The 57,098-nt window shown below is 71.2% G+C and carries 51 protein-coding genes and 1 pseudogene (2 of these 52 only partly in view); 15 read left to right on the top strand and 37 right to left on the bottom strand.

Translation table 11 applies throughout. The features are described 5' to 3' along the window. The 6 genes from ACFRFC_RS26205 to ACFRFC_RS26180 all read right to left on the bottom strand — a co-directional run. Window positions 1–1,677: the 5' portion of a protein kinase gene (locus ACFRFC_RS26205; RefSeq protein WP_382680434.1), read on the bottom strand. The gene continues 120 nt to the left of window position 1, outside the view; only the first 1,677 of its 1,797 coding nucleotides appear in the window; its start codon is at window positions 1,675–1,677; its stop codon lies off the left edge, out of view. A 170-nt stretch (window positions 1,678–1,847) separates the two neighbouring features. Further along, window positions 1,848–3,017, bottom strand: coding sequence for a serine/threonine-protein kinase (locus ACFRFC_RS26200; RefSeq protein ID WP_382680433.1), 1,170 nt, complete (start codon window positions 3,015–3,017; stop codon window positions 1,848–1,850). A gap of 243 nt (window positions 3,018–3,260) precedes the next feature. Further along, the gene (locus ACFRFC_RS26195; RefSeq protein ID WP_382680616.1) at window positions 3,261–5,180 is read right to left on the bottom strand and encodes a protein kinase; all 1,920 of its coding nucleotides are present in this window, start codon (window positions 5,178–5,180) and stop codon (window positions 3,261–3,263) included. Window positions 5,181–5,424: 244 nt separating this feature from the next. Next, window positions 5,425–8,310: a protein kinase gene (locus ACFRFC_RS26190; RefSeq protein ID WP_382680432.1), complete on the bottom strand. Its 2,886-nt coding sequence runs from the start codon at window positions 8,308–8,310 to the stop codon at window positions 5,425–5,427. Window positions 8,311–8,476: 166 nt separating this feature from the next. Continuing rightward, a complete protein-coding gene (locus ACFRFC_RS26185) occupies window positions 8,477–10,768 on the bottom strand; it encodes a serine/threonine-protein kinase (protein ID WP_382680431.1) in 2,292 nt (763 codons plus the stop codon). 377 nt (window positions 10,769–11,145) lie between these two features. Then, window positions 11,146–12,852 (bottom strand): glycerol-3-phosphate dehydrogenase/oxidase, encoded by a 1,707-nt coding sequence (locus tag ACFRFC_RS26180; protein ID WP_382680430.1) that lies wholly within the window; start codon window positions 12,850–12,852, stop codon window positions 11,146–11,148. Window positions 12,853–13,258: 406 nt separating this feature from the next. Here ACFRFC_RS26180 and ACFRFC_RS26175 point away from each other — a divergent pair, with 406 nt between their 5' ends. After that, window positions 13,259–14,467: a nucleotide sugar dehydrogenase gene (locus tag ACFRFC_RS26175; RefSeq protein WP_382680429.1), complete on the top strand. Its 1,209-nt coding sequence runs from the start codon at window positions 13,259–13,261 to the stop codon at window positions 14,465–14,467. Between the two features lie 758 nt (window positions 14,468–15,225). On the opposite strand, the gene ACFRFC_RS26170 is transcribed toward ACFRFC_RS26175, so the two are convergent. From ACFRFC_RS26170 to ACFRFC_RS26155, 4 genes are all read right to left on the bottom strand, one after another. Then, window positions 15,226–16,350 carry a GuaB3 family IMP dehydrogenase-related protein gene (locus ACFRFC_RS26170; protein WP_382680428.1) on the bottom strand — a complete coding sequence of 375 codons (1,125 nt, stop codon included), beginning with the start codon at window positions 16,348–16,350 and terminating at the stop codon, window positions 15,226–15,228. A 104-nt stretch (window positions 16,351–16,454) separates the two neighbouring features. After that, window positions 16,455–17,972, bottom strand: a complete 1,518-nt coding sequence (gene guaB / locus ACFRFC_RS26165; RefSeq protein WP_382680427.1) for an IMP dehydrogenase — start codon at window positions 17,970–17,972, stop codon at window positions 16,455–16,457. 167 nt (window positions 17,973–18,139) lie between these two features. Then, window positions 18,140–18,727: a sigma-70 family RNA polymerase sigma factor gene (locus ACFRFC_RS26160; RefSeq protein ID WP_382680426.1), complete on the bottom strand. Its 588-nt coding sequence runs from the start codon at window positions 18,725–18,727 to the stop codon at window positions 18,140–18,142. Window positions 18,728–19,093: 366 nt separating this feature from the next. Then, window positions 19,094–19,705 (bottom strand): response regulator transcription factor, encoded by a 612-nt coding sequence (locus ACFRFC_RS26155; protein WP_003948568.1) that lies wholly within the window; start codon window positions 19,703–19,705, stop codon window positions 19,094–19,096. Between the two features lie 380 nt (window positions 19,706–20,085). On the opposite strand from ACFRFC_RS26155, the gene ACFRFC_RS26150 reads away from it, so the two are divergent. After that, the gene (locus ACFRFC_RS26150; RefSeq protein WP_382680425.1) at window positions 20,086–20,421 is read left to right on the top strand and encodes a WhiB family transcriptional regulator; all 336 of its coding nucleotides are present in this window, start codon (window positions 20,086–20,088) and stop codon (window positions 20,419–20,421) included. Between the two features lie 74 nt (window positions 20,422–20,495). Here ACFRFC_RS26150 and ACFRFC_RS26145 read toward each other — a convergent pair whose 3' ends face one another. Further along, window positions 20,496–21,437: a LysR family transcriptional regulator gene (locus ACFRFC_RS26145; RefSeq protein WP_382680424.1), complete on the bottom strand. Its 942-nt coding sequence runs from the start codon at window positions 21,435–21,437 to the stop codon at window positions 20,496–20,498. Window positions 21,438–21,518: 81 nt separating this feature from the next. Here ACFRFC_RS26145 and ACFRFC_RS26140 point away from each other — a divergent pair, with 81 nt between their 5' ends. Further along, complete coding sequence (locus ACFRFC_RS26140; protein ID WP_382680423.1) at window positions 21,519–22,187, top strand: MOSC domain-containing protein; 669 nt, start codon at window positions 21,519–21,521, stop codon at window positions 22,185–22,187. Between the two features lie 87 nt (window positions 22,188–22,274). Beyond that, window positions 22,275–23,048: an SDR family NAD(P)-dependent oxidoreductase gene (locus tag ACFRFC_RS26135; RefSeq protein WP_382680422.1), complete on the top strand. Its 774-nt coding sequence runs from the start codon at window positions 22,275–22,277 to the stop codon at window positions 23,046–23,048. A 745-nt stretch (window positions 23,049–23,793) separates the two neighbouring features. Here the strand turns inward: ACFRFC_RS26135 and ACFRFC_RS26130 are convergent. Continuing rightward, window positions 23,794–24,261 carry a hypothetical protein gene (locus ACFRFC_RS26130; protein WP_382680421.1) on the bottom strand — a complete coding sequence of 156 codons (468 nt, stop codon included), beginning with the start codon at window positions 24,259–24,261 and terminating at the stop codon, window positions 23,794–23,796. A 476-nt stretch (window positions 24,262–24,737) separates the two neighbouring features. On the opposite strand from ACFRFC_RS26130, the gene ACFRFC_RS26125 reads away from it, so the two are divergent. Continuing rightward, the gene (locus tag ACFRFC_RS26125) at window positions 24,738–25,562 is read left to right on the top strand and encodes a Scr1 family TA system antitoxin-like transcriptional regulator (RefSeq protein WP_382680420.1); all 825 of its coding nucleotides are present in this window, start codon (window positions 24,738–24,740) and stop codon (window positions 25,560–25,562) included. Beyond that, window positions 25,559–25,771 (top strand): DUF397 domain-containing protein, encoded by a 213-nt coding sequence (locus ACFRFC_RS26120; RefSeq protein ID WP_383112656.1) that lies wholly within the window; start codon window positions 25,559–25,561, stop codon window positions 25,769–25,771. Before ACFRFC_RS26125 ends, ACFRFC_RS26120 begins: the two co-directional genes overlap by 4 nt. 193 nt (window positions 25,772–25,964) lie before the next feature. On the opposite strand, the gene tgmC is transcribed toward ACFRFC_RS26120, so the two are convergent. From tgmC to tgmA, 3 genes are read right to left on the bottom strand one after another with little or no spacing between them, the layout of a single operon-like run. Continuing rightward, the gene (gene tgmC / locus ACFRFC_RS26115) at window positions 25,965–27,086 is read right to left on the bottom strand and encodes an ATP-grasp peptide maturase system methyltransferase (RefSeq protein WP_382680418.1); all 1,122 of its coding nucleotides are present in this window, start codon (window positions 27,084–27,086) and stop codon (window positions 25,965–25,967) included. Continuing rightward, window positions 27,079–28,038 (bottom strand): ATP-grasp ribosomal peptide maturase, encoded by a 960-nt coding sequence (tgmB, locus tag ACFRFC_RS26110; protein ID WP_382680417.1) that lies wholly within the window; start codon window positions 28,036–28,038, stop codon window positions 27,079–27,081. Before tgmB ends, tgmC begins: the two co-directional genes overlap by 8 nt. A gap of 11 nt (window positions 28,039–28,049) precedes the next feature. Further along, on the bottom strand, window positions 28,050–28,322 hold the full coding sequence (tgmA, locus tag ACFRFC_RS26105; protein WP_382680416.1) for a putative ATP-grasp-modified RiPP: 273 nt from the start codon (window positions 28,320–28,322) through the stop codon (window positions 28,050–28,052). Between the two features lie 911 nt (window positions 28,323–29,233). Between tgmA and ACFRFC_RS26100 the strand changes: the two genes are divergently transcribed. Beyond that, complete coding sequence (locus ACFRFC_RS26100) at window positions 29,234–30,136, top strand: hypothetical protein (protein WP_382680415.1); 903 nt, start codon at window positions 29,234–29,236, stop codon at window positions 30,134–30,136. 237 nt (window positions 30,137–30,373) lie between these two features. On the opposite strand, the gene groL is transcribed toward ACFRFC_RS26100, so the two are convergent. The 4 genes from groL to ACFRFC_RS26080 form a co-directional block, all read right to left on the bottom strand. After that, window positions 30,374–31,996, bottom strand: coding sequence for a chaperonin GroEL (gene groL, locus ACFRFC_RS26095; protein WP_382680414.1), 1,623 nt, complete (start codon window positions 31,994–31,996; stop codon window positions 30,374–30,376). Window positions 31,997–32,108: 112 nt separating this feature from the next. Then, window positions 32,109–32,417: a co-chaperone GroES gene (gene groES / locus ACFRFC_RS26090; RefSeq protein WP_190121666.1), complete on the bottom strand. Its 309-nt coding sequence runs from the start codon at window positions 32,415–32,417 to the stop codon at window positions 32,109–32,111. 396 nt (window positions 32,418–32,813) lie between these two features. Continuing rightward, on the bottom strand, window positions 32,814–33,542 hold the full coding sequence (locus ACFRFC_RS26085; protein ID WP_382680413.1) for a polysaccharide deacetylase family protein: 729 nt from the start codon (window positions 33,540–33,542) through the stop codon (window positions 32,814–32,816). Further along, on the bottom strand, window positions 33,539–34,525 hold the full coding sequence (locus tag ACFRFC_RS26080) for a polysaccharide deacetylase family protein (protein ID WP_382680412.1): 987 nt from the start codon (window positions 34,523–34,525) through the stop codon (window positions 33,539–33,541). Before ACFRFC_RS26080 ends, ACFRFC_RS26085 begins: the two co-directional genes overlap by 4 nt. 90 nt (window positions 34,526–34,615) lie before the next feature. On the opposite strand from ACFRFC_RS26080, the gene ACFRFC_RS26075 reads away from it, so the two are divergent. Next, the gene (locus tag ACFRFC_RS26075; protein WP_382680411.1) at window positions 34,616–35,788 is read left to right on the top strand and encodes a methyltransferase domain-containing protein; all 1,173 of its coding nucleotides are present in this window, start codon (window positions 34,616–34,618) and stop codon (window positions 35,786–35,788) included. A gap of 69 nt (window positions 35,789–35,857) precedes the next feature. Here the strand turns inward: ACFRFC_RS26075 and ACFRFC_RS26070 are convergent, their stop codons facing one another. From ACFRFC_RS26070 to tsaB, 8 genes and pseudogenes are all read right to left on the bottom strand, one after another. Beyond that, entirely contained in the window at window positions 35,858–37,066 is a 1,209-nt protein-coding gene (locus ACFRFC_RS26070) for an RNA polymerase sigma factor (RefSeq protein ID WP_382680615.1), read from the bottom strand. Between the two features lie 421 nt (window positions 37,067–37,487). Then, on the bottom strand, window positions 37,488–37,844 hold the full coding sequence (locus tag ACFRFC_RS26065; protein ID WP_382680410.1) for a YciI family protein: 357 nt from the start codon (window positions 37,842–37,844) through the stop codon (window positions 37,488–37,490). A 132-nt stretch (window positions 37,845–37,976) separates the two neighbouring features. Then, window positions 37,977–39,104 (bottom strand): LCP family protein, encoded by a 1,128-nt coding sequence (locus tag ACFRFC_RS26060; RefSeq protein ID WP_382680409.1) that lies wholly within the window; start codon window positions 39,102–39,104, stop codon window positions 37,977–37,979. A gap of 172 nt (window positions 39,105–39,276) precedes the next feature. Then, on the bottom strand, window positions 39,277–40,074 hold the full coding sequence (locus ACFRFC_RS26055) for a YqjF family protein (RefSeq protein WP_382680408.1): 798 nt from the start codon (window positions 40,072–40,074) through the stop codon (window positions 39,277–39,279). 3 nt (window positions 40,075–40,077) lie between these two features. Then, on the bottom strand, window positions 40,078–40,392 hold the full coding sequence (locus ACFRFC_RS26050; RefSeq protein ID WP_382680407.1) for a hypothetical protein: 315 nt from the start codon (window positions 40,390–40,392) through the stop codon (window positions 40,078–40,080). Next, complete coding sequence (gene tsaD, locus ACFRFC_RS26045; protein WP_382680406.1) at window positions 40,389–41,495, bottom strand: tRNA (adenosine(37)-N6)-threonylcarbamoyltransferase complex transferase subunit TsaD; 1,107 nt, start codon at window positions 41,493–41,495, stop codon at window positions 40,389–40,391. Before tsaD ends, ACFRFC_RS26050 begins: the two co-directional genes overlap by 4 nt. A 208-nt stretch (window positions 41,496–41,703) precedes the next feature. Beyond that, window positions 41,704–42,162 (bottom strand): annotated as a pseudogene (gene rimI / locus ACFRFC_RS26040) (ribosomal protein S18-alanine N-acetyltransferase); the annotation flags it as partial. 53 nt (window positions 42,163–42,215) lie between these two features. Beyond that, window positions 42,216–42,869 (bottom strand): tRNA (adenosine(37)-N6)-threonylcarbamoyltransferase complex dimerization subunit type 1 TsaB, encoded by a 654-nt coding sequence (tsaB, locus tag ACFRFC_RS26035; protein WP_382680405.1) that lies wholly within the window; start codon window positions 42,867–42,869, stop codon window positions 42,216–42,218. Window positions 42,870–43,059: 190 nt separating this feature from the next. Between tsaB and ACFRFC_RS26030 the strand changes: the two genes are divergently transcribed. Then, entirely contained in the window at window positions 43,060–43,608 is a 549-nt protein-coding gene (locus tag ACFRFC_RS26030; protein WP_382680404.1) for a hypothetical protein, read from the top strand. A 153-nt stretch (window positions 43,609–43,761) separates the two neighbouring features. Further along, a complete protein-coding gene (locus tag ACFRFC_RS26025) occupies window positions 43,762–44,298 on the top strand; it encodes a DUF4232 domain-containing protein (RefSeq protein WP_382680403.1) in 537 nt (178 codons plus the stop codon). On the opposite strand, the gene ACFRFC_RS26020 is transcribed toward ACFRFC_RS26025, so the two are convergent. The 8 genes from ACFRFC_RS26020 to ACFRFC_RS25985 form a co-directional block, all read right to left on the bottom strand. Next, complete coding sequence (locus ACFRFC_RS26020; RefSeq protein ID WP_382680402.1) at window positions 44,261–44,455, bottom strand: hypothetical protein; 195 nt, start codon at window positions 44,453–44,455, stop codon at window positions 44,261–44,263. The genes ACFRFC_RS26025 and ACFRFC_RS26020 overlap by 38 nt on opposite strands. Window positions 44,456–44,608: 153 nt before the next feature. Next, complete coding sequence (tsaE, locus tag ACFRFC_RS26015; RefSeq protein ID WP_382680401.1) at window positions 44,609–45,130, bottom strand: tRNA (adenosine(37)-N6)-threonylcarbamoyltransferase complex ATPase subunit type 1 TsaE; 522 nt, start codon at window positions 45,128–45,130, stop codon at window positions 44,609–44,611. Beyond that, window positions 45,102–46,349: an alpha/beta fold hydrolase gene (locus ACFRFC_RS26010; RefSeq protein ID WP_382680400.1), complete on the bottom strand. Its 1,248-nt coding sequence runs from the start codon at window positions 46,347–46,349 to the stop codon at window positions 45,102–45,104. Before ACFRFC_RS26010 ends, tsaE begins: the two co-directional genes overlap by 29 nt. Further along, window positions 46,346–47,551, bottom strand: coding sequence for an alanine racemase (alr, locus tag ACFRFC_RS26005; RefSeq protein ID WP_382680399.1), 1,206 nt, complete (start codon window positions 47,549–47,551; stop codon window positions 46,346–46,348). Before alr ends, ACFRFC_RS26010 begins: the two co-directional genes overlap by 4 nt. 140 nt (window positions 47,552–47,691) lie before the next feature. Continuing rightward, the gene (locus tag ACFRFC_RS26000) at window positions 47,692–49,128 is read right to left on the bottom strand and encodes an NAD(P)H-hydrate dehydratase (protein ID WP_382680398.1); all 1,437 of its coding nucleotides are present in this window, start codon (window positions 49,126–49,128) and stop codon (window positions 47,692–47,694) included. 44 nt (window positions 49,129–49,172) lie between these two features. After that, window positions 49,173–49,544, bottom strand: coding sequence for a holo-ACP synthase (locus ACFRFC_RS25995; RefSeq protein WP_382680397.1), 372 nt, complete (start codon window positions 49,542–49,544; stop codon window positions 49,173–49,175). A 45-nt stretch (window positions 49,545–49,589) separates the two neighbouring features. Further along, complete coding sequence (locus ACFRFC_RS25990) at window positions 49,590–50,474, bottom strand: hypothetical protein (protein ID WP_382680396.1); 885 nt, start codon at window positions 50,472–50,474, stop codon at window positions 49,590–49,592. Window positions 50,475–50,631: 157 nt separating this feature from the next. After that, on the bottom strand, window positions 50,632–51,045 hold the full coding sequence (locus tag ACFRFC_RS25985) for an ATP-binding protein (RefSeq protein WP_382680395.1): 414 nt from the start codon (window positions 51,043–51,045) through the stop codon (window positions 50,632–50,634). 232 nt (window positions 51,046–51,277) lie between these two features. Here ACFRFC_RS25985 and ACFRFC_RS25980 point away from each other — a divergent pair, with 232 nt between their 5' ends. From ACFRFC_RS25980 to ACFRFC_RS25970, 3 genes are read left to right on the top strand one after another with little or no spacing between them, the layout of a single operon-like run. Continuing rightward, window positions 51,278–52,129, top strand: a complete 852-nt coding sequence (locus ACFRFC_RS25980) for a helix-turn-helix domain-containing protein (RefSeq protein WP_382680394.1) — start codon at window positions 51,278–51,280, stop codon at window positions 52,127–52,129. Window positions 52,130–52,137: 8 nt separating this feature from the next. Further along, complete coding sequence (locus tag ACFRFC_RS25975) at window positions 52,138–52,359, top strand: DUF397 domain-containing protein (RefSeq protein WP_382680393.1); 222 nt, start codon at window positions 52,138–52,140, stop codon at window positions 52,357–52,359. Continuing rightward, window positions 52,356–52,586, top strand: coding sequence for a DUF397 domain-containing protein (locus ACFRFC_RS25970; protein WP_382680392.1), 231 nt, complete (start codon window positions 52,356–52,358; stop codon window positions 52,584–52,586). Before ACFRFC_RS25975 ends, ACFRFC_RS25970 begins: the two co-directional genes overlap by 4 nt. Here the strand turns inward: ACFRFC_RS25970 and glmS are convergent. Beyond that, window positions 52,547–54,394 carry a glutamine--fructose-6-phosphate transaminase (isomerizing) gene (gene glmS / locus ACFRFC_RS25965; protein WP_382680391.1) on the bottom strand — a complete coding sequence of 616 codons (1,848 nt, stop codon included), beginning with the start codon at window positions 54,392–54,394 and terminating at the stop codon, window positions 52,547–52,549. The two genes, ACFRFC_RS25970 and glmS, sit on opposite strands and share 40 nt — an antisense overlap. 246 nt (window positions 54,395–54,640) lie before the next feature. Here glmS and coaA point away from each other — a divergent pair, with 246 nt between their 5' ends. Next, window positions 54,641–55,609: a type I pantothenate kinase gene (gene coaA, locus ACFRFC_RS25960; protein WP_382680390.1), complete on the top strand. Its 969-nt coding sequence runs from the start codon at window positions 54,641–54,643 to the stop codon at window positions 55,607–55,609. 35 nt (window positions 55,610–55,644) lie between these two features. After that, the gene (locus tag ACFRFC_RS25955; RefSeq protein ID WP_382680614.1) at window positions 55,645–56,598 is read left to right on the top strand and encodes a DUF389 domain-containing protein; all 954 of its coding nucleotides are present in this window, start codon (window positions 55,645–55,647) and stop codon (window positions 56,596–56,598) included. A gap of 85 nt (window positions 56,599–56,683) precedes the next feature. On the opposite strand, the gene glmM is transcribed toward ACFRFC_RS25955, so the two are convergent. After that, window positions 56,684–57,098: the final stretch of a phosphoglucosamine mutase gene (gene glmM / locus ACFRFC_RS25950; protein WP_382680389.1), read on the bottom strand. It continues 944 nt past the right edge of the window; the window shows 415 of its 1,359 coding nt (coding positions 945–1,359); the start codon falls outside the window, past its right edge — the gene reads right to left on this strand; its stop codon occupies window positions 56,684–56,686.

Raw genomic sequence — 57,098 nt, 5'->3', positions numbered from 1 at the left:
CTTGAAGTAGAAGATCCGCAGCTCACGGGGGCGCGGATTCTGCATGTCGGTGGTCGTGTACGTCACCGTGTTCTCGGCGGCCTTCTTCCCCTCGTACGACACCTCCGGCTTGGGCGCGGTCCCCGGCGCCTCCGGCATGCTCAGCTCGTACGAACCGCTCTCCTTGAAGGTCGCGTTGTCGTCGTACATCTCCGCCGACGCGGAGTCGGCGATGTCCTCGGTGGTGTCCTCGGCCTTCTTCTCCAGGGTCAGCCCGATCCAGACGGCCCCGCTCGCGTCGGCGTACGTCACCCAGTGCGTCTCGTCGTCCTTCTCGGGCACACTGCGCTTGTAGTCCTCCGGTACCGCGAGGGTTACGCCGAGCGCCTGCTCCTGCCGGGTCTTCCAGCCGTCCGGCAGCGGCCCGGCGAACGGATCGGCGATCACGACGTACGACGTCACCGCCGCCGCGACCACCACCGCCCCCAGCCCGATCCAGGCCACCCGCCCGAACCGCGGGCCCCGGCGGGCCGGTTCGGCGACGGTGACGATCTGCGTGGGCACGGGCGGGGCCGGCGGGTTGGCGGCCGCCTCCAGCAGGGCGCGCACCCGCGCGGCGTCCGGGCGGCGGGCCGGGTCCTTCTGGAGGAGGCCGTTGATGGCGTCGGCGAGCGGTCCGGCGGCCACGGTGGGCGGGGCGGGGGCCGCGTTGAGGACGGACTGGAGGGTGGCGGGCGTGTTGCTGCGGCGGAACGGCGACACGCCCTCCGTCGCCGCGTACAGCACCACCCCCAGCGACCACAGATCGCTCGCCGGTCCCGGCCGCTGGCCCAGCACCCGCTCCGGCGCGATGTACTCGGGCGAGCCCACGAACCCGCCCGTGTCGGTCAGATTCGTCTCGCCCTCGATCTGCGCGATCCCGAAGTCCGTGAGGACCACCCGGTCGTGCCGGCCGAGCAGGACATTGTCCGGTTTGACGTCCCGGTGCAGGATCCCGGCGGCATGCGCGGCCTCCAGCGCGCCAAGCACCTCCAGGCCGACCCGGGCGGCCTCGCGCACGCCCAGGGTGCCCTCCTGGAGGGCATGCCCGAGGGAACGTCCCTGCACCAGCTCCATGACGATCCAGGGCCGCCCGTCCACGACGGCCACATCATGCACGTTCACCACGGCCGGATGGTCGAGCCGGGCCGCCGCCCGCGCCTCGCGCCGCATCCGCTCGTAGGCGTTCTCCCGTTCACGCTCGGGAAGATGGTCCGGGACGCGGGGCTCCTTCACCGCGACCTCACGGTCCACGGTCTCGTCCTTGGCCCGCCACACCGTCCCCATACCGCCGTGCCCGAGCTTGGACAGCAGCCGGTACCGCTCGGCGATCAGCCGCCCGGCGCCGGGATCATGAGCCGCCTGCTGGGGCACCGCCCGCTGCGCGGCGGGCGACTGCTCGGCGGGGTGCGGCTGCGCGGACTGCTCGTGCGAGGACTGGGCATGCGGGGGCACGGCATGCGGGGGGCCCGCGTGCGCGGGCGTCGCGTAGGGGTTGCCGGGGTGCGGGACCGGCACCTGCGGGTTCGGCGCCTGCGGGTTCGGCGCCTGCTGGTTCGGCAGCTGTGGGTTCGGCAGCTGGCCCGGCGGCTGCGGCGGTTGCAGTTCGAAACTCGTCGGTTCATCGGCCCCATGGCGGGCTCCCCCGTTGTTACTCATGGGCCCATCCATATCGCGCCGAACGCCCCCGTTTCCACCTCGAAACCGGGGCCGTGCCACACCCGTGACGCGGGCCGCGACTTATCTCCCATTTATGGCGGTGCTTCTGGGGTTATGTCGGGAGTACGTCACGACGCCTCACGGAACGGCCGTCGGAACGGCGGAAACGGTCACCGAGGGACTGACGGCAGGACTGACGGCCCAGGACTGACGGCCGCACTCACGGGAGGACTCACCGGCCTGCTCACCGACGCACCGACCGACGCGCTCACCGTTGCGCTGACCGACGAACTCACCGACGCACTCACCGACGCACTGACCGTCGCACTCACCGACATACTCGGTGGCCCCCCGCCCGGCCGCTCGTCCCCGCCCCCCTCCCCCTCGTCGTCGTCCGCCAGCAGTACCGCCGACACGCCCGCCCCGGTCAGCGCGGCCACCAGCAGCGCGGCCGCGAGCAGCCCCCGGCGCCGGGACAGCACCCGGTCCATCCGCCGCCGTTCGGTACGGCCCGTGTCCAGGAAGGCCCGCAGCATCCGTTCCGCCCCGACCGCGTCCAGCCGCCGTTCCGGATCGCGCTCCAGCAGCCGCCGTACGACCGGCAGCAGCGGCCTCGCCTGTGCCGGCAGCCGGATCTGGGCGGAGACCACGGCGTTGAGCGTGCCGCCCACCGAGGCACGCTGGAAGGGCGACTCACCACTCACCGCCGCGCACAGCAGCGCGCCCAGCGACCACAGGTCGGAGGCCGGTCCGGTGCCCGTGCCCGACATCCGCTCCGGCGCGGTGTACTCCGGCGACCCCACGAACGTGCCGCTCTCGGTGAGCGTGGACGCGCCGGACACCCGCGCCACCCCGAAGTCGGTGAGCACGACCCGCCCGGTGCCGGCCTCGATGAGCACATTGGCGGGCTTGAGGTCGCGGTGCAGGACGCCCGCCGCGTGCGCGGTACCGAGCGCGCCGAGCAGCGCGACCCCGATCCGGGCGGCCTCGCGCGGCTCGACGGGACCGTCCGCGGCGAGCCGGTCGGCGAGCGACCCGCCGTCGATCAGCTCCATGACGAGATAGGGCCGCTCCTCGTGCGCCACCACGTCATGGACGACGATCAGATGCGGGTGGTGCAGCCGGGCGACGGTACGGGCCTCGCGCAGGATCCGCTCGCGCTGCACCCGGGCCCGGTCGGGCGAGAGGGAGGGATCGACGTCGAGTTCCTTGACCGCGACCCGGCGGCCGAGCAGTTCGTCGGTGGCCCGCCAGACCACCCCCATACCGCCCCGTCCGAGGAGCGCCTCCAGCCGGTAGCGGCCCGCGATGACACGACCATCCGCGCGCTCGGTCCCCATGCGCCCCATCATGCCCGACCCGGAGCCACCCCTTCCGGCCCCTGAGCGCGCAGGTGGCCGACAACCGACGCCGCTCCCGGCACCCCATCCGGCGACCGGCGGGACAACTCCCGCGAGGCACCAGGAGATCACCGTACGAAACCCGTTCGCCCGATACGACCGAATCCCGCCCACGCCGACGGCCCAATCCACCATCCGGTACGTACCGCTGCCGCTCTCTCGAACGACCGTCGGCCGGCCGACTCAGCCGGACGATTCGGCTCCCGGCTCGCTCCAGCTGCGCAGCACCGCCTCGAACTCCTCGACGGCCGTCTCCCACTCCTCCGCGGGCGCCGCCATGTAGAGCGCGTACTCGACGCCGTCCCGGGAGAGATTCATCTGGTCCACCGCCCGGTACGGCCCCGGGAACGCGGTGTCCTTGGCCAGCGCCGTCCAGCTGTACTCCCAGCGGGCGCCGGAGCGGTCCCGGTAGATGTTCCGCTCCAGCGAGGTCTGCTGATAGTCCACCAGCCGGTCCCCGAGCTGCTGATCGAGGTCGAGCAGATGCGCGTACGGATCGGCGTAGTCGGGTGAGCTGTCGACGGCTATACGCAGGAAGTGCCGCCCGCTGTCGGGGGTGTAGTCGACCTGCTGGATGTCACCGGAGACGCTCGGCTCCTGCCGCTCCCAGCCCTCGGGCAGCGAGAGCCCGAAGCCCAGCGGATCCGTGACCGACACCCACCCCTCCGGCACGACCGCCCCCTGATCGACCGGCTCGTCCTGGCCGTCCTGACCGTCCTGGCCCTGCGACGGCGTCGGCTCGGACTCCGGCTCCGACTCCGGCTGTGACTCGGGGGACGGGGAGTTCTGCTGCTGCCCCTGCGGGCTGCCCTCGCCCCCGTACCGCTGCTCCAGCACCACCGCCGTACCCCCGCCGACCAGCGCGGCCACCGCGACCACCAGCGCGAGCGTGCGCAACCGCCGCTGCCGCCGCGGCGGACGGGCCGGACCGGACGGAGCGACCGGGCCGGACGAACCGGACGGACCGGCGGGGCCGCCCGGAAGACCCATGGGACCCGGACCGCCACCGCCGGGCGGATGCGGGCCGACGGCGGTCGGCCCGGTCACCGGCGGATACGGAGCCGACGCGTACGGGGTCGGCGGATACGGAGCCGACGCGTATGGGGTCGGCCGATACGGGGTCGATGAATGCGGGGTCGATGGATACGGGGTCGGCGGCTGGGCCGGCGTCCCGGACCCCGTCGCCCCTCCCGCCCCGCCCGCCCCTCCCGCACCGGCGGAATGCGATCCGGAATGCGATGGGGCGGGCGCGAACGAGGTGGGCACATACGCCTGTGCCGCCCGGGGCCGTCGCCCCTCCGCCGCCTCCGCGAGGAGCTGCTCGGTCTCGGCGATGCCGGGGCGGGCGGCCGGGTCCTTGCGCAGCAGCGCGGTGATGACGGGCGCGAGCGCCCCGGCGTGCGTCGGGGGTTCGGGCTCCTCCTCGACCACCGCCTGCATGGTGCCCAGCGGTGACGTGCGGCGGAACGGCGACAGCCCCTCCACCGCCGCGTACAGCGTCGCCCCGAGCGCCCACAGATCGGCGGCCGGCCCTGGATCGTGGCCGCGCACCCGCTCCGGGGCCAGATAGTCGACGGAACCGACCACCTCACCGGTCCGCGTGATGGTGCTGTCGCCCTCTATCTGCGCTATCCCGAAGTCCGTGAGCAGCACCCGGCCGTCGCGCGCGAGCAGGACGTTGCCCGGCTTCACATCGCGGTGCAGCACCCCGGCGGTGTGCGCGGCGCGCAGGGCCCGCAGCACCCACAGCCCGATCCGGGCCGCCTCGGCGGGCTCGATCCGGCTGTTCTCCTTCACCGCGTCGGCGAGCGAATACCCCTCGACCAGCTCCATCACGATCCATGGCCGGCCGTCGTGTTCGAGTACGTCATGGACGGTGACGACGGCCGAGTGGTTGATCCGCGCCGCCGCCCGCGCCTCGGCCCGGGTGCGCGCCAGCAGCACCGACTGGTCGCTGTCGGAGGCGTAGAGCGCGGCGGTCAGCTCCTTGATGGCGACGGCCCGGTTCAGGACTTCGTCATGGGCGCGCCAGACCCGTCCCATGCCTCCGCTGCCGATGGCTTCGGTCAGCCGGTAGCGGTCCCCCAGGCGCAGGCCCTGCATCTGATTCACGTTCCCCCGCAATGCTCTTGACAGGGTCAGCGTAAAGACCGCCCCGCGCTCGGGGAACCTATGGGTGGCCTCGGAGACCGCACTGTGACGGTTGTCGCTTTACGTGACAGAAATGAACCAAGCCCGCGAGCGCCCGTCTAGGCCCCGATCCGACCGTGGACCAGCCCTCCCCGAGCAGGCGTTCACCCCCCTGCTGGCCCCCTGCCGACCCCCTGCCAGCCCCTGCCGGCTCCTGTCAGTCCGTCACCTGATACGTCTCCGCCGCCTGCTCGTAGAGCCGGGTCACCTCGTCCCGCTCGGCCTCCGGGCCGCGCAACTGCACCACGTGATATCGGCCGTCGACCAGGATCGCGAGATTGCGTACGAACAGTTCGCGCCCGTCGTCGCCGGTCCAGGTGAACTGTCCCTCGGCCATCATCTGTCCGCCCACCTCGATGGACTTCAGCCCGGTGGAGGTGGCCCAGCTGGAGTCGCGGTACGGCTGGAGCTCCGCCTCACGCTCGCGCTGGTACTCCATCGGATCCGTGCCGAACTCGTCCGCCGAGTCCCGCCCAGGCACCAGGATCAGCTCGAAGGAGCCCTGCGAGTAGACCACTTGCCCGCGCCCGTTCTCCGCCGTCCGGTCCCAGCCGTTGGCGACGGCCACCTGGAAGCCCTCGGGGTCATCGCGCAGCGTGAACCCGTCGGCAACCTCCGGACCGGCGGTCTGCGTCTCCGCCGACCCCGTCGACCCGTCCGACCCGCCTGCCGATCCGTCGCCGCTCTCCTCCCCGCCGGGTGACGTCTGGTCGGGCCGGGGTTCACTGCTGGCGTCCGGCGCTCCGGACTCCTCGCTGACCCCGCCGGCCGCCCCGGTCCGGTCGGTGCCGCTGGCCCCGCTCGTCCCGTCCTCACCGGCCTTCGGCATGAACAGCGCCGCGTACGTGATCGCCCCCGCCATCGCCAGCAGCACCAGGACGAGCAGGGTGCGGCCGAGCTTGCGCGGCGCGCGCTTCTCCTGCCGCGCCCGCTTGTGCCGCCCGTGCGTCGCGGGGAGCCCGGCCTTGCGCCTGCGCACCAGCTCGCCCCGGCGGCGCACCACCGGCAGCCGGCTGGTGTCGGCGGGCGGCGCCGCCACCACATGCACCCCGGCCTCCGGTTCGGGCGCCGAGCGCACCAGCGAACGCAGCCAGCCCCGCAGCTCCTCGAAGTCGATGCGCTCGGTGGGGTCCTGACGCAGCAGCGACTCCACCACCGGCCGCAGCGGCCCGCACTCCTCGGCGAAGGCGGGCGGCTCCCCGCACACCATCTGCACCAGCTCGGCCGTCGACTCCTCCGGATACGGAGCATGCCCCTGTACGGCGCGGAAGAGCAGCGCCCCGAGCGCCCACAGGTCGGTCGCGGGACCGATCGGCGCCGCCAGCTGCCAGTTCTCGTGCACCGGCCCGGCCTGCTCCGGCGCCCAGCGCTCGGTCACCGGCCCGACGACCGCCATCCGCGCCTGCCGCGCCCGCTCGGCGGCCAGCGCCGTGGCCGGCCCCCGCCGAACGACCGGCCGCCCTGCGGCCACCTCGTCCCACCGCGCGGACCCCCCGGCCACCGAGCCGACCTCGGCGGGCCCCGCCTGCGCCGGAACACCCACCCCCGGCACCCCGGCCACGCCTGCCCCCGGGAGTCCTGTCCCCGGGACTCCAGCGCCTGGACCTCCAGCGCCTGGACCTCCGGCGCCGTGGATTCCCGCCCCCTGACGCCCCAGCGCCTGCCCTCCCGGGATCGCGGGCGGCAGCACGGCGGCGGCTCCGGCCCCTTGCCCGGCCTGCCCGACCTGTTCGATCTGCTCGACCTGCCGACCGGCACTCCGCACCCCATAGGGGTCCGCTATCTGCCCGTGCGGCCCCGGCGGCTCCCCGCTATCGGGCGCCGGACCGGCACCGGGCAGTGCCGCGCGCCCGTTCTGCTGCGTCTCCTGCACCCGGGCCGCCGCCCGCGCACCCGCGCGGTACGCGGCGATCGCCCCGGCCCGCGCCGCTCTGATGTCCCCGCCGCTCTCCACCGCCTGCCGGACGGGCGCCGCCGGACCCCCGGCACTCGCCCCCCGGTCGGCCCCGGCCACCGGCAGCCCACCGGCCGCCCGCGCCTCGATCGCGGCCCGCCGCGCGGCCTCGGGATCACTCCCGAAGGACCCGGCAGCCCCCACCGCCCCCGCGTGCCCACCAGGACCACCGGGACCACCAGGACCACCGGGACCACCGAAACCCACGGCCCCACCGGCACCTACATGCCCACCGGCACCCGCACCCACAGGCCCACCCGCGCCCGCAGGTCCACCGGCACCCACCTGCCCAAACTGCGCCCCACCACCGGGACCACCCCCACCCACACGACCAGAAGCCCCACCAGAGGCTCCCTCACGCCCACCGGCCCCACCGAGCGCACCGGCACCCCCGGATCCACCAAGCCCCGCCCCCGGCCCCCCACCGGCCCTCGCCCCACCCCCGACGACGCCGCCGGCATCCCCCTCCGAAGGCGGCACCGGGTCGTACCCGCACAGCGCCTCCTCCGCCGCGCCGACCGCGAGCCCGGTCAGCATGACCCGGCCGTCGTCGCAGATCAGGACCGTGCGTGCGGTGATGTTGCGGTGCACCCAGCCATGGGCGTGCAGCACCCGCAGGGCGGTGAGGACGTCGGAGGCGACCTCCGCCGCGCGATAGGGCGTCAGCGGCTGCTCGGCGAGCAGGGCCGCGAGCGGCCGGGCCGGTACCAGTTCACTGACGATCCACAGCGAACCGCCCTCGGCGAACACGTCGAAGACCTGGTCCAGCCGGGCATGGTCAGGGATCCGCGCCGCCGCCTGTGCCGCCTCGACGGCCCGCCGCACGGCCGGATCGGCTGGCCGGCGCGTACTCGCGCTCCGGGCCGGTGGTCTGCGCCCCACCTGGCTGCGGGCGGTGAACCCCTCGGGCAGCCCCTGGTCGTCGAGCACCTCCGCCTCGACCACCTCCGGCAACGGCACCTGCCGTACCAGGACTTCCTGCCCGCTGTAGGTGTCGAAGGCCCGGCTCTCGGCGAGTTCGTACTCGTCGGAAGGCGGCAGCGGCAGGCGGTAGCGGTCGGCGAGCACCCGCCCCGCGTAGTCGTCCACGTTGCCTCCCCCGGCCGTCCGGGTTGGTCAATTCCGTTCGTCAGGCGTCCCGTTCCGGATGCGTACGGTTCGCAAGCACTCACGATACGTGCCAGAGGCAATACGCATTGAGGGGATGGGACATCTCATCGTCCCTACCCGTTTTCCGCCCCCAGTCCGCGCCCGCTCACGGCTTGGGTTCGAAGGACTCCGTCAGCGTGCTCCACGTGTCGGCGCGCTCGGGATCGCCCCAGTTCGCCGCCTTCGCCGTGTACATCAGGGCGTAGCCCTGATCGTCGTCCACGACGAACCCCCGGTCGACCGAGCGGTACTGCGTGCCGCTCTCCACATAGGTGAACTCCCAGTCGGCCGTGTTCCAGCCCCGGTAGTCCACCGCGGCTATTCGGATCCGCTCGTACTGCGCGCGGGACATCGAGCGTTCCTGGTTCTCCCAGTCCGCCACCGGGTCGTCCTTGGGTGTGGTCGTCCAGCCGACCAGCAGCTTCTGGCCGTCGGGGCCGGTGAAGCGGTCCCCGGCGCTGTCCGAGGACTCGTACTTCCAGCCCTCGGGCAGCCCCACCGAGTAGCCCTGCTGCCCCTCGTACGTCGACGCCACTCCGCTGACCGCGGACGAGTCGCCCCCGTCCTCGCCCGCGTCGTCGGAGGCGTCGTCCGACTGCTCCTCGTCATCCGGCTGAGCGGCGCCCGTGTCCGGCGTGCCGCCCTGGGCCGCGGGGTCGGTGGCCGCTCCGTCCGTGCCCGTGCCGCCGCCTTCCTCGGAGCGGGTGTCGGCGCTCGCCGTCGCGCTGGGCGTGGCCGGGGTGCCACCGTCGGACTGCGCGTCCGATGCGTCGTCCCCGGAGAACATGATGCTCAGCACCACTCCGAGCGCCGCCAGCAGCACCACCACGGCGATGATCAGCAGCGTCCGCCTGGGCACCACGTCGGTCAGCGACGCCCTCGGCGCCGTGCGCGCGGGCAGATCCGGCGGCGGCACCACGGGCCACCCGGACGCACTGCGCCCCGGCGCCGTGCCGTTCGCCCCCGCCCCACCGGCGGACGAGGATCCACCCCCGGCCGCCGAGCCACCGCCCGAAGCGGACCCCGCAACCGACCCGGCCCCCGCCGCCCCGGCCTTACCGGCGGAGCCACCCGAGCCACCGGTACCCCGCGACGCCCCGGCCTCCGCCGGCATCCCGGCCGCCACCGACGCGGCTCCCTTACCGGAGGCCCCGGAGCCCCCGGAGGACACTGGGGACGACGCGGAAGACCCAGAAGACCCGCCGGACCCACCGGAGGCCCCGCCAGAAGCCCCGGAGGCCCCACCGGAAGAACCGCCGACCCCACCCGCCGCCCCGGCGTCCGTACCGCCCCCCGGCGTACGCGTGACCGCCGCCGCACCGGCCGCACCGGCGACGCCCGCCGCCGCTGCCCCGGTGGCGGCCACCGTGCCCTTGCGCCCCGACCGCAGCGCCCCGCGCAGCCGCCCGCCCGACTCGCCGCCCGGTCCGGAACCCTGCCCGGCACCGCGTCCGGTGCCCGGACTCGCCTTCTCCGAGCGCCGGTCCGGCTGCGGCGGCAGCTCGATCGCCCGCGTCGCGTCCGCCGGCTCGGCGCCCCCGGACTCCGGCGCGTGGATCACGGCATGCAGCTTGGCCCGCGCGCCCGCGTCGTCGAGCCGCTTCAGGGGGTCCTTGGTGAGCAGGCCCCGGATGACGTCCGCCAGCGGCCCGGCGTTCTTCGGCTCCTCCAGCGGCTCGGTCATCACCGCCGTGAGCGTGGCGATCGCGGAGCCCTTGTCGTAGGGCGGGCCGCCTTCCACGGCCGCGTAGAGGAGTCCGCCCAGCGACCAGAGGTCGGCGGCCGGGCCGGGCTTGTGGCCGCGGGCCCGCTCCGGGGAGATGTAGGAGGGGGCGCCGACGAGCATGCCGGTCGAGGTAATGGACGGGTCGCCCTCGACCTGGGCGATACCGAAGTCGGTCAGCACGACCCGGCCGTCCTCGGCGATCAGTACGTTGGACGGCTTCACATCGCGGTGCAGGATGCCCTCGCGGTGCGCCGAGCGCAGCACGTCCAGGATGGCGAGGCCCACCTCGGCCGCGCGGCGCGGCTCCAGCAGCCCGTCCTCACGGATCGCCTCGGCCAGCGACTTGCCCTCGACCAGCTCCATCACGATCCAGGGACGGTCGTCCTCCTGGACCACGTCGAAGACCGTGACCGCGCTGGTGTTCCGGATCCGCGCGATGGCCTTGGCCTCGCGCAGGGTGCGGGTGATGAGCCGGCGTTTCTCCTCCTCGTCGATGCTGGTCGGGAACCGCAACTCCTTGACCGCGACCGTCCGCCCCAGCGTCTCGTCCTCGGCCCGCCACACCGTCCCCATGCCGCCACGGCCGAGCACGCCTCCCAGCCGGTACCGCCCGGCGAGGAGACGTGCGCTCTGGTCCTGACGGGATGCCCCCGTTCGCTCCGCCTCCGACATGCGTCCCCTCATGCAACCCGCCCTGACAGAGCCTTCATTGTCTCTCACCCGACAAGTGCTCAGCGCCCCGGGTGCCCTTCCCCGGCCTCCGCCGGAGTCCCTCCGTCCCCCATCACCGGAATGCGGCCCGCACTCCGCCCGACACCCGATGAACGAACCGACCCCGAACAGAGATCCCGAACCCCTACACCCGTTCGAGTGACATGACCGACGCCCTCCACGACGAACCGTCAGCCCGCCCCGACCGTCAGAGCGACACGACCGCCGGCACGCCCCGACCATCGGAGCGACACGACCGTCAGCGTGCCGAGCGTGCCGCCCGCCCAGGAGAATGCAGCGCGGCCCCGCCGAGCCGCCCCCGCCAAGGCCCGCCCCCGTCAGAGCGGCACGATGTCCGGCGCCCCCAGCCGCGCCGCGTCCGCCGTCAGGTCGTCCGGCTGGCGCTGGGACTCCCGCTCGGCCTGCACCCGCTTCTCGTAGCGCTCGACCTCGCGCTCGATCTGGCTCTTGTCCCAGCCGAGCACCGGAGCCATCAACTCGGCGGCCTCCCGGGCACTGCGCGTACCCCGGTCGAAGGTCTCGATGGAGATCCGGGTGCGCCGGGTCAGCACGTCGTCCAGATGCCGCGCCCCCTCGTGCGAGGCGGCGTAGACGACCTCGGCGCGCAGATAGTCGTCGGCGGCCTGGAGCGGCTCGCCCAGCGAGGAGTCGGCGGCGATCAGGTCGAGCACCTCCTCGGCCAGCGAGCCGTACCGGTTCAGCAGATGCTCCACGCGCACCACATGGATGCCGGTCCGCGCGGCGATCCGCGCCCGCGCGTTCCACAGCGCCCGGTAGCCCTCCGCGCCCAGCAGCGGGATGTCCTCGGTGACACAGTCGGCGACCCGCATGTCCAGCCCGCGCACCGCCTCGTCCACGGCGTCCTTGGCCATCACCCGGTACGTCGTGTACTTGCCGCCCGCCACCACGACCAGGCCCGGCGCCGGATGGGCCACGGTGTGCTCGCGCGACAGCTTGCTGGTGGCGTCCGACTCACCGGCCAGCAGCGGGCGCAGCCCGGCGTAGACGCCCTCCACGTCGTCGCGGGTCAGCGGCACCGAGAGCACCGAGTTGACGTGCTCCAGCAGATAGTCGATGTCCGCGCTGGAGGCGGCCGGGTGCGCCTTGTCGAGGCTCCAGTCGGTGTCGGTGGTGCCGATGATCCAGTGCCGCCCCCAGGGGATGACGAACAGCACGGACTTCTCCGTACGCAGGATCAGCCCGGTCGTGGAACTGACCCGGTCCTTGGGCACGACGAGGTGGATGCCCTTGGAGGCCCGGACGTGGAACTGCCCGCGCTCGCCCACCATCGCCTGGGTGTCGTCGGTCCACACACCGGTGGCGTTGACGATCTGCTTGGCGTGGATCTCGTACTCCCCGCCCGCTTCGACGTCCTGCACACGCGCGCCCACGACCCGCCCGCCCTCGCGCAGGAAACCCGTCACCCGCGCGCGATTGGCGACCTTCGCGCCGTACGCCGCCGAGGTCCGCACCAGCGTCGCCACGTACCGCGCGTCGTCCATCTGCGCGTCGTAGTACTGCAACGCCCCGACCAGCGCGTCCTTCTTCAAGCAGGGGGCGACCCGAAGGGCGTGACGGCGGGTCAGATGACGGTGGGTGGGCAGCCCGCGCCCATGACCGCGGGCCAGCGACATCGCGTCGTAGAGGGCGACACCCGAGCCCGCGTACAGCCGCTCCCAGCCCTTGTGCTGGAGCGGATAAAGGAACGGCACCGGCTTGACCAGGTGCGGGGCGAGCCGCTCCAGCAGCAGACCGCGCTCCTTGAGGGCCTCGCGCACGAGAGTGAAGTCCAGCATCTCCAGATAGCGCAGCCCGCCGTGGATCAGCTTGCTGGACCTGCTCGATGTGCCCGACGCCCAGTCGCGGGCCTCCACCAGCCCCGTGGACAGTCCTCGGGTGACGGCGTCCAGGGCGGTGCCCGCGCCGACCACCCCGGCGCCCACGACCAGCACATCCAGTTCACGCTCGGCCATTGATGCCAGGGACTCGGCGCGCTGCGCCGGCCCCAGTGTCGCTGTCCTCACCGCTGCCTCCCGCTCGTCGGTCGCGCCGGCCGCACCCGTCGGGCGCTGCCACGGCCGAATCCCCCTGCCCAGATTCTGACCGTCCTGCCCGGCTCCGGCCACCACACACCACCAGCCTGTGGACAACCTGCCCGTCCGCGCAACGCGAGACGGGACGCCCGGCCCGGCGACACAAGGAGGCAATGCCGTATTTCGGTCATATTTACTCCTAGTCTGACATTGCGCTGCCCCGTTCTGTCCACAGGGGTTGCACACCCGCCCCACCCCTGCTAGCCGCTCCACCCCTACTAGCTGCTCCACCCCCGCGCCACACCCGTTCCCCGCACCACCCCTCGAACCGCCCCCGCACCACCCCCGCTCTCTGCCCCGCCAACCGCTTCGGCAACTGGGAAGGACGGCCCACGCCATGCCCGCAGATCTCGCCGTCATCGGACTCGGCGCGCTCGGCCTCCCCCTGGCCCAGGCCGCCGTCGCCGCAGGCATCCCCACCGTCGGCTACCCGACCGGGCCCGAGGCCGGCTCCCTGAGCCCCGCCGACATGCGCCGGATGCTGGCCGACGGCTACCGCCAGGCCCCCGCCCCCGCCGAGCTGGGCCGCGTCCGCTACGCGGTCATCTGCGCGCCCACCCCGCGCGGCCCCGACGGCGACCCCGACCTCGGCCAGGTGGAGAGCGCCGCCCGCACCCTCGCCCCGCGCCTGCGCCCGCACACCACCGTCATCCTGGAGTCCCCGGTCCACCCCGGCACCACCGAGAAGTTCCTCCGCCCCCTCCTCGAAGCCGGCTCCGGCCTGCGCGCGGGCCGCGATTTCCATCTCGCCTACTCCCCCAGCCGCGTCGACCCCGGCAACCGCGACTTCACCCCGGCCAACACCCCCAAGGTCATCGGCGGCCTCACCCCCGCCTGCACCGAGTCCGCCGCCACCTTCTACAGCCGCCTCACCGACAAGGTCGTCCGCGCGCGTGGCCTGCGCGAGGCCGAGACCGTGCAGCTCCTGGAGACCAACTTCCGGCACGTCAACATCGCCCTCGTCAACGAGATGGCCGTGCTCTGCCACGACCTCGGCGTCGACCTGTGGGACGTCGTCCGCTGCGCCGAGACCAAACCCTTCGGCTTCCACGCCTTCCGCCCCGGCCCCGGCGTCGGCGGCCACGCCACCCCCCAGGCCCTCACCGGCCCGGCCGGCCGCGGCCTGCGCATGGTCGAACTGGCCCGGCACGTCAACGAACAGATGCCGCGCTACGTCGTCCAGCGCGCCGCCGCCCTCCTCAATGAGCACGGCAAATCCGCCCGCGGCGCCCGCGTCCTGCTCCTCGGCGTCACCTACAAACCCGACCTCGCCGACCAGCAGGGCACCCCCGCCCACGAGATCGCGATCCGCCTCATGGAACTCGGCGCCGCCGTCAGCTACCACGACCCGCATGTCTCGTCCTGGAACGTCCTGGACCGCCCGGTCCCCCGGGCCGACTCCCTCTACGAGGCCGCCGCCGACGCCGACCTCACGATCCTCCTCCAGCAGCACCGCACGTACGACCTCCAGGGCCTCTCGGTAAAGGCCCAGCTCCTCCTGGACACCCGGGGAGCCACACCCACGGGGGCAGCGCACAGGTTGTGAGCGGGGGGCGCGTGGGGGTGCGGCGCCGCGAGAGCTGGTGGCGTGGGCCGAGTGGTGCCAGTACGGTGGAGACGGCTGAATCACGGGTGTCCGCCCCCAATTCTCATGGGGGCGGCCATCCAGACGCAGGTGGAGCCCACCCCGCAGCGGGTACTGCGGCAGGCTCCGACCGACTAACGGGTGTCCGCCCCTAGTTCTTGTGGGGGCGGCCATCCACACCTTGCACAAAAGATCAAAAGAGGAGCCCACCGCAGAGGCCACTGCGGCAGGCTCCGACCGACTAACGGGTGTCCGCCCCTACGTTCTTTGGGGGCGGCCGCTCATCGGCCATAGATCCGCAAGATCCACCTCCTCCGGAACTTCACCAGCCGAAGCTGAAGACGGTCCCAGCGGGTGGGCTTGCGGTGACGTCCCATGGGCACGCCCCCTTCCATGACGCCACCCATAGGCCCGGTAGGCGGCTCACTTGGAATTCGGGCCGGGCCCCGAGGGCCGGGGTCCGGAACGCTCTCCTTGGAAGGGGGCGTCCCAGAGAACTGGGGCGCCGGACACGGACGTTACCGCCCCGCTTCGCCCATTCAGCCCACATCCACCCCGAACGCAACCGTGCGCCCCCACCTCGCACAACACGCCCCCACCAGCGCGTTCAGGCACGCGAAAGGGGCCCGGCCACCCCCCAGGGCAACCGGACCCCTCCGCTCAAGCCGACAGCCAATAACCGACAGCCGACAGCCGAGCGAATCAGTCAGGGCGCGGCGTCACCGCTTGTGCTGCGAGTCCGCCACCGTGACCTCCACCCGCTGGAACTCCTTCAGCTCGCTGTACCCGGTGGTGGCCATCGCCCGCTTCAGCGCGCCGAAGAAGTTCATCGAGCCGTCGGGGATGTGCGACGGGCCGGTGAGGATCTCCTCGATCGTGCCGACCGTGCCCAGGTCGACCTTCTTGCCTCGCGGCAGCTCCTCGTTGACGGCCTCCATGCCCCAGTGGTGGCCCTTGCCCGGCGCGTCGGTGGCGCGGGCGAGCGGGGAGCCCATCATCACCGCGTCGGCGCCGCAGGCGATCGCCTTGGACAGGTCACCGGACCAGCCGACACCGCCGTCCGCGATCACATGCGCGTACCGGCCACCCGACTCGTCCATGTAGTCACGGCGGGCGGCGGCGACATCCGCCACCGCCGTGGCCATCGGGACCTGGATGCCGAGCACATTGCGCGTGGTGTGGGCGGCGCCCCCGCCGAAGCCGACCAGGACACCCGCCGCGCCCGTGCGCATCAGATGCAGGGCGGCGGTGTACGTGGCGCAGCCGCCGACGATCACCGGGACATCGAGTTCGTAGATGAACTGCTTCAGGTTCAGCGGCTCGTGCGAGGACGAGACATGCTCCGCCGAGACCGTCGTACCGCGGATGACGAACAGGTCCACGCCCGCGTCCACCACGGCCTTGGAGAACTGGGCCGTGCGCTGCGGGGAGAGCGCGGCGGCGGTGACCACACCGGCGTCGCGCACCTCCTTGATGCGGGCGCCGATCAGCTCTTCCTTGATGGGCGCGGCGTAGATCTCCTGGATGCGGCGGGTGGCGGACCCGGCGGGCAGCGCGGCGATCTCGTCGAGCAGCGGCTGCGGGTCCTCGTAGCGGGTCCACAGCCCTTCGAGGTTGAGGACGCCGACGCCGCCCAGCTCGCCGATGCGGATCGCGGTGGCCGGGGAGACGACCGAGTCCATGGGGGCGGCCAGGAAGGGCAGCTCGAAGCGGTAGGCGTCGATCTGCCAGGCGATCGAGACCTCCTTCGGGTCGCGCGTACGGCGGCTGGGGACGACGGCGATGTCGTCGAAGGCGTATGCCCGGCGCCCGCGCTTGCCGCGCCCGATCTCGATCTCAGTCACGTGTGTGGCCTCTCCCTTTGCGTTCAGCGCCTTCCAGTATCACCGACCGGCACGGCGAGGGCGGCTCCGGAGTCTCCGGAGCCGCCCTCGGCACGCCGTGCGGACTACTTGCCCCGGCTGTAGTTCGGCGCCTCGACCGTCATCTGGATGTCGTGCGGGTGGCTCTCCTTGAGGCCCGCGGAGGTGATCCGGACGAACCGGCCCCCCTCCTGGAGGTCGGGCACGGTCCGGCCGCCGACGTAGAACATCGACTGGCGCAGCCCGCCGACCAGCTGGTGGACCACGGAGGCGAGCGGGCCGCGGTAGGGCACCTGGCCCTCGATGCCCTCGGGGACCAGCTGCTCGTCGGAGGCGACGCCCTCCTGGAAGTAGCGGTCCTTGGAGAAGGACTTGCGCTCGCCGCGGGTCTGCATGGCGCCCAGCGAACCCATGCCGCGGTACGACTTGAACTGCTTGCCGTTGATGAACAGCAGCTCGCCCGGCGACTCCTCGCAGCCCGCGAGCAGCGAGCCCAGCATGACCGTGTCGGCGCCCGCGACCAGGGCCTTCGCGATGTCGCCGGAGTACTGGAGGCCGCCGTCGCCGATCACCGGGACGCCGGCCGCCTTGGCGGCGAGGGCCGCCTCGTAGATGGCGGTGACCTGCGGGACGCCGACGCCGGCGACCACGCGGGTCGTACAGATCGAGCCGGGGCCCACGCCCACCTTGATGCCGTCCACCCCGGAGTCGATCAGGGCCTGGGCGCCGTCGCGGGTGGCGACATTGCCGCCGATGACGTCGATGCCGGAGGAACTGGAGGAGTTGGACTTGATCTTGGCGACCATGTCGCCGACCAGCCGGGAGTGGCCGTGGGCGGTGTCCACGACGATGAAGTCGGCGCCCGCCTCGATCAGTGCCTGGGCCCGCTCGAAGGAGTCACCGGCGACGCCGACCGCGGCGCCGACCAGCAGCCGCCCCTCGGCGTCCTTCGCGGCGTTGGGGTACTTCTCGGCCTTGACGAAGTCCTTGACCGTGATCAGGCCCTTGAGGACACCACCGGCGTCCACCAGCGGCAGCTTCTCGATCTTGTGGCGGCGCAGCAGCTCCATGGCCTCCACGCCGGAGATGCCCACCTTGCCGGTGACCAGCGGCATGGGCGTCATGACCTCGCGCACCCGGCGGGTGCGCTCGGTCTCGAAGGCCATGTCGCGGTTGGTGACGATGCCCAGCAGCTTCTTGTCACCGTCGGTGACCGGGACGCCGCTGATGCGGAACTTGGCGCACAGGGCGTCGGCCTCGGCGAGCGTGGCGTCCGGGTGGATGGTGATCGGGTCGGTCACCATGCCGGACTCGGACCGCTTGACCAGGTCGACCTGGTTGGCCTGGTCCTCGATGGACAGATTGCGGTGCAGAACGCCGACGCCGCCCTGGCGGGCCATCGCGATCGCCATGCGCGATTCGGTGACCTTGTCCATGGCGGCGGACAGCAGCGGGATGTTGACCCGCACGTTCTTGGAGACGTACGAGGCGGTGTCGATCTCGTCGGGAGCCATGTCCGACGGGCCCGGCAGCAGCAGCACGTCGTCGTAGGTCAGCCCGAGTGTCGCGAATTTCCCGGGCACTCCGTCGACGTTGGCAGTCATGACACCTTCCCCATATGGCCTTGCTCGGTGCGGATGTCCATGCTAACGGGAAGCGGAGGCACCTCATTCCACGGTTCAGCGGGCCGAACGGCTTCGTATGTTCGTACGGAAGACAGGGCAGCCCAGGTACAGAACGGCTGCCCAGTGGCCTTGGGGAACCAGGCCGCCTACTGCTCGGCGAGCGCCCGCAGTCTGCTCAGCGCCCGGTGCTGGGCCACCCGGACCGCGCCCGGTGACATTCCCAACATCTGGCCCGTCTCCTCCGCGGTCAGGCCCACGGCGATCCGCAGCAGCAGCAGCTCGCGCTGGTTCTCGGGAAGGTTGGCCAGCAGCTTCTTGGCCCATTCGGCGTCGCTGCTGAGCAGGGCGCGCTCCTCGGGGCCGAGGGAGTCGTCGGGCCGCTCGGGCATCTCGTCGGACGGGACGGCCGTGGAGCCGGGGTGACGCATCGCGGCGCGCTGGAGGTCGGCGACCTTGTGCGCGGCGATGGCGAAGACGAACGCCTCGAAGGGGCGGCCCGTGTCGCGGTAGCGCGGCAGGGCGAGCAGGACGGCGACGCAGACCTCCTGCGCCAGATCCTCGACGAAGTGCCGCGCGTCGCCCGGTAGCCGGGACAGCCGGGTGCGGCAGTAGCGCAGCGCGAGGGGGTGGACATGGGCGAGCAGGTCGTGTGTGGCCTGCTCGTCCCCGTCGACGGCACGATGGACGAGCGCACCGATCGCCCCATGGGCAGTGCCCGCCTCGTCGTCGCGCATCGGACCATGGTGCCTTGGCGCTGTCGCCTCCATGGCACCGCCTTGGGGGTTGTGCACCGAAGCGTTATGAGCAGGTGCGCCGGAACTCATCCCCTGCGCCCTCCCCTTCCGCTCGACCGACTCGTCCGCGAGGAACTCCACACCTCAAGGATGCGGCATCCGCGGCGAAACGAGCAGCGGGCGTCCGCAGGACCGCCGAACCGCCCCCGTCCGCCACCCGGCAGACGGGGCTCTCACGACGTTCACGGTCCGGGCGGCGACGCGCGCGCTCCCTCGACCGGCGGGCGCCCGGCAGGCCCCTGTACTGCGGGCCTGCACCAGACAGCGGGTCCACGGGCCCTTGGTGAGGGCCCGGGCCGACCGGGCCTAGCGGACCAGCCCCCACCGGAATCCGAGCGCCACCGCGTGGGCCCGGTCGGACGCGCCGAGCTTCTTGAACAGCCGGCGCGCGTGCGTCTTGACCGTGTCCTCGGAGAGGAACAGCTCACGGCCGATCTCGGCGTTGGAGCGGCCGTGACTCATGCCCTCCAGCACCTGGATCTCGCGTGCGGTGAGCGTCGGCGCGGCGCCCATCTCGGCGGAGCGCAGCCGGCGCGGGGCCAGCCGCCATGTGGGGTCGGCGAGCGCCTGTGTCACCGTGGCCCGCAGTTCGGCGCGCGAGGCGTCCTTGTGCAGATAGCCGCGGGCCCCGGCGGCGACCGCGAGGGCCACTCCGTCGAGATCCTCGGCGACGGTGAGCATGATGATGCGCGCTCCTGGGTCGGCGGACAGCAGCCGCCGTACGGTCTCGACGCCGCCCAGTCCGGGCATGCGTACGTCCATCAGAATCAGGTCCGAGCGATCGGCACCCCAGCGGCGGAGGACTTCCTCGCCGTTGGCCGCCGTCGTCACACGTTCGACGCCGGGCACGGTCGCAACCGCGCGCCGCAGCGCTTCTCGGGCAAGCGGGGAGTCGTCGCAGACGAGGACGGAAGTCATAGCCGCCCTCCGCAGCTGATGCGCGTCACCTTGAGCCTCCAGGCTGGTACGTATCGTCACCTGTGCGGTCGACCGTCTCGGACGCTTGCCCGAGCGCATGTGTTCTCAACCGCCACCGCACTCTCAACGACGGTCACTCGAAAGAGTTACGGGGCCGTACGCCGTCTCCGGCACTCTACGTGAGGGGACGGACACGGTGTTGATATGCACAACGGACCCTCAAGGTTTCGTCACAAGCTATGCCCCATTTGGCCTATTTTCTTCCCTTTTACTGGTGTCTGAGGCTAGATTCTTATGTGGTCATATTTTCATCTCCTTAGATCGTAGTTGTACGGTCGCGGGCACCGTATCCGCTCAGAACGGCTGCAAGGGGTCACGTAATGGCAGATTTCTCCCGCCTTCCCGGACCGAACGCGGACCTGTGGGACTGGCAGCTGCTGGCTGCCTGCCGCGGGGTGGACAGCTCGCTCTTCTTCCATCCGGAGGGCGAGCGCGGTGCGGCACGGAGCGCTCGTGAGAACTCGGCCAAGGAGGTCTGCATGAGGTGCCCGGTCCGCGCGGAGTGCGCGGCGCACGCACTGGCGGTGCGTGAGCCGTACGGCGTGTGGGGCGGGCTCACCGAGGACGAGCGCGAAGAGCTGATGGGACGGGCGCGCAACCGGCTGGTACCGGCGACCGCGACGGCCAACGGCGGCCATCCCGCCCCGCACAACTGAAGTAACGTTTCTTCACGCCGGGCACGCCTAGACGTGCCCTTATGTACGTACGCCTCCGGCCGGTCCCGCCGCGGCTATGGGGTCGCCGCGACGGCCCGGGCCGCCGCCCGTTCCAGTTCGTCCAGGGTCGCCGCGACCGCCGGGACCTGGGCCAGATCGGGCAGGGTCAGGGCGACGATCTCGCGCCGGACCGGCGGTTCCAGGGTGACGGTGCGCGCGCCGCGCGGTCGTACCGACTCCACGGCGAGCTGGGGCAGGACGGCCACGCCGAGTCCGGCGCCGACCAGGCCGACCACCGCCGGGTAGTCGTCGGTGGCGAAGTCGATGCGGGGGGTGAACCCCGCGCCCTCGCACACCTCGATCAGCTGGCCCCGGCAGCGCGGGCAGCCGGCGATCCACGGCTCACCGGCGAGTTCACCGATGGCGACGGACGCGGCGCGGGCCAGCCGGTGCCGCTCGGGTACGAGGGCCACCAGCCGGTCGCGCAGCAGGGGCCGTACGACCAGGTCGTGCCATTCCCCTGTGTCCCCTGTGTCCCCCGCGTCATCGGCGCCCGCCGCGCCTTCGTAGCGGAAGGCGAGGGCGAGGTCGCAGTCGCCGTCCCTGAGGAGTTCCACCGAGCGCGGCGGTTCGGCCTCCTCCAGAAAGACCCGGGTGCCGGGGTGGGCGGCGCGCAGGGCGGCCAGGGCGGTGGGGACCAGGGTGGAGCTGCCGCTGGGGAAGGAGACCAGCCGGACCCGTCCGGCGCGCAGCCCGGCGATGGCGGCGACCTCCTCCTCGGCGGCCGTGAGCCCCGAGAGGATCCCGGCGGCATGCCGGACCAGGGCCTCCCCCGCCTGGGTCAGCCGCATCTCACGTCCGCTCCGGATCAGCAGCGGGGTGCCGACGGACGCCTCCAGGGCCTTCATCTGCTGGCTGACGGCGGGCTGGGTGCAGCCCAGCTCGCGCCCCGCCGCCGAGAAGGAACCGGTGGTGGCGACAGCACGCAGGACACGGAGATGGCGGGCCTCGATCACCCTTCGAGCATAAGCGGACCTTGGGGAGCGCGGCGAATATGGCGTCGCACCTTTGGGGATGATCGGCTTACCGTTCCTGTCATGAGGCTTCTGTCTGTGAATGTGGGCCGGGCGCGTGCCGTGCCGTACACCGACCATCCCGAGGGGGTGACCGGGATCGACAAGCGGCCGGTGCGGGGTCCGGTGCGGGTGGCGGCGCCGGGGCCCAAGGGGATCGGCGGGAGCGGGCTGGCCGGGGACGCCATCGCCTCGCTGCGCCACCACGGCGGCGACGACCAGGCGGTGTACGCGGTGGCGCGCGAGGAACTCGACGCCTGGCAGCGCGAGCTGGGCCGGGAGCTGCCCGACGGCGTGTTCGGCGAGAACCTCACCACCGAGGGCCTCGATGTCTCCGGCGCACTGATCGGTGAGCGGTGGCGGATCGGGGCAGGGGTGGTGCTGGAGGTGACCAGCGGGCGGGTGCCGTGCCGGACCTTCCAGGGCCATCTGGGTGAGGAGCGCTGGGTGAAACGGTTCACCGAGCGGGCGGCGCCGGGGGCGTATCTGCGGGTGATCGAGCCGGGCGAGATCCGCGCGGGTGACCCGGTGGAGATCGTGCGCCGGCCGGACCACGGGGTGACGGTCGCCATGCAGTTCCTCGCGGTGACCACCCGCCGGGAGCTGCTGCCGGAGCTGCTGCCCGCGCGGGAGACGCTGCACCCCGAGGCGGTGGCGGCGATGGACACGTACCTGGCGAAATACAGCTCTTGACGCCACACCGGTCATCCACATCTGCGGTGCCCGGTGAACGGCCTCCCGAGGTCCGCGCCAAGTGGCGCGGGTCACTAATGTTGGGCCATGACAACGGCTCTGATTACGGGATCGACGGCGGGCATCGGTGCCGCGTTCGCCCGCCGGCTGGCCGCCGACGGGCATGACCTGGTCCTGGTGGCGCGCGACGCCGAGCGGCTGCACGAGCAGGCGACCGAACTGCACGACCGGCACGGCATCGAGGCGGAGGTGCTGCGCGCCGACCTCGCCGAGGACACCGGCATCGAGGCGGTCGCCACCCGGCTCGCCGACCGCAAGAACGCCGTGGACCTGCTGGTGAACAACGCCGGCTTCGGCCACAAGGGCCGCTATCTCGACGTATCGATGGCCGACGAGCTGCGCATGATGAAGGTGCACTGCGAGGCGGTGCTCCGGCTGACCTCGGCGGCGGCGGAGTCGATGCGCGCGCGGGGCCGGGGCGGGGTGGTGAATGTCGCGTCGGTGGCCGCTTTCGTACCCCGCGGCACGTACGGCGCCTCCAAGGCGTGGGTCGTCCAGTTCACCCAGGGCGCGGCGCGCGACCTCGCGGGCACCGGCGTACGGCTGATGGCGCTGTGCCCCGGTTTCGTCCGCACCGAGTTCCATGAACGGGCCGGGATGGGCACCGACAACATCCCCGGCTGGATGTGGCTGGACGCCGACAAGGTGGTCGCCGAGGGCCTCACCGACCTCGCCCGCGGCAAGTCCCTGTCCATCCCGGACCCGCGCTACAAGGCGCTGATGGGGGTGGCGAAGGTGGTGCCGCGGGGGATGCTCGGGGGGATCTCGTCACGGACGGGGCGGAAGTACGGGCCGCGGTAAGGCCGACTGGCAGAGGGGCCGACCAGGACTTCGGTCCTGTCATCGGAGGAGGTCCGAGCGCCCGCGCGCTCGTCCTTCCTCTCACCGCTGCCGCGTCCCGGAGGTGCCCGGTGTCCGCCGCTGCCCAATCGACGGCCCCAATCGACGAGAGCGCTGGTTCCAGCCGCGGCGATCCGGGTTCCGGTGGGAACAGGAGGGGCTGGATCGCCTCCGGGACTGATGCCGAAGACCGAACCGCACCGGGCGTGGGCGACGTTCCAGTTCACCGCGGCCTCCGGCAGGATCAATGAGTGCGATGTGCTGATCGCCGTGCCCGGGGGGCTCTATCTGCCGGAGCTGAAGGGGCACCCCGGCCAGGTGGTGAACCACGGTGACACCTGGCAGTTCCACGGCGACCGGCTGCCCACGGAGGGGCGCTCACGGGCTACCAAACGCCGGGCGGTCCGTCGCCGCTCCGGCAGCGCGGGCAGCAGCAGGGAGGCCAGCGGAGGGAGTCGAGAGGCAGCGGGCCGGGTACGGCTCGGTAGGTCCGCTCCCGCGTACGGTCGACGCGCTCACCGTCCGAGCGGACCAGGTACGTCTCGATGGTCATGCGCGACTTGCCCGGCTCAGGCCAGGTGCCGACGTTCACCGCGCGCCCTCCCTGTTTTGCTGGTGGCAGGGGCAGCGGGAGATGAGCACCACCGTCCCGCCCCTGTGCGGCATCGTCATGTGGTCCGGCGACCAGCGCTCGTCCGCGAACGGTTCAGCCATCGTCGCCCCCGGGAGGCTCCGGAGCGCTGCTGACAGCGGCCTTGAGGACGGTGGAGAGGGCCCGTTGGAACTCCGGGCTGTTTTCGATGGCTTCGTGCTCGGGGTCGGTGTACTGCCAGGTGTGGCACCCCGGATGACCGGCGTACAGGATGCACGCCTCGTCCTTCGGGGTCGGACCGGACAGGGTGTTGCAGTCGGGCACGATCCGGAAGGCGTCGGGGCGGTGGCCGTCCGCCCACTGGGCCCACACCTCGCCCTCGCTCGCATCGTCCAGCTCCCACACGAGATCGTGGTGACGGCCAACGGAATGCTCCTGGAGCAGGCAGCGCAGCACCGGCCGCACATTGCCGGGGGTACTGGAGTCGTGGACCGACGCGAACATGACCGCGATCAGATCGACCGGCATCAACGCGGTGGCGCCGCAGACCCGGGGGCGGGGTTGTTTGCTCAGCGAGACCACATCGCACCCCCCGGCATCGCCAGGGGCGTGGACACGTCCACGCACACGGGACCGACCACGGCACCCGCCGCCCGCCACCTGAGCGGCAGGCGCGCACGACGACGCCCGGACGGCGGCAGTAACAGCCGCGACAGCCGACCGAAGACCAGATTCACGCGCTTCACCATGTCCCCAACTCCCGTCCACTAGACGACACTTGACCGCTCCTGGGTGACGGCCTGAACGCGCGGTTCACGGGGCCACCCCCTGCGCGTCGGCGGCAGAAAGCTCCGAGGGGGCCGACACCCGTGGGCGGGTATCCACGTCGGTCACGTCGTCGCGCTTGCTGGTCATGCCGTACCTCTTCGTCACCTATCGGTTTCGGTGCGTGACCAGAGGAGCACAACTAGCCCTAGGGTTGAGTCGATTGAGCGCCAATACTCAAAGCCCGCATCGAAGTTCGAGGCTCCATAGGGGCAGTATTAGGAGGTCACAGCGTGGCCGGTGAGAAGGGGTCGGAGATTTTGAGTCCGCTTGAAATCTTCGGGATCGATGTTCGGGAGATGCGTACCTCAAGGAAGTTGACCCTGACGGGGCTAGGCAGAGCGGTCGGATACTCAGCGGCCTACGTGTCCAAGGTGGAGCGCGCGAGGCTCACGCCCAGTGAGCGGTTCGCTGAAGGATGCGACTTGGCCTTCGGAACCGGCACGATGATGGCGCGGCAGCGGCAAACGGCTGTTGAGGGGGATCACCCATCCTGGTTCGTGCCGTACCTACAACACGAGCGCAAGGCGTCGAAGATCTTCACCTACTCAACGTTGTACGTGATGGGACTGCTTCAGACGCCGGAGTACGCACGGGCGCTCTACCAGATGGGACCCTCGCGTTTCTCCTCCGCCAAGATTGAGAAGATGGTTTCGGAGCGAGTCGCGCGACGCGAGATCCTTGACCGCATCGACCCACCCCCGCCCGTTCTCTGGGTGGTCCTGCATGAAGCCTGCCTGCGGGTTCAAATAGGAGGGGTGCGTGTCATGGAAAGGCAGTTGAGGCGCCTTCTTGAGGACGCTGAACGCCCGAACGGGACGCTTCAGTTCATGCCGTACAGGGTGGTTCCGACCACCGACGCACCGTTTACGTTGCTGGGGTTCAACAACGCCCCTACCGTTCTGCATGCGGAGGGTCCGCACGGCGGTCGCCCCCAGGACACGCCCAAGATCACGGCTGCCGCCGCAGAGACCTACGATCGGCTGAGAGTGGAAGCCCTGGGCCGCGCTGAGTCCCTGACCCGCATCCGAGAACTTCTTGAGGAGTACCAACAATGAGTCTTCCTACCCCCCATGCTATGGAGTGGGTGAAATCGAGTTACAGCGGCCCCAACGGCGGTGAATGCGTCGAGTGTGCCCTCGGGTACGGCCCCTCCGGCGTCGTCCCCGTCCGGGACAGCAAGCGCGCTGACGGCCCTGTCCTCATACTCTCCCCCGAAGCGTTCGCCGGGCTGGTGACGTTCGCCCGCCATGCCGATCTCAGCTGATTCCGTTCGTTCCCGTGGAGCCCCGTCCGGTCGCGCGATACCGGGCGGGGTTCCTGCGTTCCACGCCCAGGTACGACCCCGACGCGCCCACCGACCGGACCGCCAACGCCCCGAAACGATCGCCAGGAAGCCCCGCCCGTCCGCCACGGGGGAACGACGGACGGACGGGGCAGCAGGGGGTGTCAGCTCGCGGTCACGCCCAGGTGAGGCGTTGCCCGTCGGGGCCGACATGCAGCCGCATACGGTCGGCGGACGGGCGCCCGTCCGCCTGCCACTGCGTGACCCGCTCGGTGATCTCGTCCCACAGCCGCACTGCGCCGCCCTGCCGGACCATCCACTGTCCCTCGTCTTGGAAGACGACCGCCCATGTCTCGGCGTCCACGTCGATCACGACGTGTTCCGTCCGGCCCTCACGTTCCAGCGTGAGCCGCTGTGCGCGCGGTGCGGCGAACTGCGCGACGAACCGGGCGGTCCAGTCGTCGAGCACCTCCGCGCCCAGCTTCGCGGGCACCGCGTCGCCCTCGCTGAGGTTCGGCAGGATGCCCAGCGGGGGCGGAAGATGGGGGCGGGCCAGCATGAACGAGACCTGTCCGCCGAGAACCGGGCCGCCGGCCGTGCCGTCGTCGGCGACCGTGAGCCGCACGAGTTCGGAAGCGTGCATCCATCCGCCGACTGTGACCAGGACCTCACCGCCGGGCCGGGTCTGCGCGAGCCAGTCGGTCGGCACCGTGTGCACCCCGCAGGTGGCGATCACACGGTCGTACGGGCGGTTCTCCCTGTGGCCCGCCAGTCCGTCACCGACCACGCGGGCAGGCCAGTAGCCGGCGCCCGCGAGTGCGATCCCGGCACGGGCGGACACCTCGGCGTCGACCTCGATCGTGGTCACGTGGTCCTCGCCGACGACATGGCACAGCAGCGCCGTTGAGTAGCCCGTACCCGTGCCGATCTCCAGAACACGCGTCCCCTCGACCGCCCGCAGCTCTTCGAGCATCCGCACGACCAGACTCGGCAGGGTGGACGACGACGAGGGGGCCGCCGCGATACGCCCCTCGACCTGGTCGGGGAAGACGCCCCCGGCCACCTGCGTCACGAGAGTGTCGTCCTCATAGATCCGCGCGAGCCCATCCGCGGAGCCTCCGGCCGCGGGCCGGTACCAGCCGCCGTCTTCGTACTCGAACCAGCCGCGCGAGAGGAACGCCTCCCGGGGCACCGACAGGACGGCCGCCTCCCAGCCCGGGCTGCGCAAAACACCGGTCTTGGACAGGCGCCGCGCCAGGTCGGCCCGTAGGTGTTCCGACCGCAAGGGGTCACTCATGCTGACTCGCTCCGTTCTCCAACAGGTCCGCGATTGCGGTGGTGATCGGCAGTCCGGCCGCGTCTTCGAGCCACGCCCACTGGCCATTGGGGTTGCACTCCAGGAACCACCATCCGCCGTCCGCGGTCACGGCGAAGTCGAAGGCGCCGAAGTTCAGCCCGAAAACGGCGAGGAACCGCACCAGCGCCCTCCGTGTCTCTTCCGGACAGGCGACCGGCTCATAGGTGAGGCTCTGGTACTCGGCTCTCCAGTCCACGACCCCGGGCGGCGCCGTGATCCGGGCACTGAACACCTGCTCGCCGACGACGACAGCCCGCACGTCCGCCACCTTGGGCACCAGCGCTTGGAACAGGTGCGCGCTGTGGCTCACCGCGCCGTCGACCTCGCCCGCCTCGACAACGGCGGCCCAGATTCCGGCAGGCTCGCCATCGACCTCGTACGCCCCCGCGTGCAACGGCTTGTAAATGGTCGGCTGCGCGGCGCAGAACGCCTTGGCCTCCATCGGATCGTTCGTGATCAGCGTGGCCGGGACCGTGAACCCTACCCGGGCCGCCGCGTCCAACTGAGCGGGCTTGTACTCCGCCCGCGCGACGGCCTGCGGGTGGCTCAGGTACAGGCAGTCCGGCAGCGCGCCCAGCACGCCGCCCAGGCCGCGCCGGTTCTCCTGCGCGGCGAACCGGGCCGCCTGCTCACCGCTGCCCGTCGGGTAGGGGCTCGGCCGACGGTGGAACAGGGCGCGTACGGCGGACAGGTCGGCCGTACGGTCCCCGACGGTCAGCCGCCCGCCCCATCCGCCCGCCCCGACGCGCGCGGCGAGCACCACGGGCGACGGGAAGTCGCGCCCCGGGTCGAAGCGGAGGACGGGCACCCGGCGCCGGTTCAGTTCCGCGATGACCAGATCAGCGGTCGCGTCCTCGTGCTCCGTGCAGACCAGCACCGGGCGTCCGTCCATGGCGTTACCCCCTAGTCCTGCGTCGCGTCGTGACCGGAGTCGCCGTCCACCTTGCCGTCCTTCCCGACCTGCGTGGGCGGGTACGTGTTCACGCTCGTACCGTGCTTGCCGAGTTCGGCGGGCGTCATCGCTCCGTCCTCCCCGACCCATCGGCCGGTCTGGGTGGCCGCGTCGATGCCCGCGTACCGCCAGGGCGAGGGAGAACCGTTGCGCAGCGGAGCCATGCGGCGCAGCCCCCATGGGGCCGGGGCGGTGGTCTCCGTGCTTGCGAGGCTCGTTTGCAAGTCTCCTCCTTGATCGCTTCGTACGGTGGCCGTGGGTGCAGGACCCGCCCCGGTCGGCGCTCGACCTGTCCAAGGGTTGCGGGCGGATGATCCGACCGGGTCGGGGTGATACCCGCTGCCCTGCCGGGGGTGGGAAAACCGGTTGACAGGTCATCCCAGGCAGGGGGCGGAGTCTTCACAGGTAGATCTGTCGTTTGCAGTTCCTGTAGTAGGTCTTGTCGTCGCGCTTCTCGGTCTGCCGGTGCTCACACGTCCTGGTCCTGGTCATCGCGCCACCCCAACCGGCAGGGCCGCGGGGGTCGGAGCAGCCGCCGAGGGTCACCAGGGCCTACCCGGCGCCATCGACACTCAACGGGGGACGAACGTCCATCGCGGGAAGCTGGATACCCGCCCGTCGCAGGGCTACGCCGAGGGCGTCGCGCGCATCCTCGGCTTCCCTGATCTTCCCTACCGTCCGCCGCTCCGTCGCCATGCCGTCCACTCCGTACATGTCGCTTGTCCGCGCGCTCTGTGTGACTACCTACTCATACCTTGGCCGCGAAGTGCGTACTCTCAACAGGTCTGGAACCATTCCAACGGAAGCGGAATACCAGGGAGTTGAACAGGCGAGCGAGGAAGCTGACCAGGCACGAGGGCCCTCGAACGGTGCCGCGTATGCCTCGGTCACTCGCCAGTGCCGAGGGGGTGGGCGCGATACCGAGCGGGGTTCCTGCGTTCCGGGCCCGGGTACGGCCCCCGCGCCCCTGCCGGCCGGACCGCGAACGCTCCGGAACGACCACCTTCACTCAACGCACCCACCCCAACACTCTGTGTGCGGTACGGTCGCCCCAGACCGCCAACAAAAACGGCCCCCGCATCGGCTGCAACCGATCGCGAGGGCCTGAACCACTAATGGAAAGTCGACTTCCACCGTGATTTACCGGCACCATATCGCGCCCCCGCGCGCCTACACCCAGCTCTCCCACGACATCATCCGCCACCCCCGTCTGTCCTCCGACGCCGTCCGGCTCCTCACCTGGCAGCTCTCCCTCCCCGAGGGCACCCGCGAACCCCTCTCCCGTACCGCCGAACGCGCCAACATCGGCGCCTGCGCCTTCACCCGCGCCAAACGGCAGCTCAAGGACGAGGGCTTCGTGCACGAGCGGCGGCTCCAAGGTCCCGGTGGCCGCTGGGTCACCCAACAGCTCGTCTCCAGCGTCCCTTTGAACGCCGCCGAAGCCGCCAAGATCCTCGCCCGGATCCCCGTAGGCACCACCACACAACCGGTTCCCGCGCCGGGTCCCCGGAATCCGGCCGTCGGTGGACCGACCACCCCGCCCGCCGACCGCTATCCAGATACGGACACCCCCGAGAACACCCCCAACCAACCCCCCAAACCCCCCGAGGCCCCAGCGGCCCCAGCGGCCCCCGAAGACCCGGAGCTGCTCGAACAAGCCCGCGCCCTCACCGCCACCTACCCCCGCCTCTCCCCCGACCTCCGTCACATCCCCGCCGCCATGCACACCGAGCTGGCCGGACTCACCGCCCGCTGGCTCGCCGCCGGGCATCCGCCCACCGCCATCCGCAGCCACATCCTGCGCGGCCTGCCCGACGACGGCACGCCCGTCCATCGCCCCGGCGGCCTGCTGCGCCACCTCCTGAGCGACCCGCCCCCCGTCCCCGCCCCCGAACCGGCCACGGCCACCTCCGCATCTCCCGGCCCCCGGCTCTCCCCCCGCCTGACCCGCGCCCGCGAGTGCGAAGGCCCTCACGTACAGCCCATGCTCTTCCGGCCCCTCGGTGACGAAACCCACTGCCGCCGCTGCCGCCGTTGACTGCGGAATCCGCGCGTGATGACCCTCTGTGACATTCCGCCCCAGGGGTTCAGGGGGCAGGCCGCCGGGCGGGGCGAGGAGTAGGCGGCAGAGCGCAGCTCCAGCAGCAGTTCGGCGAGGCGCTGAAGCTGGAGCGCGGCACACGGCGAGGCCCGGCACCCTGGGGCTCAGGGTGCCGGGCCTCTGACATTCCCGTACGTCACTCAGATGGTCGTACGGCCGTCAGTTCGCCGTGCGTCAGTGCGAGTGGCCGTGGTGGCCGCCCGCCGCCGGCTCCTCCTCTTCCTTCTTCTCGACGACCAGGGTCTCGGTCGTCAGGAGGAGGGAGGCGATGGAGGCGGCGTTCTCCAGGGCGGAGCGGGTGACCTTGACCGGGTCGATGACGCCGGCCTTGACCAGGTCGCCGTACTCGCCGGTGGCGGCGTTGAAGCCCTGGCCCTTCTCCAGCTCGGCGACCTTGGAGGTGATGACGTAACCCTCCAGGCCGGCGTTCTCGGCGATCCAGCGCAGCGGCTCGACGGCGGCCTTGCGGACCACGGCGACGCCGGTGGCCTCGTCGCCGGTCTTGCCGAGGTTGCCCTCAAGGACCTTGACGGCGTGGACCAGGGCGGAACCGCCACCGGAGACGATGCCTTCCTCGACCGCGGCGCGGGTCGCGGAGATGGCGTCCTCCAGGCGGTGCTTCTTCTCCTTCAGCTCCACCTCGGTAGCGGCGCCGACCTTGATCACGCACACGCCGCCGGCCAGCTTGGCGAGGCGCTCCTGGAGCTTCTCGCGGTCCCAGTCGGAGTCGGTGTTGTCGATCTCGGCCTTGATCTGGGCGATGCGGCCCTGGACCTCGGACTTGTCACCCGAGCCGTCGACGATGGTCGTGTCGTCCTTGGTGACGGTGATCCGGCGGGCGGAGCCGAGCACGTCCAGGCCGACCTGGTCGAGCTTGAGGCCGACCTCCTCGGAGATGACGGTCGCGCCGGTCAGGACGGCCATGTCCTGGAGCATCGCCTTGCGGCGGTCACCGAAGCCGGGGGCCTTCACCGCGGTGGCGTTGAAGGTGCCGCGGATCTTGTTGACGACCAGGGTCGACAGGGCCTCGCCCTCGACGTCCTCGGCGATGATCAGCAGCGGCTTGGAGGCGTTGGACTGGATGATCTTCTCCAGCAGCGGAAGCAGCTCCGCGATGGAGGAGACCTTGCCCTGGTTGATCAGGATGTAGGGGTCCTCCAGGACCGCCTCCATGCGCTCCTGGTCCGTCACGAAGTACGGCGACAGGTAGCCCTTGTCGAAGGCCATGCCCTCGGTGAAGTCCAGCTCCAGGCCGAAGGTGTTGGACTCCTCGACGGTGATGACACCGTCCTTGCCGACCTTGTCCATCGCCTCGGCGATCAGGTCGCCGACCTGCTGGTCCTGGGCGGACAGCGCGGCCACGGCGGCGATGTCCGCCTTGTCGTTGATCGGGCGGGCGGTCGCCAGCAGCTCCTCGGAGACGGCGGCGACGGCCGCGTCGATGCCCTTCTTCAGGGAGGCCGGGGAGGCACCGGCGGCGACGTTCTTCAGGCCCTCGCGGACGAGTGCCTGGGCCAGCACGGTGGCGGTGGTGGTGCCGTCACCCGCGATGTCGTTGGTCTTGGTCGCCACCTCCTTCACCAGCTGGGCACCCAGGTTCTCGTACGGGTCCTCCAGCTCCACCTCGCGGGCGATGGTCACGCCGTCGTTGGTGATGGTCGGGGCGCCGAACTTCTTGTCGATGACGACGTTGCGGCCCTTGGGGCCGATCGTCACCTTCACCGTGTCGGCCAGCTTGTTGACGCCGCGCTCAAGGGCGCGACGGGCGTCCTCGTCGAACTTCAGGATCTTCGCCATGACAGCGTGAGCCCTCTCGGAATTCTGGGTGAAATGGCACTGCGCCCCCGGCGCCCGGGTGCATTGGTGTTAGCGGGGGCCAGCGGCGCAGTAGAGGAACTTCTGAGGAGAATTACTTCTCGATGATCGCGAGCACGTCGCGAGCCGAGAGGACGAGGTACTCCTCGCCGTTGTACTTCACCTCGGTGCCGCCGTACTTGCTGTACAGGACGACGTCGCCGGTCTTGACGTCGAGCGGCAGGCGCTCGCCGTTCTCGAAACGGCCCGGGCCCACGGCCAGGACGACGCCCTCCTGGGGCTTCTCCTTCGCGGTGTCCGGGATGACCAGGCCAGAGGCCGTGGTCTGCTCGGCGTCGAGCGGCTGGACCACAATGCGGTCCTCGAGCGGCTTGATGGCAACCTTGGAGCTGGTGGTCGTCACGATCCGACCTCCCCCTTCGGAGATCTCACGGGGTTAACTGTCTGAGGTGGCGACCAGGTGGATCCGTCGTCGCGGGTGCCGGACCTGCCCGTCGCGTTGTTGGCACTCTCCAGGGGGGAGTGCCAGACCTGAGACTATGACCGGGATTAGCACTCGGTCAAGCGGAGTGCCAATCGCCTCCGGCGTTTCGGGGGGGTTCTGGTGTGCGCCGGGTTCTTGTGCGCCGGTGTTTTGGGGTGGCTTCGCGCCGTGGGTGGGTTCGCACCGTGGGTGGCTTCGCGCCGTGGGTGGGGTCGGTTTTGTGCCGGGTGCGGGTTGGTGGGGGCTGGTCGCGCAGTTCCCCGCGCCCCTTCAGGGCGCTGCCCGGGCCGGGGATTCTCAGCCGACCGGAGCGGGCTACAGGTAGTCCTCCAGTTTGCCCACCCTCAGGCCCTGCTCCTCGATCTCCTTCAGGAGTCTGGTGGTGCGGGGGACCAGGGTGGGGCCGGGGGTTTCGTCCGGGGTTACGGAGATGATGTCGCCCGGCATCAGGTGGGGCGGGCCCTCGGTGAAGTGGGTGTCGGTGTCGGTTGCCGTGACGCGCCAGAGGATCAGGGCCCGGATGCCGCAGTCCCGGGCCGCCCGCAGGGTCGTGTCGTCGTACATGCCGTACGGCGGGCGCAGCAGTGCCGGGCGGATGCCGAAGCGGGCCTTGAGTTTGTTCTGCTGGCCGCAGATCTCGGCGCGCTGGCCGGCGTACGGCAGGCCGCGCAGGGCGGCGTGGTCCATGGTGTGGTTCTGGAGGGTCGCGCCCACCGCGCGCAGCCGGGCGAAGTGGCCGTACCCCGGGCCCGCCACGCTGTCGGTCAGGAACAGGCTGACGGGGAGCCGCCGCTGACGGACCATCTCCACGAACCGCGGATCGCGCTCCGCCCCGTCGTCGTACGTCAGGAAGACCACCTTGTCCCGGGTCGGGACGCGGGAGAGCACCCGGGGGACGGGGGCCGTGCCGGAGGCGCCCGGTGACGTGCCCGGGCCGCCGCCCGCCGACTCCACCCAGGCCGACGGGCCCGGACCCCGGCCGCAGCCCGCCACCGACGAGACGGTGAGGAGCAGCAGCGCGGCGGCCAGCAGGCGGTGCCTCACAGGTAGTCCTCCAGGCGGCCCACCGCGTACCCCTTCTCGGTCACCTTGTCGAGGAAGAGGCGGATCATGTCGGGCATGGTGCCCTCCCAGTCGTCGCGGCCCCGGAAGTGGCTGAGGACGATGTCGCCGGGGTGCAGATCCCGGTCCCACTCGCGGTACTCCCAGTGGTCGACGAACACCTCCTCGTTCCACAGCGGCGCGTACGTGATGCCGCACGCCTTGGCGGCCACCAGGGTGTCCTTGTTGTAGTTGCCGAAGGGCGGGCGGAAGAGCACGGGGCGCTTGCCGTAGCGCTTCTCGATCACGTCCTGCATGCCGCAGATCTCATGCTTCTGCTGCTCGTAGGACAGGCCCGGCAGGTAGGGGTGGTCGAGGGTGTGGTTGTTCAGGACTACGCCCCTGGCCTGCATGTCCTTGAAGTGGGCGTAGTCCTCCTTGACTAGGTAGTCGCTGATGAACGCCGTGTACGGCACCTTCAGCTCGCTCATCATCCGCAGGAACTCCGGGTCCTTCTCGGCCCCGTCGTCGATGGTGAGGAAGACGACCTTCTCGCGGGTGGGGATGGTGGTGAAGACGGGCGGGAGGCCCTCCTCCACATGGCCGTCGACCTCGAAGCCGTCGCGGGTGGTGATGGCCGGTTTCTCCGCCGGGGGCGCGGGGGGCGTGAGCGGGGGCGTCTTCAGGCCCCAGCGCTTGGCGGCGGCCACCACCGCCTGCCGCTCGGCCCGCTGGCGGGCCGCCGCGTCCTGCGGGCCGCCGTTCTGCGGGCCGCCGTTCTGCGGGCCGCCGTTCTGCTGTCCGGACGCGGGCTTGACGGATGGGTCGGAACCGGATCCCGAGCCGGACAGGTCGCCGCTCAGTCCGCAGCCCGAGGCGAGCGCGGCGAGCGCGGCGAGCGCCAGCGCGGCGACGGCCATCCGGGCCGGGGCCCGCCCCGCACACCCGGCCACCCTATTTTTATCCTTTTGTACGACTTCTCCCATGCCCTCGGATCCTGGCAGCCCCCCGCCCCCACCCCCCGCCGACACCGCCACCGGGCGCACACCATCCACCGACTGGCCCACAATGACCCGGTGAACGACCTCGCCCCGCTCCACAGCCTGCTCACGCCCGAGGGCCACGCCCTTCTCGACGAGGTGCGGGACACCGATCCCGCCCAGGAACTCGCCGTCGCCACCCGGCTGCGCCGCTCGCACCCGGCCGCCCTGGTCTCGGCCGCGCTCGGCCAGGCCCGGCTACGGCAGCGGGCGGCGGCGAAGTTCGGCGCGGCGGACGCCGGGCGGATGTTCTTCACGCCCGACGGGGTCGAGCAGGCGACGCGCGCGAGTGTCGCCACGTATCGCGCCGCGCGGCTGCGGGAGGCCGGGGTGACCTCGGTCGCCGATCTGTGCTGTGGCATCGGCGGGGACGCGATCGCCTTCGCCCGCGCCGGGATCCGGGTGCTCGCCGTCGACCGCGACCCGCTCACGGCCGCCGCCGCCCGCGCCAACGCCGCCGCGCTCGGGCTCGGCGAGCTGATCGACGTACGGGAGGCGGAGGTGACGGACATCGACGTGGCGCCGTACGACGCGGTGTTCGTCGATCCGGCGCGGCGGGGTGGGCGGGGGCGGATCTTCGATCCGGAGGCGTACTCGCCGCCGCTGTCCTGGGCGGTGGCGACCGCGCTCAAGGCTCCGCTCGCCGCCCTCAAGGTCGCGCCCGGCATCCCGCACGAGGCGGTGCCGGACGCCGCCGAGGCCGAGTGGATCTCGGACGGCGGGGATGTGAAGGAGGCGGTGCTGTGGTTCGGGAGCGGGGTTGCGGGGGGTGTGCGGGCCACGTTGCTGCCGGGGGGGTACAGCCTGGTGGGGCGGGGGCTGCCGGATCCCGCCGTGCGGGGCGTCGGGCGGTATCTGTACGAGCCCGACGGGGCCGTCATCCGGGCGCATCTGGTGGCCGAGGTGGCCGAGGAGGTGGGGGGTGGGCTGATCGATCCGACGATCGCGTATGTCACGGGGGACTCGTTGCGGGGTACTCCGTATGCCACCGCCTATGAGATCACCGATCAGCTTTCTTTCGGGGTGAAGAAGCTGAAGGCGTTGTTGCGGGAGCGGGGGGTGGGGAATCTGACCGTGAAGAAGCGGGGGTCGGCTGTGGAGCCGGAGGAGTTGCGGCGGATGGTGAAGCCTCGGGGGCCCAACGCCGCGACTGTGTTTTTGACGCGGGTTTCGGGGGCGCCGGCGATGCTTGTCGGGCGGCCCGCCTAAGGGGGTGGCGGGGGCTGTTGGTTTGCGGGTGCGGGTTGTTTGTGGCTGGTCGCGCAGTTCCCCGCGCCCCTAAGAGGGGGTTGCCCTTGCTCGGCGTAGGAGGAGGTTCCGTTCTCTCTCGTTGCCTGCCAGGGCTGCCGCTCTGGTGAATTCCGCCCTCGCCTCCTCCACCCGGCCCAGGCGTTCCAGGAGGTCGCCTCTGACGCTGGGGAGTAGGTGGTAGTCGCGTAGGGCCGGTTCTGTGGTGAGGGTGTCCACGATTTTCAGGGCCTGGGCCGGGCCCTGTGCCATCGAGACGGCCACCGCTCGGTTGAGTTCCACCACCGGGGACGGGGCCCGGGTGGCGAGCAGGGCGTAGAGGGTGGCGATGCGGTGCCAGTCGGTGTCCTCGTACGTGTACGCGTGGGCGTGGCACGCGGCGATGGCCGCCTGGAGGGCGTACGGGCCCAGGGCGCCGGTGGCGGTGGCGTCGGCGCGGGTGAGGGCGTGGACGCCCCGGGCGATCAGCAGGCGGTCCCAGCGGCGGCGGTTCTGGTCCTTGAGCAGGATCGGGGTGCCGTCGGAGGCGGTACGGGCGGCGGTGCGCGCGTACTGGAACTCCAGCAGCGCGGCCAGCCCGTGCACCTCGGACTCCTTCGGCATCAGCGCCGCCAGCTGCCGGGCCAGCCTCAGGGCGTCCTCGCACAGCGCCGGGCGCAGCCAGTCGTCCCCGGCGGTGGCCGCGTACCCCTCGTTGAAGATCAGGTAGATGACGTCCAGGACCGAGCCCAGGCGGGCCTCGCGGTCCGGGCCGTACGGGACCTCGAAGGCGATGTTCCTGGTCGCGAGGGTGCGTTTGGCGCGCACGATGCGCTGGGCGACCGTCGGCTCGGGGACCAGGAAGGCGCGGGCGATCTCGGGGGTGGTCAGCCCGCCGAGGAGGCGCAGGGTGAGGGCCGTGCGGGCCTCCCGGGTCAGCACCGGGTGGCAGGCCGTGAAGACCAGCCGGAGCAGATCGTCGTCGATGTCCTGCGGGTCGGCGGGCTCGGGCGGCGGCGGTACGTCGGTGAGGTCGCGGCCGATCTCGGTGAGCTTGCGGGCGTAGGTGTCCCGGCGGCGGACCAGGTCGATCGCCCGGCGCCGGGCGGTGGTCGTCAGCCAGGCGCCGGGGTTGTCCGGCACCCCGTCGCGCGGCCACTGCTCCAGGGCGGCGACCAGCGCGTCCTGGGCGATCTCCTCGGCTATGCCGATGTCCCGCACGATGCGGGTGACGGCGGCGATGATCCGGGGGGACTCCAGCCGGAAGACGGTCTCGACGGTCTTGTCGGTTTCGGCGGGCCGGTCGCCCTCGGCCGTCCCGTCGGTCTCGGCGGGCCGGTCACCCTCGGCCGTCCCGTCGGTCTCGGCGGGCCGGTCACCCTCGACGGTCCTGTCGGTCTCGGCGGGCCGGTCACCCTCGACGGTCCTGTCGGTCTCGGCGGGCCGGTCACCCTCGGCCGTCCCGTCGCTCTCGGCCGTCCCGTCGGTCTCGGCGGTGCCGTCGCTCTCGGCCGTCCCGTCGGTCTCGGCCGTCCCGTCGCTCTCGGCCGTCCCGGCGCTCTCGGCGGGATCGGCGGTGCCGCGCGGGTCGCCTGGGGGCTGTCCGTTCACAGCCCCATGGAACACCGCGCGGCGCCGGGAGCCAAGCAGGTTGCGGGTCCGGCGGGGGCCGGCCCCCGTACTAGCCGGCCACGATCTCCCGCAGCTCGACGGTCACCGTCCAGTGGTCCTCGTGCACCTTCAGGAAGCGGGTGGTCCACTCGACGGCCTCGGCCCGGTCCTTGCACTGGAGCAGTGCGTACCCGCCGATGACCTCCTTGGTCTCGGTGAAGGGCCCGTCGGTGACGGAGATCTTGCCGCCCTCCCAGCGCACCCGGGTGCCCTCGGCGGTAGGCAGCAGCCCGCCGGTGTCGAGCATGACCCCGGCCTTGGTCATCTCCTCCAGCAGTACCCCCATCCGCTGCATCAGCTCGGGGCTGGGGCCGCCCTCGGGGGCGTCGTTCTCGTCGACTCGGATCAGGGACATGTAGCGCGGCATGGTGACGCTCGCTCTCGGGTCGGGGACGGGTTCCTTTTCCGCCTCTCACCCTGTGCGTCGAGCGGGGGGACGCCGGATCGACACGCGCGCCAGATTCTTTTCCGGAGCCGGGCGGGCCGGGCCCACCTCACCTCACCGCAGCGACTCCCACAGCTCCCCCGCCTCCGGTTCGTCGGCCACCACCCGGTTGGGGTCGGAGGGCGCCCGGACCACCGGCAGGGTCAGCGTCTCCACCGCGTCCGGGGACAGCGCGCGCAGGCTCTCGCCGAGGCCGACCAGCTCGCCCAGGGAGTCCAGCCCGGTATCGGTGGTGAGGCTGCCGGTGACGGTGGTGGCAACGTCGTACAGCTTGGCCGGGTCGGTCAGCAGGGACGTGTCCGCGATCTGGGTCAGCAGCGCCTTCACCAGCCGCTGCTGAAGCTCGATGCGGGCGAGGTCGCTGCCGCCGGGCAGGCTGTAGCGGGTGCGTGCCAGACCGAGGGCCTGCTCGCCGTCCAGCAGATGGGTGCCCGCCTCCAGGGTCAGGTGGGACTGCTCGTCCTCGATGTCCTGGTCGACGGTGACGGTGACACCCCCCACGGCGTCGATGAGCGCGGCGAACCCGGCGAAGTCGATCTCCAGGTAGTGATCCATCCGTACCCCGGTGAAGGACTCGACCGTCTTGACGGCACAGACCGGCCCGCCCACCGAGTACGCGGTGTTGAACATGACCCCGTGCTGTTCCTCCGTCTCGCCGCCGTCCGGCAGCGGACAGGACGGCCGGGTGACGAGGGTGTCGCGCGGGATGCTGACGACCGTGCCGGACTCACCGCCCGCGTCGATGTGGAACACCATCGCCGTGTCGGAGCGGGCGCCGGAGGTGTCACCGCCGCCCAGCCGCTGGTTCTCGGCACCGCTGCGCGAGTCCGAACCCAGCACCAGGATGTTCATCGCCTGGCTCGGCAGCGGCGCCGAGGCCGCCTCCGCACCGGGCGAGGGGGTGATCGCGGGCTTCTCCGGGCGGTTGTCGCCGAGCGCGCTGTTGATGTCGACGCTGGTGATGTTGTCGTTGAGCTTCCAGTACACCCACCCGCCGGCGGCCACCCCGAGCACCACCGCCCCGGCGACGGCGATCCCCAGCACCTTGAGCACCCCGCGCCCCCGGCGCCCGGGGCCGGTGGCCGCCCGCCCGGTGCTGCCCGTCGCCGCCCCGCCCGCGTTCTCGCCCGCGTTGTCGCCGGCGTTCTCGCCCGCGTCGCCGTGCTCGTCATCTGCCGTCACACATACGAACCTAAGTGTGAATTATGATAACGACCGCTGGTCGCAAGGCTTTTCTTCGGAGAATCTCAGACTTCGGAGGCACGACGAGGCACGACGAGGCACGACGAGGCACGACGAGGCGCAACGAACCGCAAGGACGCGCGACGGTCGCATTGCGTGGCCCAACGCGCCCTCAGGGCGTCGGAATTCCCGCCGGACGGGACGCCGGACGCCCGAGCCGCACCGGAACCCCCGGCGAGTACAGAACGCTGACGGGCGGTTCGCCCGGCGTCGGCAGTCCGGCCGCCGCGATCAGGTTCTCCTCGCACTCCAGCAACTCGGCCCGGTGCAGCGGCCAGCGCGGATGGTCGTTGGCGAGATAGGCGGCGCCGTTGAAAAAGGCGTTGTGCATGCCCCAGCGGGCGGTGAGGAAGTGTTCGAGGCCGGTCGGCGCGGCGATCCGCTCCCCGGGCCGTACGACGATCCGGCTGAACGCCCCGCGCGGACCGGGCCAACGCCGCGAACTGGTGTATGTGACGGTGCCCCCATCGACCCCATCGACCCCGTCGGCCCTATCGGCCCTATCGGCCCGCACGCTCATCCGGGACCACAGATACGGCAGCCGGAACCCCGCCCGGCCCATCACGACCGGGATCAGCCGGGACGCGTCCATCGACCGGAACACGACCCCGCGACGGCCGTGCCCGTCCACCGAGTACAGCCTTACGTTCGTCTCCGGGAAGCTGCCCAGGTACGGGACGCCCGGCAGCCGGAACCAGCCCACCCGGTGCATCCGGAACGCGACCAGCCCGACGTACGTGAGCCCCTCGTGCGTGTCCGGGAAGGTGCCGCGTGGCAGCAGCGGTGCCACCGCCGCCGGTTCGACAGCCCAGTGCACGAAGGCGAGGTCGAGCCACTGCTGGGTGAGGAGGGGGGTACGTATGCGGGTGGGGGCGTCAGGGGTGACGCCCTCGGGCTGCGACGGCGGCACGGGTCAGCCGACCTCCGCGCCCGGCGTCCGCGTCCCGCCCGCCGGTTCCACCCCACCCGGCGTTTCCACCCCGACCGACTCGAAACGCCACCTATGGACCGCCCGCATGACCAACTCCCCCTCCGGCTCCGGCAGTTCGGGCAGCTCGGCGGCGTACGACGCGTCCCACCACGTCACCACCAGCACCCGGTCCTGCGGCGCGCTGAACGTCTCTCTCCGCAGCGGCTCCGGCGACAGCCGCTGCCCCCGCGCCCACTCCAGCAGCTCCGCGCCCCGCCCGGGAACCGCCCGCGCCTCCCACATCAGCGCCACCGTCACGAGTACAGGTTCTCCTTGCTGACCTCGTGCACATGGTCATGATGGTCATGAGAGTGGGAGCGCCCCGGTACATGAGGGTCCGTCACCGGCAGTGAGGAGTCCGCCGACAGATCCCAGTCGGAGGCCGCCCGCCCGCGCGCCACCATCTCCGCGCCCAGCGCGGCGACCATAGCGCCGTTGTCGGTGCACAGCTTCGGGCGGGGCACCCGCAGTTGGATACCGGCCCGCTCGCACCGCTCCTGCGCCAGCGCCCGCAGCCGCGAGTTCGCGGCCACGCCGCCGCCGATCATCAGATGCTCCACGCCCTCGTCCTTGCAGGCGCGGACGGCCTTGCGGGTCAGTACATCCACCACGGCCTCCTGGAAGGACGCCGACACATCGCGCACCGGCACCTCCTCCCCCGCCGCCCGCTTCGCCTCGATCCAGCGGGCTACGGCCGTCTTCAGCCCGGAGAAGGAGAAGTCGTACGCCGCGTCGCGCGGGCCGGTCAGACCGCGCGGGAAGGCGATGGCGGCCGGGTCGCCCTCGCGCGCGTACCGGTCGATGACGGGACCGCCGGGGAAGCCCAGATTCAGCACCCGGGCGATCTTGTCGAACGCCTCGCCCGCCGCGTCGTCGATGGTCGCGCCGAGCGGGCGCACGTCGGAGGTGATGTCGGAGGACAGCAGCAGGGAGGAGTGACCGCCGCTGACCAGCAGGGCCATCGTCGGCTCGGGCAGCGGGCCGTGCTCCAGCTGGTCGACGCAGATGTGCGAGGCGAGGTGGTTGACGCCGTACAGCGGCTTGCCGAGCGCGTACGCGTACGCCTTCGCCGCCGAGACCCCGACCAGCAGCGCGCCCGCGAGCCCCGGACCGGCGGTGACCGCGATGCCGTCGAGGTCCCTGGCGCTCACCCCGGCGTCCTTCAGGGCGCGCTGGATCGTCGGGACCATCGCCTCCAGATGGGCGCGCGAGGCGACCTCGGGGACGACCCCGCCGAAGCGGGCGTGCTCCTCGACGCTGGAGGCGACGGCATCGGCCAGCAGGGTGGTGCCGCGCACGATGCCGACGCCGGTCTCGTCGCAGGAGGTCTCGATCCCCAGGACCAGAGGTTCGTCAGCCATTGCTCTCGGTTCCTTGTACGCCGTTGTCGTTGCTGTTGCTGGTGCTGGTGTTCTTGCCGGTGCCGGTGTTCTTGCCGGTGCCGGTGTTCTTGCCGTTACCGGTGCCGGTGCCCGCGCTGTTGCTGTCGCCCGCGCTGTCGATACTGGTGCCGCTGTCGCCGCCCGCGTCAGGGCCCTTCCCGGTCCCCCCGCCGGAGGCGCCCCCGGCACCGTTCACGGACGTGGCCGGGTCGCTCAGCCGCATCACCAGCGCGTCCACGTTGCCCGGTTGGTAGTAGCCGCGCCGGAAGCCGATCGGCTCGAAGCCGAACCGCTCGTACAGCCGCTGGGCCCGCACATTGTCGACCCGGCATTCGAGCATCACCTCGGCGCACTCGAACGCGGTCGCCGCCCGCAGCAGCTCGGTCAGCAGCCGGGCGCCGAGCCCGCTGCCCCACAGCTCCCGCGCGACGGCGATGGTCTGCACGTCCCCCTGCTCACCGGCGGTGACCAGCCCCGCGTACCCGACGATCCGCCCGGGGCCGGACTCGGCGACCAGATAGCGCCGGGTCGCCTCGGGGCCGCGCGCGTGCGCCAGCTCGGACCAGAACATGCCGCGCGACCAGGCGTCCTCGGGGAAGAGCGCCTTCTCCAGCTCCAGTACGGCGTCGATGTCCCACCAGCGCATCTCGCGCAGCCGGGGCGCAAGGGACGGTTCGGTGGCCGGGGTCACGGTGGCGGTCACTTCGGGGTGACCACCTTGTAGTTCTTGGGGACCTGCGCGTCCGGGCGGCGCAGATACAGCGGCCGGGGCGCGGGCAGCTCCGCACCGGCCGCGAGCCGCTCGGCGGCCAGGGAGGCGAGCGCGGCGGCCGAGACATGCTCGGGCTCGTGCACCTGCGGGAAGGTCTCCGGGTAGAGCAGCGCGCCCGCGCCCACCGCCGGGAGCCCGGCCACCTGACCGGCGAGGTCGGCGGGGCGGTCGACGGCCGGGTCGGTCAGCCGGGTGCGGGAGTCGGCGTAGCGCGCCCAGTAGACCTCTTTGCGGCGGGCGTCGGTCGCCACGACGAACGGTCCGGGCAGATCGGCCGCGTAGGCCAGGCCGTCGAGCGTGCACACGCCGTGCACGGGGATGTCGAGCGCGAGCCCGAAGGTGTCGGCGGTCATCAGCCCGACCCGCAGCCCGGTGTAGGGGCCGGGGCCGATCCCCACGACGATGCCGGTCACGGCGTCCAGCCCGAGCCCGGCCTCGGACAGCACCCGGTCGACGGCCGGGAGCAGCAGCTCGCCGTGGCGGCGGGCGTCGACCTGACTGGACGAGGCGATGACGTCCGTTCCGTCGTGCAGGGCGACGGTCACGGCGGGGGTGGCGGTATCCAGAGCGAGCAAGAGCACGCAAACAGCGTACGGCGCTCGCGAGGCGGGCACTGCCGCCCCGGTCGGCGGCCCGGTGGCTGTTACGGTCACCTGGAAATAGTTACGAAGCGGACATTCCGCATTCTTCACACGTCTCACGTCACGTGTCTCACGTAATACGCCTTATCCGTCCTATATGTCTCATACGTCTCACGCAGAGGTGGCCGAGGTGACAAGCAGCAGCTCGGGGATCGTGTTCGGGCTCACCGGGGCGGCCCTCCTGACGGTCGGGGCGCTCGCCTACCAGGCGTTCGCGACCGCCCCCGCCAAGCCGGCCGGCGCGCAGGCGTCGGCCGCGAGCAACGCCCCCAAGGCGCCGCGCGACCAGCAGCACCCCAAGGCGCTGCCGGGCCGCAGCGGGCACGGCGAGCGGGTGGTGTACTCGCTGGACGACGACCGGATCTGGCTGGTGGCACCGGGCGACCGGGTCACACGGACCTTCACGGTGACCCCCTCCTCGGTCGACCCGGAGCCGGGCACCTACGGCGTCACGTCCCGCTCCAACCGGGCCACCGGCTCGGACGGCGCGGCCATCGAGCACGTGGTCCGCTTCACCTCGGTGGAGGGCGTCACCATCGGTTTCAGCGCGGCCGTGGAAGGCTCGGCGCCCACGCACGACCCGGCGGTGAAGACGGGCGGCATCCGGGAGGCCCGGCCGGACGGGGACGCGCTGTGGGAGTTCGCAACGATCGGCGCGAAGGTGGTCGTGATCCGCTGAGGCGGCGACCGAAGTGGACGACGACCTCCCCAACAGCGGGTCAACAGCCGACCGCGTAGGGTTGCCATTGGGTAAAGGTCGCGAATCACCCGAAACCAAGCCCACCCAAACGTTCTCTCTCGGGGCAGAGGTGTTCAACGAAAGGGAACAGTCATGCGAATAGGCAAGCGCACCCGATTCCTCGCCCTCCCCCTCGCCCTCACCACCGTCGCGACGGCGGCCGTCGCCGGCCTCACCACCGCCCCCGCACAGGCGGCCACCCGCCCCGGCTGGGCGGACACGACCTCACTGTCCGTGCATGTACGCGGACTCAGCCCCGGCGCGGGCCAGCGCTACGCGGCGGTGATCCTCACCAACAAGACGGACAGCGCCGTACGCACCGAGGGGTACGTCGGTCTGCAACTGCGCAGCGCGCGGGGCGAGGCCGTCCCGACCAAGGTCGTACGGGATCCCGGGCGCACCCCGCAGCTCACGCTGAAGCCGGGGCAGAGCGTCTACACCCTGCTGCACTGGACCGTCGTACCGGCGGACGGCGAACCCACGAAGGCCGAGCGGAACCCCATCCGGCTGGAGGTGACCCCGCCCGACGCGCACCGGCACCTGACCACCGCCTGGACGCTGGGCGAGGTGCTTCAGCACGGACGGATCGATGTCACGCCGCTCGCGAAGGGGACGGGGCCGGCGTCCTGACCACCATGGCCGTCGCCGTGGCTGTCGTCGTGGCTGTCGTCGTCGGCTCGGGGGCGCGGGGCGGGGTGGAGATCAGCTCCGCCGCCGCGCAGGAGGCCAGCAGATCGCGCATGGACACGGGCGTGTTCTCGATGGCCGAGTTCTCAATGGCCGACATGGACGCCTCCTGAAGTTCGGGGGCGGGGTAGTTAGGTGAACCTAACTACGTTCGGGATACCATGTGACCACGGAAAAGAGGGCGAACGCAATATCTTCCCGACGGCTTGTCGGAAAGTCCGCCGAATTCCTCGCCCCCACCGGGCGCCGGACGTCAGACGGTCAGCGCCTGGAGGTCCGCCGCCCGCCAGCGCGCGCCGATCCCGGTCAGCGTCACCTCGCGCACCTCGTCGGTGGTGTCCCCGACGGCCCGGTGGATCAGAATGTGCAACCGGTCCTCGGTCAGCTCCTCGACCTTGCCCTCGCCCCACTCCACGACCATCACCGACTCCGGCAGCGAGACATCGAGGTCGAGGTCCTCCATCTCGTCGAGTCCGCCGCCCAGCCGGTAGGCGTCGACATGGACCAGCGGCGGCCCGTCGCCCAGCGGCGGATGCACCCGGGCGATGACGAAGGTCGGGGAGGTGACCGCGCCGCGCACGCCGAGCCCTTCACCGACCCCGCGCGTGAGCGTCGTCTTTCCCGCACCCAGTTCCCCGGTGAGCATCACGAGGTCCCCGGCGCGCAGCAGAGCGGCCAGCCGGCGGCCCAGTTCGCGCATCAGCTCGGGGGACTTGACGGTCAGGGAGTGGGTGATCACCCCGGTGTCAGCCGGGTTGTGCGGTGCTGCTTCCATAGCCACCCACCGTAACCCCTGCGGGGACGGCGCCCACGCGGGTGAGCAGGTCGGCGAGACGGTCGGTGACCACCTCCGGATGCTCCAGCATCACCAGGTGCCCGGCGTCCGGGACCAGGACCAGTTCGGCGTCGGGCAGCCGGTCGGCGATGGCCTCGCTGTGCTCGCTGGGCGTGATCAGATCCCTGACCCCGGCCAGCACCAGCACCGGCAGCTCGGTGAACTGCTCCAGCGCCTCGGACTTGTCGTGCTCGGTGAACGCCGGGTAGAACTCCGCGACGACATCGATGGGCGTCGCCTCGATCATCCGTTCGGCGAACCGGGCCACCGCCGGATCGACGTCCCGCGAGGCGAACGAGTACCGCTTGATGACCCCGGCGAACAGATCGGCGGTCGCCCGCCGCCCCCGCTCCACCAGTTCGGCCTGCTGCCCGAGCGCCTTGAGCACCCCCGGCAGCACCCGCCGTACGGCGTTGACCCCGGCGACCGGCAGCCCGAAACTCACCTCGCCGAGCCGCCCGGCGGAGGTCCCCACCAGCGCCACGGCGACGACCCGGTCCCTGATCAGCTCGGGGAACTGAGCGGCGAGCGCCATGACCGTCATCCCGCCCATGGAGTGCCCGACCAGCACGATCGGCCCCTCGGGCGCGGCGGCGTCGATGACGGCCTTCAGATCCCGGCCGAGCTGATCGATACTGACCGGCTCCCGCCGCTCGATCTGCGCGAGTCCGCGCGCCGACCGCCCGTGGCTGCGCTGATCCCAGTACACGGTCCGCACGACACCGCGCAGCGCGGCCCGCTGGAAGTGCCAGGAGTCCTGGCTGAGGCAGTAGCCGTGACTGAAGACGACGGTGACCGGGGCGGGCGCCTTCCGCCCGAAGAGCCGACGCCGCCGGGGCGCGAGTCCATCCCCCTTCTCCGACGCCGCGGACTTCTCCCCCTTCTCCCCCTTCTCCGACTTCTCCGGTGTCTCGACCTCATCGACCTCGTAGTACAGCTCGGTGCCGTCGTCGCCGTGGGCCCGGCCGGGGTTGCCGCGCAGCGAGCCGTACGGGCCCGCCGAGTCCAGGGCCAGCCGGGCCTTCTGCCGTATGCCCCGTCCGACGGTCATCCGCTCTATCGCGACCCCGGCCGCCGCGCCCGCCGCGAGCACTCCTATGGCGGCACCGGCGATCCCGGTCGCCTTGCGCCAGTTGGGCCCGGCGCCGCTGTCGGTCACGTACCGCTCCCGTCGGCGTCGGCGTCGGGGTCGGCGTCGGGGTGCACATGGACGCGGGGCACCCGGGTGCCGATCCGGGTGACGATCTCGTACGCGATGGTCCCCGCGGCCTGCGCCCAGTCCTCGGCGGTGGGCTCGCCGCGGTCGCCGGGCCCGAACAGCACGGCCTCGGTCCCGGCCGGGGGCTCGTCCCCCCCGAGATCGACCACGAACTGATCCATGGCGATCCGCCCGGCGACGGTCCGCCATTTGCCGCCGACGAGTACGGGACCGCGGTCGGAGGCGTGGCGGGGGATGCCGTCGGCGTAGCCGACCGGGATGAGGCCGAGGGTGGTGGCGCCGGGGGTGGTGTAGTGGTGCCCGTAGCTGACGCCGTGCCCGCCGGGCACCTGCTTGACCAGCGCCACCGACGCGGTCAGCGTCATCACCGGCCGCAGTCCGAGGTCGGCGGAGGTACCGATCTCGGGGCTGGGTGAGATGCCGTAGACGGCGATCCCGGTGCGGACGAGATCGAAGTGGCTCTCGGGGAGGGTGAGGGTGGCCGGCGAGTTGGCGAGGTGCCGCACCTCGGGCGTGACGCCCTTGCCCTCGGCCAGCGCGAGCATCTCCCGGAAGCGGGCGAGCTGGGCGGCGATGGAGGGGTGCCCGGGTTCGTCGGCGCAGGCGAAGTGGGACCAGAGCCCGGTGATCCGGAGCAGCCCGGCGGCCTGGGCCCGCAGCGCGGCGTCGACCAGCCGTTCCCAGTCGCCGCCCGGCTGACAGCCGTTGCGCCCGAGGCCGGTGTCGGCCTTGAGCTGGACACGCGCGGGCGTCGCCGTGCCCCGGACCGCGGCGATCACCTCGTCCAGCGCCCACATCCCGCTGACGGACACATCGATATCGGCCTCGACGGCCTCCCGCCAGGGCCCGCCGGGGGTCCAGAGCCAGCACATGATCCGCCCGGGAATCCCGGCGGCGCGCAACGCGAGCGCCTCTTCGGGGGTGGCCGTCCCCAGCCAGGTCGCGCCCGCGTCGAGCGCCGCCCGCGCGCAGGGCACGGCCCCGTGCCCGTACGCGTCCGACTTCACGACCGCCATCAGCTGCGCGCCGGGCGCGGCCTCGCGCAGGACCCGCACGTTGGCGCGCAGCGCGGCGAGGTCGATCAGGGCACGGGCGCGTGCGGGGGCACTGGACAGCGGCACGTTCTCAGCGATCACAGTCATGACGGGTCCAGTGTCTCAGAGGGGGGTGGGGGGCTTGTAGATCGCGTGCGGCTGGACGGTGGCTGATCGCGCAGTTCCCCGCGCCCCTTCAGGACGTGGCGGTGACCGGCACGAGCAGCCCCCTCAATCCGTATTGACCATCACTCCCGCACATCCCGCCAGGCCCCCGGAATCCCGTCCGCCACGTCATGCGCCCCCACCGGCGCCCCATCCGCCGCGAATCTCCCCGCCAGCCCATGCAGATACGCCGCCACACTCCCCGCGTCGAGCGCCGGGAGCCCCGCCGCCAGCAACGACCCGGCGAGCCCCGACAGCACGTCCCCGCTCCCGGCGGTGGCCAGCCACCCCGTCCCCGTAGCGTTCACCCGTACGACGTTGTCACCGCCCCCGGCGACCAACGTCGTGGACCCCTTCAACAGCACGGTCGCCGAGAACCGCCCCGCCAACTCCCGCACCGCAGCCAGCCGACCCCCCTCCACCTCCTCCCGGGCAACCCCCAGCAGCGCAGCCGCCTCCCCGGCATGAGGGGTCATCAGCGTCGGAGCGGACCGCGCCCGCACCGCCGCCGGATCCGCGAGCCGCAGCCCGTCGGCGTCGATCAGCACGGGTACCTCGGCCGCGACCACCTCGGCGACCGGCCCCGACTCATCGCCCATCCCCGGCCCGACGACCCACGCCTGCACCCGCCCGGCGTGGGCGGGCCCCCGGTCGGAGACGAGCGTCTCGGGAAACCGCGCGATCACGGCGTCCGCGCCCGGCCCCACGTACCGCACGGCCCCGGCCCCGCCCCGCAACGCCCCCGCGACGGCCAGCACGGCGGCACCGGGATACCGCCCGGACCCGGCGGCGATCCCGACGACCCCCCGCCGGTACTTGTCACTCTCGGCCCCCGGCACCGGCAGCAGCGCGGCCACATCCACATGCTGAAGCGCTTCAAGCTCGGGCTCACCGGTCAGCACGTCCCGGAGCCCGATGTCGACGAGCCGCACGGCCCCGGCGTACTCGCGGGCGGGATCGATCAACAGCCCCGGCTTATGGGTCCCGAAGGTAACGGTCAGATCGGCCCGGACGGCGGCACCGCGCACCTCCCCCGTGTCGGCGTCGACGCCACTGGGCAGATCGACGGCGACCACGGCCGCGCGGGACCGGTCGGCGGCGTCGGCGAGGGGCACGGCCTCGCTCCGCAGCCCGCCCGAGCCCCCGATCCCCACGATCCCGTCGACCACGAGGTCGGCCCGCTCGATCAGCGCCTCGGCCCCCGGCACACCGGTCACGCGCCCGCCCGCCCGACGCAGGGCGGCAAGCCCCCCGGCGTGCGCCCGCGCGGGCGACAGCAGTACGGCGGTGACTCCGGCCCCTCGTCCGGCCAACCGAGCCCCGGCGTAGAGGGCGTCACCCCCGTTGTCTCCGCTCCCGACCAACAACACCACCCGGCTGCCGTACACCCGCCCCAGCAGATCGGCGCAGGCGGCGGCCAGCCCAGCGGCGGCCCGCTGCATGAGGGCCCCTTCAGGCACCCGTGCCATCAGCTCCCGCTCAGCGGCCCTGACGGTCTCGACGCTGTACGCAGTACGCATGCGTTCGAGTCTCTCGCGAACGGGGAGTCACCGCACGGAACCGGTCACCCCTCGGCGATGACGACGGCGGAGGCGACCCCGGCGTCATGGCTGAGCGAGACGTGCCAGGAGGCGACCCCGAGAAGCGCGGCCCGCGCGGCCACGGTCCCGGTGACCCGCAGCCGAGGCCGCCCGCTGTCCTCGACATACACCTCGGCGTCGGTCCAGTGCAGCCCGGCGGGCGCCCCGAGCGCTTTGGCAAGGGCCTCTTTGGCAGCGAACCGCGCGGCAAGCGAGGCGACACCGCGCCGCTCCCCGCTGGGCAACGACAGCTCACTGTCCAGGAAAAGCCGCTTGGCCAGCCCGGGGGTCCGCTCCAGCGACGCGGCGAACCGCTCGATCTCAGCGACGTCGATCCCGACTCCGATGATGCTCACGCGGGCACTCTACGACTCGCGCGAGCATCACTCGTCAGACCAAGCTCAGCCGGCGCCCCCCGGGCCCCCGGACTCCCCATCGAGCAGTTCCTCGGCGCTCCGCACCGACCCGGCGCGGTCCAGCCAGAGCCCGACCTGGACGAGATCGGCACAGCCGAGGATCCGCTCGCGCGCCTCGTCGGACACGGCGATCCCCCGCACCTCAAGCACGCGCAGCACGCCCTTGGCCTCCCCGGCAGCCATCCCCACGGCCTGCCCTTCGGCCTTTCCTTCCGCCCGCCCCTCGGCCCGCCCGTCGGCCTTGCCGTCGTAGTAGACCTCTTCCATGAGCGTGCCCCGGCCGGGAAAGTAGTTGGTGAACGGCATGATCGTGGTCCTCCATGTTTCTCCGGCAGGGGTGTTGCTCAGGGCGGTGTCAAGGAACTGGATGAAGTACCTGGCGTCCTCACGATCCAGCTTGGAGGCGCCGCGGACCGTCGCATCCAGTATGGCCTCGATACCCGGGCTGTTGGCATGGGTCAACGCGGAGAACGCCGCCATCGCCGGTTTCTCGGCGACCGTTCGCTCATCGGTGATCACGGGAACGTTCTCCGGCCCCACGACCAGGGGATACGTCCGCTGAGAGATCCAGCCGCGCGCTCCGCACGCGAACGGTCCGGCGGCCCATTTGGCCGTGGCACGGTCCCGGCAGACCACCAGCAGCAGGACCGGCAGTTCGTACCTGGATTGGAGATAGGCCACGTAGTAAGGCCAGCTCGACTCCTTCTTGGAGTTCCGCTTCTCCTGTGCCTCGACCGCCAGGATGAACGCCTCACCGTCGGCGCCGCTGACGCGCAGCACGGTGTCGACGTAGCGGGCCAGCGGCTTGGTCTCCGTGGCGTCGGAGACGATCGCCTCCACCGTCGTCTTCTCGGGTAGCTCGATGTCCAATAGCTGGAAGACAGGTTTCAGGATCTCAGGCCGCTCCTGAAAGATCCGGTGCATTCCTTCATGGGCTGATGTGACCATGTGCCCACCTTTGTGGCGTACGAGGCAGAAAATCCAGCCGGGCAGGGTGCGTTCACCTATTCGAGTTACGGAAAAACGTTCACGCCACCGAACTCAGCTGGCACCAGACGTACTTGCCCGGATCGCCACCACCGGTCAGCCATCCCCAACGGTCGGAGCACGCCCGTACGAGTTCGAGACCGCGCCCGCCCTCCAACTCACCCAGCAGATCGAGCCGCTCGGGGGCACACGGCGGCTCCGGCGGTTCGGGGTCGGCGTCCCAGGCCCCGATCCACAGCACCCCGTCCGACCAGCTCACGCGCATCGCCGCCGGCCCTTTGGTGTGCCGTACGGCGTTGGAGACCAGCTCGGCGGCGAGCAGCTCCGCGAGGTCGACGAGGCCGATGAGTCCGTGGATGGTGAGGATGAGACGGAGGGTGCGGCGGCAGACGGTGACGGCGCGGAGGTCGTTGGGGATGTTGAGCGAGTACTCCCAGGACTCTGTTTCGGGCATGGGGTAACTCCGTTCAGGGGTGGGGGGTTGGCGTTACCGGGTCGGGTCGGTGTCATTGCCACATCCGTCACAGCAGGACGAAGCGGTGCGCTTCCGGCACCCCGGCGTTCCGCAGAGTGTGCGTCGCATCACTGAAGGTAGGGTAAAAATTTGTACCTTCGCAAGCGGCTCGCATAGCCTGCCGCCCGAACGAGTCGGTGGCACTGGGACAGTTGAGAACAAGGAGGCAGTCATGACACGCAGGCGGCAGCCCACCGCACGCCAGGAGCGTCTGGGCGCTGAACTGCGAAAACTGCGTGAGGCAGCAGGGTTCAAGGCACGTGAGGCAGCATCACTGCTAGGAACCGACTCAGCGCACATGAGCCTGATCGAGTCTGGCTTCTCAGGTGTGAGTGAGGTGCGCGTACGGCAACTCGCAGCTCACTATTCGTGTACCGACAGCAAGTTGGTTGACGCACTGGCAGCCATGGCGACCGATCAGACGCGCGGCTGGTGGGAGGAGTACCGGGGCAAGCTCGCCACCGCGTTCCTGGACTTGTCCGAGCTGGAGCACCACGCCGCGTTCCGATGGGATGTGGACTTCCTGTACATCCCAGGGCTACTCCAGACCGAGTCATATGCCCACGCACTGTTTTCCTACATGAACCCACAACATGCCGGGCCTGAAATTGAGTGCTGGGTGCAACACCGGATGAGGCGGAAAATCATCATCGCGCGCCCCAACCCCATGCTGTATGAGGCCGTCATCCACGAAGCGGCACTACACATCAGGGTCGGCGACCGTGCTGAAACTCGTGCTCAACTCGACCGCGTTCTGGAACTCTCCGAAGAGAACCACATCACCGTACGTGTCATCCCATTTGACCTGGATCGTTTCGCGGGAGCCGGAAGCGCGATGGCGTATGCAGGCGGCCCAGTCCCCAAGTTGGACACTGTGGTACGCGACAGTCCGGACGGCACTGGCTTCGTTGGTGCGGAGGCACAACTCAACCGGTTCCGAATGATCTTCCACAAGCTGGAATCAGTGTCGCTTGAGGCCAAGACTTCACGTGATTTCATCCACAGGATGGCGAAGAAGCTGTGAGGCGCTACATGACCACTCCCGACAACTGGCGCAAGTCGTCGTACACCGGTGGCGGGGAGGGGAACGCCTGCGTCGAGATCGCAACCCACCCCACTCAGATATCAGTTCGCGACTCGAAGATCCCAACCGGAGTCATCGTCACTTTCACGGCCGGAGTCTTTACCGCTTTTGTCAGGGCCCTCAAGCCCACCGAATCCCCTGCTGGTGATTTCGCAAGGGTGTGCTCATGACCGACTCCATCCACTGGCACAAGTCCTCCCACTCCGGCAGCGGCGACGGCAACGCCTGCGTCGAGGTCGCGAACACCCCCACCCACACATCCATCCGCGACTCAAAGACCCCGGCCGGACCCACCCTCACCTTCCCCACCGGAACCTTCACCACCTTCGTAGAAGCCCTCAAACCCCCCACCAACAGCTACTCCACCGTCACAGACTTCGCCAAATTCCGAGGCTGATCCACCTCATTCCCCCTCGCCGTAGCCAACTCACAAGCGAACACCTGAAGCGGCACCGCCGCCACCACCGGCTGCAACAGCACCGGCGTCGCCGGAATCCGGATCAGATGGTCGGCGTAGGGGACCACCGCCTCATCCCCCTCCTCCGCGATCACGATCGTCCGCGCACCCCTCGCCCGGATCTCCTGGATGTTGGAGACGATCTTGTCGTGGAGGACGGAGCGGCCACGCGGGGACGGGACGATCACGACCACCGGCAGATCGTCCTCGATCAACGCGATCGGCCCATGCTTCAACTCCCCCGCCGCGAACCCCTCGGCGTGCATGTACGCCAGTTCCTTCAGCTTCAGCGCGCCTTCCAGCGCGACCGGGTAGCCCACATGCCGCCCCAGAAACAGCACCGTGTCCTTGTCGGCAAGGGTCCGCGCAAGCTCCCGTACCGGCTCCATCGTCTCCAGGACCCGCTCCACCGCCCCCGCGATCCCCGACAGATCCCGGACCACCGCCTGGATCTCGTCACCCCACTTCGTGCCCCGCACCTGACCCAAATACAGCGCGACCAAATAACAGGCCACGAGCTGCGTCAGGAACGCCTTCGTCGACGCGACCGCGACCTCCGGACCCGCGTGCGTGTACAGCACGGCATCCGACTCACGCGGGATCGTGGAACCGTTCGTGTTGCAGATGGCCAGCACCTTCGAGCCCTGCTCGCGCGCGTGCCGTACGGCCATCAGCGTGTCCATCGTCTCGCCGGACTGGGAGATCGCGATCACCAGTGACCGGGCGTCCAGGATCGGGTCCCGGTAACGGAACTCGCTCGCCAGCTCCACCTCGCACGGCAGCCGCGTCCAGTGCTCGATGGCGTATTTCGCGATCAGCCCGGCATGGAACGCCGTACCGCACGCGACGATGACGACCTTGTCCACCTCCCGGAGTTCCGCCGCAGGGATACGGACCTCGTCCAGCGTCAGTGACCCCTCCGCGTCGATCCGGCCCAGCAGCGTGTCGGCGACAGCCTTCGGCTGCTCGGCGATCTCCTTGAGCATGAAGTAGTCGTAACCGCCCTTTTCCGCGGCGGAGGCGTCCCAGTCGACGTGGTATGCGCGCACGTTGGCCGGGCGGCCGTCGAAGCCGGTCACCGTCACCCCGTCCCGCCGCAGCTCCACCACCTGGTCCTGGCCCAGCTCCAGCGCCGAACGAGTGTGCGCGATGAACGCGGCCACGTCCGACGCCAGGAACGTCTCGCCCTCGCCCACCCCGACCACCAGCGGCGAATTACGACGCGCGCCCACCACGACATCCGGTTCATCGGCGTGTACGGCCACCAGGGTGAACGCCCCTTCCAGCCGGCGGCACACCAACCGCATCGCCTCCGCCAGATCCGCGCAGGACGAGAATTCCTCGGCGAGCAGATGCGCCACGACCTCGGTGTCGGTCTCGGACGCCAGATCATGGCCCCGCCCGGCCAATTCGGTCCGCAGCGCGGCGAAGTTCTCGATGATTCCGTTGTGGACGACGGCCACCCGCCCGGCATTGTCGAGATGCGGATGCGCGTTCGCGTCCGTGGGACCGCCATGCGTGGCCCACCGGGTGTGCCCGATACCCGTCGGCCCGCTCGGCAACGGCCGCTCGGCGAGTTCCTTCTCCAGATTGACCAGTTTCCCGGCCCGCTTCGCGCCCGCGAGTCCACCGTCCGCGAGCACCGCGACACCCGCCGAGTCGTATCCCCGGTATTCGAGCCGCTTCAGACCGGCCATCACCACATCAAGAGCCGACTGGGGCCCCACGTATCCCACAATTCCGCACATACCCCGCAGCCTACGATCGACATCCCTCCCCAAAGGCTCACACCGTGCCCGAAATCGGAAATTCCCACGGTGGTACGAATGCCGGTCGCCGCTCCCCACCACCGCCGGGTACCCTCACACGCCGCCAGGCAAGAAGCACCGGCAAGAGGCGCTGGCAAGCGTCACACGCCGCTCACGTGACGCACCCCACCCCACCCCCCGTTCAATCTCCCGTAACAATGGACTGTGATCTCTCCGGTCTCCTCGATGCCCCGGAGCGCCCACCGGCACCGCCCGGAGGCGACTCCCTACGTCGATCTCACCCGCGCCGAGTGGAGCGCCCTGCGGGACAAGACGCCGCTCCCCCTCACCGCCGAGGAGGTCGAGCGGCTGCGCGGGCTGGGCGATGTCATCGACCTCGACGAGGTGCGGGACATCTACCTCCCGCTCTCCCGCCTGCTCAATCTCTACGTCGGCGCCTCCTCCGGCCTGCGCAGCGCGCTGAACACCTTCCTGGGCGAACAGGGCTCGCAGTCGGGCACCCCGTTCGTCATAGGGGTGGCCGGTTCGGTCGCGGTGGGGAAGTCGACCGTCGCCCGGCTCCTCCAGGCGCTGCTCTCCCGCTGGCCCGAGCACCCGCGCGTCGAGCTGGTCACCACGGACGGTTTCCTGCTGCCCACCAAGGAGCTGGAGGCGCGCGGACTGCTGGCGAGGAAAGGTTTCCCCGAGTCGTACGACCGCCGCGCCCTGACCCGTTTCGTCGCCGACATCAAGGCGGGCAAGGACGAGGTCACCGCCCCCGTCTACTCCCATCTGAAGTACGACATCGTCCCCGGCGAGAAGCTCGTGGTCCGCCGCCCGGACATCCTCATCGTGGAGGGCCTGAACGTCCTCCAGCCCGCCCTCCCCGGCAAGGACGGCCGTACCCGCGTCGGCCTCGCGGACTACTTCGACTTCAGTGTGTACGTCGACGCCCGCCCCGAGGACATCGAGCGCTGGTACCTGAATCGGTTCCGCAAGCTGCGGGCCACCGCGTTCCAGAACCCGTCCTCGTACTTCCGCAAGTACACCCAGGTCTCCGAGGAGGAGGCGCTGGACTACGCCCGTACGACCTGGCGGACCATCAACAGGCCCAATCTGGTGGAGAACGTGGCCCCCACCCGGGGCCGGGCCACCCTCGTCGTACGCAAGGGGCCGGACCACAAGGTGCAGCGCCTGAGCCTGCGAAAGGTGTGAGCGCCGCGCGGGACGCCTGTTAGAAAGGCGTCATGCTGCTGCATCTGCGCCTGATCACCCCGGCCGACCGGACCGCCGACGTGGTGCGTCTCATCGAGCACACCGTCGGCACCACGCACCTGGTGGTGATGGAGGGCGCGGCCCGCAACCCGCGGGGCGATGTCGTGATGTGCGATGTCGCCCGCGAGGCGGGCGACGAACTCCTCACCGGACTCCAGGACCTGGGCATCGAGGACAACGGCTCGATCGCCGTCGAGAACATCGACCTGTCCCTGTCCAGACGCGGCACCAAGGCCGAGGCGGAGGCCCCCGGCGAGGCCGCGGACGCGGTCCTGTGGGACCACCTCACCGACGCCACCCACGAGGAGTCCACGCTCTCGTTCACCTATCTCGCGTTCATCACGCTGGCCACGATGATCGCGGCCTGCGGTGTGGTGCTGGACAACGCGATCCTGATCGTGGGCGCGATGGCGGTGGGCCCGGAGTTCGGCCCGCTGGCCGGTATCTCCACGTCGATCGTCCGCCGCCGGCCCCGTCTCGCCGCCCGCTCCCTCGTCGCCCTGCTGGTCGGGTTCGCGGTGGCGATGGTGGTGACGGTCGGCTTCAGCCTCTTCATGGACGCCGTGGGCCTGTTCACCGAGGCCCAGTTGGAGGGCGAGCGCCCGCAGACCAGTTTCGTGTACGCCCCCGACTGGTTCTCGTTCGTCGTGGCCGTCCTGGCCGGCGCCGCCGGCACCCTCTCCCTGACCTCGGCCAAGTCAGGTGCCCTGGTCGGCGTGGCCATCTCCGTCACCACGGTCCCGGCCGCCGCCAACGCCGCCGTGGCCTTCGCCTACGGCGACCGTGCCCAGACCTGGGGCTCCACCGAACAACTCCTCCTCAACCTCCTGGGAATCATCCTGGCATCCACCCTGACCTTGCTGGCCCAGAAGTGGTTCTGGTCAAAAACCCGCCAGACCCTCAAACCCCGGGCAGGGCAGCGCACCTAGGGGCGCGGGGAACTGCGCGACCAGCCACAACGCACCGGAAAGCCCGCAGGGACAACGCACCCCCCACCCCGAACCCGCCCCCGAACTACCCCAGCGCAGACTTCACGGCGTCAGCCAACCGCCCCGCCACAGCCCGAGCCTGCTCAATATCCTCCGCCTCCACCATCACCCGCACCAACGGCTCGGTCCCGGAAGGCCGCAGCAGCACCCGCCCACTCGCCCCCAGCTCCCGCTCCGCCTCGGCCACCGCCGCCGCGACATCCCCCGACGACCCCACCCGCGACCGATCCACATCCGGCACATTGATCAGCACCTGCGGCAACCGCTCCATGACCCCCGCCAGCTCACGCAGCGACCGCCCGCTCTGCGCGACCCGCGCCGCCAGCATCAGCCCGGTCAGCGTGCCGTCCCCGGTCGTCGCGTGGTCGAGGATGATCACATGCCCGGACTGCTCACCGCCGAGGGCGAACCCGTGCTCCTTCATCTCCTCCAGCACATAC

This window comes from Streptomyces sp. NPDC056734 (assembly GCF_042790455.1).
Taxonomy (GTDB): Bacteria; Actinomycetota; Actinomycetes; order Streptomycetales; family Streptomycetaceae; genus Streptomyces.
This window is presented reverse-complemented; position numbering and strand designations above follow the sequence as displayed.

What these genes read in the sequence shown, in the direction of transcription:
- ACFRFC_RS26200 (WP_382680433.1), bottom strand. Translation starts at nt 3,017, where the DNA reads ATGGGGACCGAGCGCGCGGATGGTCGTGTCATCGCGGGCCGCTACCGG.
- ACFRFC_RS26195 (WP_382680616.1), bottom strand. Translation starts at nt 5,180, where the DNA reads ATGCAGGGCCTGCGCCTGGGGGACCGCTACCGGCTGACCGAAGCCATC.
- ACFRFC_RS26185 (WP_382680431.1), bottom strand. Translation starts at nt 10,768, where the DNA reads ATGTCGGAGGCGGAGCGAACGGGGGCATCCCGTCAGGACCAGAGCGCA.
- ACFRFC_RS26175 (WP_382680429.1), top strand. Translation starts at nt 13,259, where the DNA reads ATGCCCGCAGATCTCGCCGTCATCGGACTCGGCGCGCTCGGCCTCCCC.
- guaB (WP_382680427.1), bottom strand. Translation starts at nt 17,972, where the DNA reads ATGACTGCCAACGTCGACGGAGTGCCCGGGAAATTCGCGACACTCGGG.
- ACFRFC_RS26160 (WP_382680426.1), bottom strand. Translation starts at nt 18,727, where the DNA reads ATGCGCGACGACGAGGCGGGCACTGCCCATGGGGCGATCGGTGCGCTC.
- ACFRFC_RS26155 (WP_003948568.1), bottom strand. Translation starts at nt 19,705, where the DNA reads ATGACTTCCGTCCTCGTCTGCGACGACTCCCCGCTTGCCCGAGAAGCG.
- ACFRFC_RS26150 (WP_382680425.1), top strand. Translation starts at nt 20,086, where the DNA reads ATGGCAGATTTCTCCCGCCTTCCCGGACCGAACGCGGACCTGTGGGAC.
- ACFRFC_RS26140 (WP_382680423.1), top strand. Translation starts at nt 21,519, where the DNA reads ATGAGGCTTCTGTCTGTGAATGTGGGCCGGGCGCGTGCCGTGCCGTAC.
- ACFRFC_RS26135 (WP_382680422.1), top strand. Translation starts at nt 22,275, where the DNA reads ATGACAACGGCTCTGATTACGGGATCGACGGCGGGCATCGGTGCCGCG.
- ACFRFC_RS26120 (WP_383112656.1), top strand. Translation starts at nt 25,559, where the DNA reads ATGAGTCTTCCTACCCCCCATGCTATGGAGTGGGTGAAATCGAGTTAC.
- tgmC (WP_382680418.1), bottom strand. Translation starts at nt 27,086, where the DNA reads ATGAGTGACCCCTTGCGGTCGGAACACCTACGGGCCGACCTGGCGCGG.
- tgmB (WP_382680417.1), bottom strand. Translation starts at nt 28,038, where the DNA reads ATGGACGGACGCCCGGTGCTGGTCTGCACGGAGCACGAGGACGCGACC.
- groL (WP_382680414.1), bottom strand. Translation starts at nt 31,996, where the DNA reads ATGGCGAAGATCCTGAAGTTCGACGAGGACGCCCGTCGCGCCCTTGAG.
- ACFRFC_RS26080 (WP_382680412.1), bottom strand. Translation starts at nt 34,525, where the DNA reads ATGGGAGAAGTCGTACAAAAGGATAAAAATAGGGTGGCCGGGTGTGCG.
- ACFRFC_RS26065 (WP_382680410.1), bottom strand. Translation starts at nt 37,844, where the DNA reads ATGCCGCGCTACATGTCCCTGATCCGAGTCGACGAGAACGACGCCCCC.
- tsaD (WP_382680406.1), bottom strand. Translation starts at nt 41,495, where the DNA reads ATGGCTGACGAACCTCTGGTCCTGGGGATCGAGACCTCCTGCGACGAG.
- ACFRFC_RS26025 (WP_382680403.1), top strand. Translation starts at nt 43,762, where the DNA reads ATGCGAATAGGCAAGCGCACCCGATTCCTCGCCCTCCCCCTCGCCCTC.
- ACFRFC_RS26020 (WP_382680402.1), bottom strand. Translation starts at nt 44,455, where the DNA reads ATGTCGGCCATTGAGAACTCGGCCATCGAGAACACGCCCGTGTCCATG.
- tsaE (WP_382680401.1), bottom strand. Translation starts at nt 45,130, where the DNA reads ATGGAAGCAGCACCGCACAACCCGGCTGACACCGGGGTGATCACCCAC.
- alr (WP_382680399.1), bottom strand. Translation starts at nt 47,551, where the DNA reads ATGACTGTGATCGCTGAGAACGTGCCGCTGTCCAGTGCCCCCGCACGC.
- ACFRFC_RS26000 (WP_382680398.1), bottom strand. Translation starts at nt 49,128, where the DNA reads ATGCGTACTGCGTACAGCGTCGAGACCGTCAGGGCCGCTGAGCGGGAG.
- ACFRFC_RS25985 (WP_382680395.1), bottom strand. Translation starts at nt 51,045, where the DNA reads ATGCCCGAAACAGAGTCCTGGGAGTACTCGCTCAACATCCCCAACGAC.
- ACFRFC_RS25980 (WP_382680394.1), top strand. Translation starts at nt 51,278, where the DNA reads ATGACACGCAGGCGGCAGCCCACCGCACGCCAGGAGCGTCTGGGCGCT.
- ACFRFC_RS25975 (WP_382680393.1), top strand. Translation starts at nt 52,138, where the DNA reads ATGACCACTCCCGACAACTGGCGCAAGTCGTCGTACACCGGTGGCGGG.
- ACFRFC_RS25970 (WP_382680392.1), top strand. Translation starts at nt 52,356, where the DNA reads ATGACCGACTCCATCCACTGGCACAAGTCCTCCCACTCCGGCAGCGGC.
- glmS (WP_382680391.1), bottom strand. Translation starts at nt 54,394, where the DNA reads ATGTGCGGAATTGTGGGATACGTGGGGCCCCAGTCGGCTCTTGATGTG.
- coaA (WP_382680390.1), top strand. Translation starts at nt 54,641, where the DNA reads ATGCCCCGGAGCGCCCACCGGCACCGCCCGGAGGCGACTCCCTACGTC.